The sequence below is a fragment of the Pseudomonas sp. CFSAN084952 genome (assembly GCF_009648855.1).
In the GTDB taxonomy this organism is placed as follows: Bacteria; Pseudomonadota; Gammaproteobacteria; order Pseudomonadales; family Pseudomonadaceae; genus Aquipseudomonas; species Aquipseudomonas paracarnis.
Genome location: NZ_CP045767.1, coordinates 2,124,694 through 2,180,292, shown reverse-complemented (window position 1 = coordinate 2,180,292; position 55,599 = coordinate 2,124,694). Strand labels below are relative to the sequence as shown.

Sequence of the window (55,599 nt, the reverse complement as noted above, 5' to 3'; positions counted from 1 at the left end):
GCCAGTGGCCAAGGCAGCTGTACCTATGGCAAAACCCGCGACCACGTTCTAGAGCTTTCTACGGTTTTGCTGGGTGGTGAGTTACTCCACAGCGCGCTACTCGGGGAAAATGCTCTGGAGCAAGAAACTGCGCGTAGAGATCGGATCGGTAAGATTTACCGGTGTGCGGTCGACATCGCGGATAATCAGGCAGATCTGATTGAGCGAACCTTTCCTAAATTAAACCGCTGCCTCACTGGCTATGACCTGGCGCATCTCCGCGAACAAGGTGATCGCTTCAACCTAAACAGCGTGTTGTGTGGTTCCGAAGGTTCCCTAGGCTTCATCGTTGAGGCCAAACTCAACGTCTTGCCGATTCCGAAGTGTTCCGTCCTTGTCAATGTGCGTTATGCCGGCTTCATGGACGCGTTGCGCGACGCGAAGGCGTTGATGCTGCTCAAGCCGTTATCGATTGAGACCGTTGATTCCAAAGTTTTGATGCTGGCGATGAAGGACATCGTCTGGCATGGCGTTGCCGAATACTTTCCCGAAGATCCAGACACACCCATCTTGGGCATCAACCTCATTGAGTTCAGTGGGGATGATGAAACCACCGTCCAGCAGAGCGTTCAGGACTTTGTCTTGCATCTGCAGCGCGACACCTCCGTGGTGCGCTTGGGGCATACGCTCGCCATAGGTGCCGACGCACTTAAGCGCATTTACGCGATGCGTAAGCGGGCGGTTGGACTGCTTGGCAACGTTAAAGGTGAGGCGAGACCGCAACCTTTTGTGGAAGACACCGCCGTACCTCCTGAGAATCTTGCGGATTTCATCCAGGAGTTCCGTGCACTGTTGGACAGCTATGAATTGCAATACGGAATGTTCGGCCATGTCGATGCTGGTGTACTGCATGTGCGACCAATTCTCGACATGAAAGACCCCGTCCAGGCTGCACTGATCCGCCCCATTTCCGACGCTGTTGCCGCCCTGACTCAAAAGCATGGCGGCTTGTTGTGGGGCGAGCACGGGAAGGGATTGAGATCGCATTATGTCCCAGATTACTTCGGTGACCTTTACCCTGCGCTACAGGATTTGAAGGCTGCTTTCGATCCGTACAACCAACTTAACCCTGGAAAAATCGCGACCCCCAAGACGGTGCCTGAAGCTCGGCTCACTCAGGTAGATGGCGTTGAGTTACGAGGCGACTTAGACCGGACAATCGACGAACGCGTATGGCGAAGCTACGACGCTGCTGTCCACTGCAATGGGAATGGCGCCTGCTACAACTTTGACCCAGACGACGCCATGTGCCCCTCGTGGAAAGGAACCCGTGACCGTGTTCACTCACCGAAAGGACGTGCCTCTCTGATTCGAGAATGGCTGAGACTTCAGGGCCGACAAGGCGTTGATGTGTTGACGCCGAGTGATCACATTCGATCAACCAGCAACGTCGTCAGTATCGCAAAACGAACCGTCAATTCGGTCGCGCAAAAGATGGGACAGCAAGACTTTTCCCACGAAGTCTATGAGGCAATGGCTGGCTGCCTTGCGTGTAAGTCCTGCGTGGGGCAATGCCCGGTCAAAGTCAACGTGCCTGAATTCCGCTCTCGGTTTTTGGAGCTGTACCACAGTCGCTATCTGCGCCCGTTGAAGGACTACCTGATCGGCTCGCTGGAATACACGATTCCCTACATCGCTCGTGCCCCCCGTATGTACAACTTCGTCATGACCGCCCGCCCTGTACGCTTCATTCTTGAGCACGTGGCCGGAATGGTCGACAGCCCACTGCTCAGCATCACGGACTTCGACGCTGTATGCCGTCGTTGGAACGTTCAGATTTCAACGCCAGAGCTGCTGTCGACATTGGGTAAGCAGCAGCGTGCTCGCAGCGTAATCATCGTCCAGGATGCCTTTACCCGTCATTTCGAAACCCCTGTGCTGTCGGACTGGATCGAACTGATCTCAAGGCTTGGCTACCAGGTTTACATCGCGCCTTTTGCCCCCAACGGTAAGCCGCTTCAGGTGCAAGGCTTTATCAAAGCTTTTGAAAAAGCGGCACGTTTCAACAGTGCAGCTTTGCTTCAGCTTCAGCGTTACGAAATACCGTTGGTTGGACTCGATCCTGCGATGACGCTGGTGTATCGCCAGGAGTATGCGAAAACGCTGAGCAGCGACAAAACGCCCACCGTTCTACTGCCCCAAGAGTGGCTCGCGGGTGCGCTTCCAAAACCACAGAGCATCAAAGATGCCGCTCCCTATTATTTCCTTCCCCACTGCACTGAAAAAACAAATGAGCCCAGCAGTGTCGCCCTTTGGCAGCAAGTCTACGAGCGTATGGGGCTGAAACTGAGCGTGCAAGCCAGCGGATGCTGTGGCATGTCCGGCACCTATGGGCATGAGACAAAGAACGCTGGCACTTCTGTGGTGATTTACAAACAGTCGTGGGGGCCGCTTGTGACGAAATTTAATGCCTCAGGCCGGTTATTGGCCGACGGATATTCTTGCCGAAGCCAGGTGAAACGACAGGACGGTGTGACCATCTTGCATCCGCTGCAGGCGCTGCTCGCTGTGGTCAGAGATGATACTGCCTGACCATGGGGAGATTGCGAAAACCTATGCCCTGGAGCGAGTAGACCGCTCGGCAGTATTTTCATTGCCGCTCGGCTTCCGACCCGGGTCCATTTCCCGAGAAAACGTCCGCCTGTATTCAGAAGGCGACGTGCCTAGATGAACACCGAATTGTTGCCTCAATGATAAGGGCGTTCCAAAGCCTGCCTCGCTGGCAATACACTCGATAGACAAGTCAGTGGTTTCCAGCAGTTCTTGCGCTCTGACCACGCGCTCTGCGTTTAGCCACTTTGAAACGGTACTGCCAGTGGCTTCCCTGAATCGTCGGGTAAACGTTCGCCTGCTCATTTTCGCTACGTCCGCAAGAACATCGAGCGACAGGTCCCGGGCGAGGTTCTGTCTGGCCCACGCCAGTAAATCTGACAAATGAGTCTCGCTGGATAGCTGCGGCACAGGATGCTCAACATATTGCGCTTGCCCTCCCTGCCTAAGCGGCGGTGTCACAAGCATCTTCGCCGTGCGATTTGCCACATCGGCGCCAAGCCGCTGGCGTACCAGATGAAGGCAACAATCAATTGCTGCCACGGTACCTGCCGAGGTCATGATATTGCCATCGGTGACATAGAGCACTTCGGGCCTGAAACGAACCTCAGGAAAACGCCGCGCAAATTCGTCTCGGACGGCCCAGTGAGTGGTTGCTTCTTTCCCATCAAGTAGTCCGGCATCTCCGAGCACGAATGCGCCTAAACATAACCCGACTATGAGCTTGTCTTGTGCATTGGCGAGCTGAAGAGCTTTCACCAGCTGCGCAGATGCTGTTACCGATTGATCACCCCACGCAGGAATGACAATTACGTCAGATGTCTCCAACAGCTCCAGGCCGTGAGTGACCGCCAAGCCGATGCCTTGGTCGCTACTGACCATTCCCGGCGTTTCTGCGAAGTAACTGACCTCGTAATGAGGGTCACCCGGTGCGGTTTGGGCCGTCCCCAGCACCACTCCCGGCACAGAAAGATGGAAAAGGCTTACGCCATCGAAAGCCAGAACAGCCACACGTATGGAATGCATCAGACAACCTCGGCTTGACTTTGTATTGGCTCATATCAACCGCACACAAAGGATTATGAGCAAGCAGGTATGCCAAGCGCGCTCACGGATGAAAGAGCAATGTCGATCAACCTACCGCATTCGTCCGAGATGCGCTCATCATTTGGCCCGATTATATCGAAATATGTCATTCAGGCCACTGTCGAGCTGTGAAGCATTCGGCAAGAATGGTGACCTTAATGTATCAACAGGAATAATCCCATGAACCTTAGAGCTCTTCCTCTTGCCCTCAGCATTGCTTGCGCTGCAGCCGCCACACCCGCATTCGCTGGCTCAATCGACCCTAGAGCGCCTACTGCATCTCACAAAGTAGATTTGAAGCAAGTTCGTAACGCAACGGTAAAAATCACATATGGTGGTACGACCTTCCTCATCGATCCGATGCTGGCTGAAAAGGGAGCCTACCCAGGGTTTGAAAATACCTATCGTAGCGAGCTACGCAATCCATTGGTTGATCTGACCGAGTCGCCCGCCAAGGTTATCGCTGGTGTTGACGCAGTCATCGTTACTCATACCCATCTTGACCACTGGGACGACGCCGCGCAAAAAGCACTGCCTAAAAACATCCCTTTGTTCACTCAGCATGAAGAAGATGCGCAACTGATTCGTTCCCAGGGTTTCAAGAATGTCCGCGTACTGACCGATGAAGCTGAGTTCGGCGGCGTCAGAATCACCAAGGCCGGCGGACAGCATGGCACAGACGAAATGTATGCATCCCCTCCCTTGGCAGAACTTCTGGGCGAAGCGATGGGCGTTGTATTCCAAGCGCCAGGCTACAAGACACTTTACCTTGCCGGTGACACTGTCTGGCGTAAGGAGGTAGACCAGACCATCGAGAAATATCATCCCGAAGTCATCGTTCTCAACGCAGGGAAAGCAAAAGTAAACGGGTTCAAGGGTGCGATCATCATGGGTGAGGAGGACGTCCTTCACGCGTCACAGGCCGCGAAAAATGCAAAAATTGTGGCCGTGCACATGGACGCGATCAACCACATGTCCCTGACTCGTGAAGAGTTGCGCACCTACGTCAAACAGCAACACATCGAAAGTCGTGTAGATATTCCCGAGGATGGCGCTTCGCTGGAGTTTTGATTCAAACTTATTGTGCCGGGATGGCAGGCAGCTCATTGATTTTCAAACCATTTCGGCCTTAAGGACGACATCACTTTCATAACTGGAGATCGTTGATGAAACTAGGTCTTGTAGTAGTTGATTTGCAAAACGAATACCTACCCACTGGCAAGCTGCCTTTGACCGGTATCGGAGGGGCTGTAGCGAATGCTATCCGGATGATCAGCCACGCGCGCGAAACAGGTATTCCAATTTTCCACATACGGCATGAGTCCGATGAAGGCGTTCCAATCTTCGTCAAGGGCTCTAGCGGCGCGGACATTCAAGCCGCTGTTGCCCCCGAAGGCCACGAGCCTGTGATTGTAAAAAAACACATCAACGCCTTCCGTGAAACTGATTTCAAGCAGCAGTTAGAAGCCGCTGATATTCAGGAACTCGTGGTAATAGGTGCCATGAGCCACATGTGCATAGACGCATTAGTACGCGCGGCGGCAGACATGGGCTATCCCGTTACCGTGCTGCACGATGCCTGCGCCACCTTGGACCTTACATTTGGTGTTGTAAACGTTCCTGCCGCTCAAGTGCATGCAACGATGATGGCAGCCTTTGAGTTCGGTTACGCCACCGTCAAATCGGCGGACGAGTACCTGGTCGGCCTGACCGCGTGACGACACAACTAAGCAGGGCCCTGTAGGGCCCTTATTTTCCTCGTCAACACATACACAATCTGATGACGCCGGCAACGTACCAAGTTTCCCTCGTCTCAGAGTCAAGCAGGCCAACTTCTCAGGCCTTCCCACTTGAGCGTTAGCCGTCTATACCGATTTCTTTGAGCAATCCGGCCTTGCAACCCAACAGTTCCTCAAGGTAAGCATTGCGATTCCTTTCGAAACGCAATGTAGGAATGGGCATTGAGATTGCGAAACGACCTAACACCGTATCCAGCGCGACGGCTGTTGTTGTGATGCCCTCGATGAGTTCACCGTGATCGCTTGAAAGCCCGGTTTTCCGAATTTCGTCCAACTGACTGAACAGAGTCTCGGGTACTGCCGCCTTCTGCTTCGTAGCGCTTTTTGCTGCAAACAAAGCCTTCACATCCTCTTCTGTGTCTAGAGCCAGGAGAGCCCGTCCAGCAGATGTTCCATACAGCGGTGTGTCCAGTTGACCAAGACGTGGCATCACCTGCAACTCACGATCAGCAACTACACGATCCTCTACGATCAGTTGGATGCCGGCAGGCCGCGAAAAAACAACCGTCTCTTGAACCGCCTCGCTCAACTTATGCAGCCAAGGCCGAACAATAGTCACGCGGTCGACATGCGCATTCGCGACAAGTCTCAGCAACCCCGCGCCCAGACTGATTCCTCCAGCGCCCTCGCTCCGAGTCATCCCCTGCTCTTCCAGCGCTCCTACGATACGCTGCACCGTTGAGCGAGGCAGATCTGCCGCCTGGGCTATTTCTCCCAGACTCATACCGCCAGCGCTTCTTCCCAATAGATTCAGAATTTTCGCCGCGCGAGCAATGACCTGGATACCCCCGCCACGCTCATCGTTGACACCTGGTTGAACCGGCTCGTCCATCGACACCTCCAATATTTCGGTCATTGTACCATATTGCGGTACAGCTTAAATTAGCGGTACAGTTACCGCATTGCGATACAGGCGAATTGTAAGGCTCACAATGCTGCGTGAATTTTCAGTCGCAGGCCTGCTGATCACCCCAATGGTGATCTGCGTCGGCGCTGCGGCAGCTTTAACGGTGATTACTCACCTGCTCATACCGGAACGGGTGATACGGCGATGGGTTTGGAAGCGCTCGTGGCTGGGGCTTTCGCTGTTCGTCTGCTACCTCGCCACCGCACTCGCTCTTCTCGATGGGGGATGGAAATGAATTCGACAATCCGGGTCTGCGTGACGTTACTGATCGCCAGTTGCGCAGTGTGGGCGGCGTCGTGGACATGGACCCACTACCGTCTCTCACCCTGGACGCGGGATGGGCGAGTTCGGGCAGATGTTGTGGTCGTGGCACCCGATGTGGCGGGTTGGGTGACGAGGCTTGAGGTGCGAGACAACCAGGCGGTAAAAAAAGGCGATCTGCTTTTTGAAGTTGATCCCGTTCGGTATCAATCCCTCGTGAACGAGTCTAAAGCCAGGATGGAACACGCCAGGCACGCATGGGAGCTTGCAGCGCTCCTCGAGCGTCGCCGTGTTCCACTGGCCAAGATCAATGCCATCAGCGCCGAGGATCTGGATAACGCCCATGCCCAGGTCTTGCTGGCCAAATCCCAATATGAGATCAACAAGGCGCAGTGGGAAACCGCCAGGATCAACTTGGCCCGTACCTCTGTGACAGCTCCTGCCGACGGCACGATCACTAATGTCAGGCTGCAGGAAGGCAACTACGTAACTCAGGGCTCTCCTACCTTTTCACTCGTCAAAGACGGTTCGTTCTACGTGACCGCGTACTTCGAGGAAACCAAGCTCTTCGGCATCCGAGAAGGGGACTTGGCCGATGTCTCATTTATGGCCGGAGGGCCCCCACTAACTGGTCGCGTCCGAAGCATCGCTAAAGGTGTCGCCAACACCAACACACAAGCAGATCCAATGCTGTTACCTCAAGTGCAACAGGCGTTCAACTGGGTGCGACTGGCGCAACGCATACCGGTCGATATAACACTGGATGCGAACACGGCGAGTACACGTTTGATTGCTGGCATGAGCGCATCGGTGAAGGTCTACGAACAGGCCACTGAGATGGGCAAACCATGAGACCTGCCCTGATGCATTACCTGCCCCCTGACTTGCGCAGCATTATGTTCGCTTGCAAAGGGCTTTCTGCCGTTGCGCTCGCTTTAGCGATTTCAATGAGCCTGGATCTGGACAAGCCATTCTGGGCGATGGTGGCGTCGATGATGCTCCAAGCTCGGCCCGAAGCCGGATTGGTTATCGAAAAAGCCGCGTGTCTGGTTTTGGGTTCAACGGTCGGTGCTGTAATTGCCATTCTGATCCTGGACATTCTGACACCTTACCCTTTGTTAGCCATCGGTGCGCTCGCGCTGTGCGTTGCCGTCACGTCTGCAATCGCCTCAACGATGCGGCATGTCAACTTCGTGTTCGCTACATCATTAGTGAGTGTCACAGCGATCCTTATCGTGCTTTTTGCCATGGCAGATCCTGCGAACACCAACAGTAGCTCAATCTTTATGGTGGTTCGCGCTCGGCTGGGTGAAGTCCTTGTCGGAGCAAGTAGCGCCATCTTGGCCAGCGTCCTTCTTTATCCCCTCAAGCTGGAGAAAGTGCTGGAGACGGGTATGAATCGCCTACTGATTTTAAGCCTCAGCCATGTCTCGACGATTCTTAGGGATCAATCCAATCCAACAGCTATCCATCAGCAGCGGACGGCAATCATCGCCTTGGCGACGTCCATAAACGACGACGCCAATGCAGGACGGTATGAACAGGCAAGCAATACCCAAGCAGCCTTACTAACCGCCAGCAAAGCCTTGACCATCGTTGCCTGGGGGCAAACCATTGAGCGCGCATTAGGTGATAACTCAACACAGTTACCGGACATGATCGCTCGATGGGTTGACCAATACGCTCATGGCTGCAGCTCGCTGGATAATCGACCTTCAGCTTCGTGGATTCGAACACTTGAGGGTTGTCGTCCCAACGAAGATGTACGCCATTGGGCTCAGGGAAACGCTATTGCAAGCACAGTGATAGAGAGTATGGACAAAGTATCTGAGGCACTTTCAGCAATGCTTGGGGCTCCCCTCTCAACCGTCGACAGATCGTGCAAGGCTCGACGCTTTCCGCGTTTCACTCGACATCGTGATTGGCTCGTCGGACTCAGATCCGCGCTACGAAGCTCTATTGTTTTTTTGAGCGCAATCGGTTTATGGATTCTGTCTGACGAGCCCGCCTCATTGATTATGATGATCGTGCTACCTGTTTTGCTCTCCCAGATACTCTCCGCCCACCCAGCTCCACGCGTAGCAACCGGCAAGTTACTAGGCGGAGCGTTGATCGCCATTCCTGTCGCCATCCTATTCGTGCTCAGTCTACTTGCGCAGAGTTCAAGCGATTTCGAGATCTTGATTTTGGTTCTTTCTGCCCCTCTTTGTCTGGGGCTGATGAGCATGACGTCACCTCCACTCGCCCCCTACGGTCTAGGCTTCTGCCTCACCCTGGCGGTGCTTGTTCAGCCGAGCAACTACATGACATTTGCAATCGACCAGTGCCTGTCCACTGGGTTGGGAATCGCAGCGGGCCTGGGATTGCTATATGCGGGGTTTGGTCTGTTAGGGCCGCCTAAAAATACATGGTTTCAGCGGCGCGTTATCAGAGCTCTTTACTCCGATCTAAAACAAATGCGGAAGAAACAAAGGTCAGCGGATTGGCTCAACCACCGTGCAGCAGAGCGCCTATCCTATCTCACGACATACGAACCCGAAACACCGGTCGGTAGGGCGCTGACACAGCGAGGGCTCAACGCATTTGAGGCAGGTCACCGAATGAAGCTCTCTTCAGATGAAATGAAAAAACACTTTAAATCTCACCCTAAAACCAAACTTGAAAGGTATTCCTAAATGCACAACCATCAAGGTGACGTAAAATTCATGCATGATCTGCAGGACGCCGCGCCGGAGATGGTCGCAGCCTTTTTCAACTTCGATAAAGTTGTCTTCAACAAAGACATTGGCAGCCTGAAGTTGGCCACTCGGGAATTGATTGCGGTTGGGGTAGCAGTGACTACGCAATGTTCCTATTGCATAGCCGACCATGCGAAGCGAGCTGTTAGTGCCGGTGCGTCGAAACAAGATGTAGCTGAGGCGATCATGGTGGCGACAGCCCTTCGCGCTGGCGGCGGCATTACGCATGGCTGGCAAGCGATGAAAAAAATCGCTGAAACGAAGTAGAGGTCAAAAGGCCTCATTGAGCCCATGTAAACCTAACGGTCGAGGGCCGCCTAGCAGTGGCATCCGGCCAAGCCGCCACGACTGGCATCCTCGAGATCCTATGTGGCGAGCTCTCGAAACCGCAACGCGATACCGAAGCTTTTTTGCAGCCACTGCCGAGCTAAATGTCACGCTTGCCGCCGTCGGGCAGAAAATTAGTAAACTGCAGTCATGGGTGGGCCATTCCTTGTTTTAGCGCTCAAGCAGCTCCACCCACCAGAAGCTCATGACTTTTATCAAAAGGCGTATAGATATCTATTGCAGGGGGCCGCTCGAGTACTCAAAATTACTCAGTGAGCTGTCAGATGAACGAGTCCAGATTTTGTTTCTCATGGAGTAGCTATTTATGCGTCCTAAATCCATACAATTCATCACTTACCCGAAAGTAAGTTTGCTTGACTTGGCAGGACCTCTCGACGTGTTCATGGCAGCCAACCGCTTTTCCCGCCCCGACCACCAACCGTATACGATTGCTATTTTAGCGTTAAACCAGACCACTGAGATATGCTCGAATTTTTCAGTAAACACTGAAATCCTGCAAGCAGAAACCTCTTCGCCGCATACTTTAATTATACCTGGCGGACCAGGCATACATGATTTCTGCAAAGATCCGAAGTTCGCCACGCACTTTATAAACCATGCAGAAAAAGCCAAGCGCTTGATTTCTGTTTGCACTGGCATATTCGCACTAGCTTTTGCCGGAAAACTGGACGGACGAAAAGCTACCACTCACTGGTCCGCGTATGACGAACTGGAGAGACATTTTCCTTCAATAACAGTTAAGCGCGGCCCTATATTTATTAATGATGAACACATATGGACATCTGCAGGTGTTACATCAGGAATTGACTTAGCACTATCAATCGTCGAGGAAGACCTGGGACACACCGTTGCACTAGAGGTTGCTCGACATCTGGTAATGTTTCTCAAACGCCCGGGAGATCAGAATCAATTCAGTTCCTCCTTGACGTTGCAATCGAAGAGCAGCCAGTTCTCAGATTTACACGCATGGATTAATGAAAATCTAAGCACCGACCTAACAGTGCCCGTGCTCGCGAATTTCATGAATATGAGCGAAAGAACTTTTATACGCAAGTACTCAGAATCTATGGAAAAAACGCCAAGTAAAATGGTAGAGCTACTCCGATTAGACGCGGCCCGCGATATGCTGACTAATTCAAACAGCCCACTCAAGACCATAGCACAGCACTGCGGGCTGGGTAGTGAATCGACCCTTATTAGAAGGTTTGTGAAGAATTTTGGCATCACACCCAAAGAGCATCGCTCACGCTTCAAATCGACCCAATAAAACGCTCCACTTCTACAATGTAGCGATGCTTTTTTCTACAACATTGCCTTTCCCAAATCCTTAAAATGATCTCATCTACCGTTGGTGAAGACTCAGAGGGTTTGCTCACCATGCCGAAATCCGTCCAGATCTGGCGGACATGATCAATATTTTGTCATTTTCTCGCGACAGTTTTTCTATAAATTACTCCTTTCTCAAAAATATTCTTTGCCCCCTACAAAAATAGCAGAGGCTAGGATCTGGAGATCCAACGTCAGCATTTAGTACTCGTATAAATAATTCGCCTGAATACTTCCCGCCATGCTCTGCGTCAGAGACCTTCACATGTTAAAACTGGCAATCAACACAATTGAGCTACAAGCACAAATGGATGACAACCTGTACATGGAGATCCTGTCACTGCTAAAAAACATAAAGCGAATTTCGCCAGACTGCGTTGACTACAACCTCACGCCAGCGACAAATTCCGAAGGCTGGATCATAAAATTCGCATGGCTGGATGCAGCCTCAATGCACAATCACTTTTCCTCTGAATCATTGCAGGCCCTTCTCACGTTACTAGTTTCCAGATGTTCAAAACTCTACTTTGAAGACACATTGAGCACTGTGGAGTGAGACTGCTTTGCGGCTCTGATAGGACAAGATCATAAACCCGAATCCAAAACCCTCCGAATTTCCACCGTATCCACGGCTTGTACCGAACCCCGGTTCGATATTCATTCACGCATGAATCTAAGACGATCCTTAAACAGTTGGGGGACTAAGCTGTCCGAACCTACCGGCAAGGTCATGATGGCAGCTTGATAGCGCTGAAACTTGGCAATCAAGTCCCCATCGTGAGTCCTTTATTTGATAGTGACATCGTGTTCGGAGGAGATTGGGGACTGTCTGTATCTGCGTCTTACGTTGCCTCGATCGCGCGATCACAAGCCTAAGGTGGGCGCCTTCATATAGTCTGCGAGTGACGTAGGGGGGTAAATTCCTTCGGTAGATTCGACTTACTGGGTCAAAGCGCTCAAAGATCGGCATAATAAATTTTTACAGAATTTTCATACCGCAAAACCTGGAATACTTTTAGGGATCAATACCAATCATGAAAGACGCCACCATCGCGCTGCACCATGGCTTCAAGTCGGACCCGACCACCAAGGCCGTGGCAGTGCCTATCTACCAGAACGTTGCCTTCGAATTCAATAACGCCCAACACGGTGCCGACCTCTTCAACTTGGACGTGCCAGGCAACATTTACACCAGAATCATGAACCCCACCAATGATGTGCTGGAACAACGGATGGCCGCCCTCGAAGGCGGCATAGCAGGTCTGGCCGTATCGGCCGGCAGCGCGGCGATCCACTATGCGATCCAGACCCTGACCCGCGCCGGTGACAATATCGTCACCACTCCACAACTCTACGGCGGCACGTACACGCTGTTTGCGCACCTGTTGCCAAGCTTTGGCGTGGATGTGCGTTTTGCCCGGGATGACTCTGCCGAGGCTATCGCCGAACTCATCGACGACAATACCAAGCTGGTGTACTGCGAAAGCATCGGCAACCCCGCGGGCAACATCATTGACCTCGAAGCTCTGGCTGATGCTGCTCACATTCGTGGCGTGCCGCTGGTGGTCGACAACACAGTGGCCACACCGATCCTGTGCAAGCCAATTCAGTTCGGCGCCGATATCGTCGTACATTCAGTGACCAAATATGTCGGCGGGCACGGCAACTCCCTAGGCGGTGTGATCATTGACAGCGGCAACTTCCCTTGGACCCAATACCCGGAAAAATTCCCCGGCCTCAACCAACCCGAGGCGGCCTACCATGATGTGATTTATACCGAGAAGTTCGGCCCCGCCGCCTTCATCGCGCGTGCCCGCACTGTGCCGTTGCGAAACACTGGCGCGGCATTGGCCCCCATGAATGCGTTCCTGCTGCTTCAAGGTTTAGAAACACTCGCGCTACGCATGGAGCGCCATACTGATAACGCCCTGAAAGTTGCGCAATTCTTGCAAAACCATGCTGAGGTGGAATGGGTCAGCTATGCCGGCCTCTCCGACCATCCTCACTACGCATTGGCGCAAAAATACATGCAGGGTAAACCGTCGGCGATTCTATCGTTTGGTTTGAAAGGCGGCTATGAGGCAGGTGTGCGTTTTTACGATGCCCTGCAAATCTTCAAGCGCCTGGTGAATATCGGTGACGCCAAGTCGCTGGCCTGCCACCCGGCCTCTACCACCCACCGGCAAATGAACGAGCAAGAACAAGCGAAAGCTGGCGTAAAGCCAGAAATGATTCGTCTGTCGGTCGGTATCGAGGCGATTGAAGACCTTATCGACGATTTGCGCCAGGCGCTGGTATCGTCTCAAACTTGAGGTAAGAATGTCGGTCTGATATCCGCATTGCTCATCCAGTAGGTAGCTATGTGTTCTGCGAGGCCTTAGGCGTGCTGCGCGGTGCCGCCCTCTGCTTGCCAACATTTGCGGCAAATTTACTGATTTAAATTTTGCGCGAACGCCGCCAAGTACTGGAGAACAGCCCGGGTACCTGGCGCCGTCGCTCGCCTCTGGCATCAGTGGCATAGTAATGGCGAGCCCGCCTGCCAATATGGCGGAATTAATCAATGATTTGTCATTTCCGCGACGCATGAGTGCAGTAGAGTGTTCTGAAACACCATAAATTTTTATCACTATAAAATCAGAACGCCTTCTCAATGAGACACCAGATAAATCTGTCTCATATGGACTCAAGGCAAAAAACACACAACGCCCTCTCAATTTCAAACATGCAACCCCGTTAACACCGCCGACTTCAAAGCCTTGATTTCTCTCTACCACGTTCAAGTGAGATCAAACACAAACACGACCCTTCACAATACGCCAGACAAACTATTTATTATATAAACCCTGCACAACGATAACATTTTACGCCCACCACTACGAAACGACAATCACACACCCCAGACTTAGCGATAAAGCCCCATCTCATTCGGGATTTACACCAAACCAAACAATCAAAGTGTTAAATTTCAGAATCAGGAGCAAAAACATTTCAATGGAGTGACTCTTTATGTATACAACTCAAAGCTGCAACCCCTATGCAAAACTCTTTTACAGGCCCGTTGATGCAGCCTTGCGCTGGTGCAACTTGATTACCTACGAAAGAGAAATACTCGGAGTAGCTCAGCACTGTCCGAGCCAACTCAGAACTAACTTCCCGCAGTGGCCCTGCCTGCATGCAAATACCGAAAAAATTTTCGATGCCATTCAACACGGAGAGCTCGCTTATGGATGTTTCGGCGTGCCGGTGGCCATTGGCACTCCCGTTAATTATGACCACATAACCGTCCGCCACACTGATCTAAGATTTTGGATGTCGCGATATTATCCTGACCAACGACCAGCGTTTCTCTTTGGGGAGGGACCCAATCATAAAGAAGCCATTAGCATTGAAACATACTTAGCATTGCAAGGTGATCGGGATGCTTTGCAAGTGCGAATAAAGAGTTTGGAGGCAGCTCATCAGCAGCTGCTTAACGACCTGGAGACCATCGGACTGGAAAGAAAGAATATACAACACTTACTCAAGACCAATCATAAAGTCAGCGATCGCAGCGAATCCGTCTATCTCAATATTATCGGGGCAATGGTCAATCTGTTTCTCGATAAGTCCCCGTCTGGAAAACCATTGTCAGTTTTTCAGTCCCAAGCGGCCATCGTTGACGCGCTAACCGCTCACTATAAAAACGTACCGGGCATAACCAAGCGTACGTTGGACGAAAAATTTGCTGCTGGTAAGCGCAGCCTCATAAATCAATGAGGCGGATTGCACTGCAATCACTCCCGTTGCGGCGCAATGACTCCCGTCCTTTTTTGCTATTCAATTCTGGTCACTTCCCACTACGCGCCACGCAGCGCCACGGAGTGACGACATGTTATCCCAAACCGCCACGAACGCTTGTGATAATCAACCATCGCTAGAGCGTCATATCATGCGGCGCATAGAGGTTGAGCGAAAAACCGGCTTCAAGCGTGCTCACATCTACAATCTGATGAAAGAGGGTAAGTTTCCCCAAGCCAAACGCATTGGACTGCGGGCCGTAGGCTGGGACTCGCTTGAGATCGAACAGTGGATCATTGAGCGTTTGGCGCAGCAGGCTTGATGCTATGCGTGTGGTTTCAGTGGTGTCCACCAAAGGTGGGGTAGGCAAAACAACAGTGACTGCCAACCTCGGCGGTCTGCTAGCGGATGCTGGCCTACGCGTCCTGCTGCTCGATTTGGATAGCCAACCCACCCTCTCCAGCTATTACGCCTTGAAGCACGAGGCCATCGCCGGTGTGTACGAACTCATTGCGCTCGACCAGACAGATCCTACGCAAATAATTTCCACGACGGAGGTCTTCGGTCTCGACCTCATCCTCTCCAACGACGACCAAGGCCGTTTGAGCACTCTGCTGCTACACGCCCCTGACGGCCGATTACGGCTGCGCAATTTGCTCGACCATTTCGGCTCACGTTATGACCTGCTTTTGATCGACACCCAAGGTGCACGTAGCGTGCTATTGGAAATGGCCATCCTGGCCTCCGATCTCGCCCTTTCTCCCATTACACCGGAAATGCTCGCCGCCCGCGAACTGCATCGCGGCACCTTGAAGTTGCTCAGCGAACTTGAACCATTCCGCCTCCTGGGCATTTCACCACCACCTTTGCGATTGCTATTGAACCAGGTGAACGCCATTCGGATGGACTCCCGAATGATCATCTGCAGTCTGCGCGAGACCTTCGCTGGGGCTACCAACATCTCGGTGCTAGATACCGTAGTTCCAGACGCAGTGGCGTATCTCAATGCTGCCTCTCTCGGCCTGCCAGTCCACCGGATCGAGACGCGCCGGCCCCGTAAACGACGCTCACCATCAGCACTGGAAACCATGCAAGCACTGGCCATCGAGTTGTTTCCAGAATGGCACACAGCGATCTCTACTGTGAGCAAGTGCGCGGAGGCTCGATGAAATAAATCGCCAAGCTGTAGTTCTCGAGACGAAATTTTGTCTGATCGACGTTGAGGCCAACTGCGTTTGGCAAGGAGTCTTTTGATGTTGGACCAGCTTCCTATCATTGTTCAACCATCCATCCACCTCTGCCGCCCACCTAGCGAGGAGTACTGCACAGTGGTCTTTCGTCTACAAGGCGGGCGCTCAGCCATGGGTTGGTTCCTCGCGGAACTGTCTCGTTATTTCGAAACCTCGGGCACTGCCGAGATCGTCAAGTTCGAGGTTGGTGACCATTTGCGCACCCGGCGTTAATTGAGGTGACTCCAATGAAGAAGCTCACTCAGGAGGAAATTACCGAAAAACTGCACCAGGACCACTTCCCTCGCGGTCCAGAACTAGGGCGGTTGTCCGATCCACTCACTGATACACCTATGCAGGTCACTCTGGAGCAGTTGCGGCCCTACGAACACAACCCGCGGTTCATCCGTAATCCGCTTTATGACGATATCAAGGCCTCGATCCGTGAACGCGGGCTGGATCAACCGCCACCGATTACTCGCCGCCCGGGAGAGGCCTATTTCATCATCCGAAACGGCGGCAATACGCGCTTGGCGATTCTCGGAGAGCTGTGGCAGGAAACCCGCGATGAGCGTTTCTTCCGCATTCATTGCCTGTTCCGGCCCTGGAGCAATGAAATCACCACCCTGCTCGGCCATCTTGCCGAAAGCGATCTGCACGGCCAACTCACCTTCATCGAACGTGCTCTGGCGATAGCCAAACTCAAGACCATGCTCGAACCAGATGGAGCAACACTCTCGCAACGCGAGCTGGCACGACGTCTTGCCGCTGGGGGCTACCCGATTTCACAGTCGCACATCAGCCGGATGCTCGACACTCTCGAATACCTGCTGCCCGCCATCCCACAAACCCTTTATGCCGGATTGGGTAAACCCAAGATTGAACGCCTGATCGCTCTGCGTAGCCAGGCTGAACAAACCTGGAATCGCTATCCAACTGAAATAACTGCGTTCCCCGAGTTTTGGCTCGAGACCCTGGGCCAATTTGATGCCGACCCAGAGTCCTTCGACCTTGAGCAAATCCAGGACGAACTGCTCGAACGCATGACTCGCTTGCTCGGACAGTCCTACCGTATGTTGGCCCTGGAGCTGGGCGATACACAACGGGTTATCCGGGCGCCCGGCGTTGTCGTCACGCCCCCGGAGAACAACCCACTGCTGAGCGTCGATGAGCCTGCAACCGAGCCTCCCCCCTCCGAGCCGCATACCAAACAAGCTGAAACCAGGACGCAGATCGAAACAGAGCGAGAGGAGCAGCTCACGCTGCCCGAAACGAATGTCGTATCAGCAGTGAGCCCTCCGTCACGTGTCCAGCAGATCCGCGAACAGATTGATCACGCCATTGCATCCGAACCAGCAAAGACCGTCGCAACCTGTCCAATCGACGACATCTGGATTATCGCACCAACACTGGATACCCCCGAACAACTTCGCTTAGCCATTGCCGGCCTGGCTCGGGAAATGGCGGCCTATGCCGGACATACCGAGAGCATCATCGACCAAAAAAATGGGCTGGGCTTTGCCCTGAACATCGAGCAACTTAATCTTGCAGCGCCTCGTGCGGCCGGCGTTCACCTATTGCTCTTGGCCCTGCTGCGTGCCCAAGACGAAGTGAACTGGGAGGATCGCAAGCAATTGCCCTCAGCTCTGTTCGGGCAGCTGCTATTGGGGGTTTATCAACTCCCGCTGGCATATCGTCCCGCCGTGGACGTAGGGCTGGAGCGACTGCCCGACGGTCTGCTAATCAAACTGTATCGGCTCATTCGCTTAGCCCGGCGCCTGATCGACTTAACGCTTACCCATGAAGACGATTCACCAAGGGAACTGCCATGAACCTGTCCTTCAATGTGCTCAACCAGGCCATGCTGACCCAGGTCCTTCACGAGGTACGCCTGGGTAATCTGCAACGCTGCAAAGCACTCGGACTGAGTGAAGAGGACATCTACCTGTTGCAATCATTACCGCCGACCACACTGTCACGCCTGGCCCATGCCACCGTCCCCTGGGTTGAGATCAAGATTGATTCGCCGGTATTGCATCGGTTGATCGACCAGGCCGAACGTGACGAACAGAACGAGCGCCTGATCAACCGAGCGCTCAAGCTCGGTGCCAGCAGTACCATCATGTACCAGTACTTCGGTTTGGCGCATTCGGAAACCGCCCTGCGCCGACGTCTGCTCAAGATAGAAACCCGTAAGGGCCGCCCCCAGAGCTTGAGCGAAGCACAGGAACATGCGCTCTGGCAGCGTTGGTGCCAACTACGCGCTGAGGACGGTGCTGAGGATCAGCTCGACGCCATGATGATGTTGGCAGAAGAGCAACAGATCAGCTTGACCATCGTTTGGCAGCAGATCGACCATTACAGCAACGGAACATGAACACTGCCCCGTCCGGTCGCTGGCAACGTGTCCTGCAGCAATGCACCCAGCAGCTGAGTGAACGCTGGCCCGCACGCCCTACCACTGAACATCCTTCCAACCAGGCCATGCAGGCGGGCTTTTTGTTCAGTGGCCAATCTCACGAAGTCGTGCCGCGTCGCTTGCTGCTGGATAGTCGGCTAACGCCATTGGAACGAAATGCCTGGCAAGTATTTAGACTCATGCTGCAAGGTCAGGGCGTGGTCACACCGCGCTATGAAGATCTGCAGCCTTATCTGTCAAGTGTGCCCTACGGCGCGTCAGCCTCCCGTGAAACCATCGCTCGCGTCTTGACGATGCTCAGGCTGACTCGCTGGCTCAGTTTGGTAAGTCGTGGCCGCGATCAGCTCAGCGGGCGCCTTCAAGGTTCTCTGTATGTCCTGCACGATGAGCCGTTAACTCCCGCCGAAGCCATGGAGCTGGATCAGGATTATCTGGAGCTGGTCGGACATGCCCTCTCTCACGCGACCAAGGCGGTGCGAATTGTCGCTCGGCATGTTTTGGAAGAAATTCGTCAGGACACCGATATCGATTTGGATCGACTCCCCACCCGGCTCGCCAGTTGGGGCGACCACTGGACAAAACAAGGATTGGATAAGGCGCCCGATGAAGCGCTGCACGATTCCGAACTGGGTGGCGACCACCTCGTTCGGAATCGTGCGGGACGCGGTTCGGATTCCGAACCGGGTCTGAACGCCCATGTTTCCGGCACCGTTCGGAATCCGAATGCCGCCTGTACTGTATTAAAAGAAAGTATTTGTACGGTACCGCGCGCGACCCCGGCGGTAGATAACCTGCACTGGCCTGATCCGCTGCACCTGAGTCCGAGCGAGCGGCAAGCCGTCACCGTAACGCTGAACAAGCTTAAACCAGCGGATCGACAGGCGGTGCTCAACGAAGCGGGGGCGCGATGTGCGGCCGGCGGTATCCGTAAACCCGCGGCGTATCTGATGGGCCTGATCCAGCGGGCGCTGAAAGGCGATTTCCGCCCTTGGGCAAGTCAGGCTGAATCGTTACCCATTGCGGAACCGCCACCAGTCCCTTCACGCCGACCGAGAAAACAGGGCGAACCAGTCTCTGCCATGGCCCAAGCGTGCCTGAATGAGTTGCGTCAGCTGCGCGGCAAACGCCCTGGACGTCAGTAGATTTGATGCCACTGGCATCATTGCCGAGCGTCTCAGAAATTAGCCGTCTCGAACCAAACCGAACAGACCGCATTCAGCTTTTCGGCTGTCCTTGACCTTCATCTATCGCAACGTTCCCGTCCAAGCCTATGCGAGGACAACACCGTGGCCGATCACTATCAGCTCAATCTGGGCTCATTGCGCAGCAGCATCACGCTAACCCTACACACCCATCACGCCGCCCGGATCTGGCAAGGCCGGGCCGCACGTGAAGGCGTCCACTCGATCATGGGCATGGCCGGCTACATCAGTGTCACCAACCTGATAAAACAAGCTGCGGCCCAGGACGACCCCTATGCCGATTGGGCCATTGTGCAGCTCGAAGAAAAATTGATGCAGGCCAAAGCTGGCATGTTGGAACTGACCCAGCAGTTGGACCGGCTCAGACAAGAGCTGCCGACGCAGATCGACATGGGCGACAACCTCAACATCCATCCCGTCACCCTACCGTTGTACATCGGCAGCCAACTGGGCTTCCTCGCCGTTTACCTGCTGACTGACTACGACACCTTGGTGCGACATACCCTGTTGGCCCATCACACCGCCTTGATCGGTCGCCGAGACATGGAAGCCTGGATCGACGACGGCGCCCATCTGCTGCGCAGCCTGTTCGGCCAGGCGCAGCGCTATCGGCATGCTGGCGTCACCCGTGATGACATGGCGGCGAACAACGCTCGTGCTCTGGCGGCCATGGAGAAGTTTGGATTACCCCCTATGGACATCCTTGAGGGGCATCACCGCTCCCAGTTCGCGCCACCCATCATTCGTCATGGTGCTGTGGCAGTGGATGGCGCTGACGCGTTGACAGAGGAAGCAGTACAGCCATCTGCGACAGTCGATGAACCGGAGGACGACGTATGAAGTCCCTGATCCAGCCTCAACCAATGCCCCTCGAAACACTAACACCGGATGCCTATCGACAGCTCGAACATGCTGCCTCCCTAAAAGGCCTTTTAAAACCTTTTAAGGGTAAGGGGGAGCTGGAGTACCTGGCGCGGGTGGCGAGGGAAACCGAGGTGCAGTTATGTCGCCTGATGGAGGCTGTGGCGCAGCAGGCCGGACAATCTCCTTACTCGTTGCTGGATATTCGATTGGTACTGCAGAACACCAGCGCGGGCAGCACCTTTTTGCGATGGCGCACCCGTGACTTCGCGCGTATGGGCGTTGCGGTCTGGGAGCGCCAGGCCTCCAACAAGGCCTTGCCCCAAGCCGTACGCGAGGGACTGCACCGTTTCGAATGCGAGCGCATTGCACTGAACTTGCAGATGAGTGTGATGCATTCGCTCTACCGTCAGGCTTCAACCTGCGCAATCAAAATGGCCAGCGCCGAACGGCTGATGCGCCAATTCACACCAGCAGCGGAGATATCACGATGAGTACCTTTTTCGTCGGTGAAGGCAACATCGGCAGTGCGCCAGAGTTTCAGGAGTTCCCGTCAGGCAATGACGAGCCACGGCGTTTGCTGCGCCTGAATGTGTACTTCGACAACCCCGTGCCACGCGATGGCAGCTATGAGGATCGAGGCGGCTATTGGGCGCCAGTCGAGCTGTGGCACCGCGAGGCTGAACACTGGGGCACGCTGTACCAGAAAGGCATGCGCGTGTTGGTAGAGGGCCGCACCGTGCGCGATGAGTGGGAAGACAGTGAAGACAATGCGCGGGTCACCTTCAAGATCGAGGCGCGTCGTGTCGGCATCCTGCCTCATCGCGTGCAGAACGTGGTCATGCGGGAGCGCTCAAGTGAATCAGCTTCATCTGCGGCTCCCGTCGGGCAGGCTACAGACCAGGCCAGCTCGCCTGCGTCGAAGTCCAAAAAGCGCAGAGGGCAGCCACCATCGGCATGACTGACTTGAGGGCATAAAATTGCGCCATTGCGCGAAGTTGCTGTGTTGTCATTACTCGCTACTCGTGAAGATCCACACTGTCGTCCACGCAACAGTCGGCTAGCAGCCTCGGACCATTTATGCCCATCCTCACCGACTAATATGAGGAACCTGCCATTCAGGTTTCTCATAGCTCGCCACTGCTGTTTCCAACAACGCTGCTCCGAACTCAACCCGGAGCAGTTCTATGCGTCTCTTTCTCTGCGAGAAACCCTCCCAAGGTCGTGACATCGCCAAGGTTCTCGGAGCCAGCCGACGTGGCGATGGTTGCTTGATCGGACGCGAGACAACCGTCACCTGGTGTATCGGTCACCTGCTGGAAACGGCCCCACCTGAAGCCTATGGCGATCAGTACAAAACCTGGTCTTTGGACCACCTACCGATCATTCCCGCGCTGTGGAGGGTTGAGGTCAAACCCAAGACTGTCGCGCAGTTCAAAATCATCAAACAGCTGCTCAGCGAAGCTACCACCGTCGTCATCGCCACCGACGCCGATCGCGAAGGTGAAATGATTGCCCGCGAATTACTAGAGCTCTGCAACTATCGTGGCTCTGTTGAGCGCCTCTGGTTATCCGCACTCAACGAGGCGTCGATTCGCAAAGCACTGTCCTCGCTGAAGTCTAGTCAGGAGACCGTCCCGCTCTATCACTCAGCCCTCGCCCGCAGCCGCGCCGATTGGCTGATTGGTATGAACCTCAGTCGTTTGTTTACCCTCCTAGGACGGCGGGCGGGCTATGACGGCGTGCTGTCGGTTGGACGCGTCCAAACGCCCACTTTGCGCTTAGTGGTTGATCGAGATCGCGGGATTGCCAGCTTCGTCTCAGTGCCGTACTGGGTGGTGGAGGTGCACCTGTCCTCAATGGGGCAGCCATTCATCGCATCGTGGATACCGCCAAGTTCAGGACGTGATGAAGCCGGTCACTGCCTGCAGCAGTCGCTTGCCAGTCAGACCGTCCAAGCGATTTCTAGCAGCAAGACCGCCACCGTAGTCTCGCTGCAGACTGAGCATTTGCGCGAAGCGCCACCCCTGCCTTTCGACCTGAGCACACTGCAAGAAGTCTGTTCACGCAAGTTGGGACTTGGCGCTCAGGAAACATTGAACATCGCCCAAGCCTTGTATGAAACCCACAAAGCCACCAGCTATCCGCGCAGCGATTGCCGCTATTTGCCAGAGAGCATGTTCAACGAGGTAGCCGCGGTATTCGATGCCTTGCTCAGAATGGATCCCGCGTTACGCCCAGCGCTCGCAAACGTCGATCGATCATTGCGCTCACGAGCATGGAACGATGCCAAGATCACCGCGCACCACGCCATCATCCCCACCACCGAGCCGGCGAACCTTGGGCGGATGTCAGAACAAGAGCGCCAAGTCTACGAACTGATTCGTAGCCACTACCTCGCGCAATTCCTGCCGCATCACGAGTTTGATCGAACCGAGGTCGAACTGGAGTGCGGCGCCGAGTGTTTGACTGCTGTTGGCAAACAGATCCTCGTCCAAGGCTGGAAAGGCTTGCTCTCCGACAGCGCCGAAGACGATGAACCCAGTCAAAAATCTCAGGTGCTGCCCGCCCTAAAACAGGGTACGCGGTGCGTAGTGGACGACCTCGAACTCAAGTCCATGCGCACCGCTGCGCCCAAATCGCTCACCGAGGGCGATCTGATCAAGGCGATGAAAAACGTGGCCAAGCTGGTCAACGACCCGCGCCTTAAACAGAAACTTCGGGACACCACCGGTATCGGCACCGAAGCCACACGAGCTGGCATCATCAAGGGGTTGATTGATCGCGGTTACTTGCTGAAGAAAAAACGTGCATTAACGGCCTCCGCAGCGGCCCATACCCTGATCGAAGCGGTACCCGCAGCAGTCGCAGATCCGGGTATGACCGCGATCTGGGAGCAAGCGCTGGATGAAATCGAAGCGGGACGTCTGACCTTGGATGCATTCGTTGCCAAGCAGGCGCACTGGATTACGCAGCTGGTCGCAAACTGCGGAGCGCTTACCTTGTCGGTACCGGTCGAAGCCGGGCCTGTCTGCCCCATTTGCAACGCATCAATGCTCAGGCGGAAAGGAAAATCAGGGCCGTTCTGGTCATGCTCCCACTACCCAGACTGCAAAGGCACTGTGCCGATCAGTAAAGGTATACGTCGTCGGTGAGGCACCATTTGGCGCTCACATGAACCTCGGGGGATGTCGTCAGTGCATCATCAACGGCGCCTGATCCTTCTCCAAATTGTCTAGCGGTTGTCCGATTTCACGGGCTAAGGCGATGCCTGTCGCGATCCATATCTGCCCCAGTTCGTTGAACGCTTTCAGGTGAGCAGGATCTTTGTTTAGCCAATGAACAAGGCTATCGAGATGTTCGGGATTATCAGGGCAGTCATGGATCTTGATGAACAGCTCCAGTGTTCGATCCCAGATCAGGTCCATGACGTTCTCGCGCTGCTCATCCATGCTCAACCTTCCTCCCTTTGGCCCTATCAGACCGCTCAGTCTCGCTGGTCACTTCGACCTCTAATTCCTGGAGGAGTAGATGTCACGTCGCGACAAACAGCTATTTCAGTCAATATAACAACCTTATAAGTTGATACTCAACCGTTAAGGATGTTCATGTCAATGGGTCTTTGCTCAACCATTCGGGTTGAATTGGAGAGCTCATCACTTGGCACATAAACATCCAACCCAAGCCCAAATTGGGCGCATGATCGCGAAGCACCGCACTCAGCGTAATCTGACCCAGGAAGAGGTGGCTGAACGCCTGGGGATCGGCAGCGAAGCCATTTCGCGCCTTGAGCGGGGTGTGGTGGAGCTTTCCGTGGTCAAGCTGATGCAACTGGCGGACATCTTCGACTGCCGGATGGATGAACTGCTGACGGAGTCGAGCAGTCGCCCCAACGACCAGGGCCAGATGATCGCGGGCCTGCTGAGCGGCCTTCAAGAAAGCGACCGTGCCTTTATCCTGACGACCGTCGAACAGTTGGCCGCTCATCTCAGTAGCAAATAACCGCTTCGCCCACTGGCTTGACGTCGTCACACCCGCTCTGCTGTAGTGCCTCAGGATCATCGCTTACGGCGACCCAAGACCGATTCGCTCCGGGTAGCTCGGTCGGACTCTTAGAGTTCGGAGCCTTCTCTTCTGCGGAATTTCATTCCCGCTTTGTGCTCGACCGGATCAATGTGGCGGATGACCACTGTTGCCTCTGTCAGGCAGCAGCGGTCATCCGCTACGGCGATCGCATTCAGTCCCGGAGCCCGCCGGGGAAACACTGGGCACCCTTTGTGCGCGGATGCGTGCCAGCATGTTCCGACCCAGGCCACGACAAGGGTCGGTTGGCGAATCACCGCGGAGTTAAAACAAGTTTTGCGAGGAGCTTGTCGACTACGTAAGTTCGCTAAAGGTGGTTTTTCTCTTCCTCGCCTGGCGCCCCGCCAGGCCCACTCTTCACTTTTTTCCATCCAGTGACTGCCACTGAATTCCGGCCATAAAAAATCGGCTTGCGGCGTCTTGACGCTCCCCTATGACAGGCTTATACAAAGGGCGTGGTTCGCTGTCGTTGACAGCCCAGCCCAGGTAGCTTGAACCTTCAAGGCTACGCCACGCTTGTGGTGGTTTACCCAAGTGCGATCAGCATTCGGAGGCTCGCACGATTACCGCTTCAGCGGTGATGAATGCCCACTACCCAGGTCCACAGACCACTGCTGCGGATTTCTCTTCGGCTGCACCGCTATCCTCCAGGCGCATCGATCTGATGCTCATCGGCTTGCCGGTGCCGTGTCGTTCATCGCTTGCCTTCACCTTACCCACCCTGACGGGGCTCACTTCCCCCTCAGGGGCTGTGCGTCGCCGTTTTCCCTTGAAAGGAGAATCACCATGGCCCACGCCAACCAATCCCAAGAAGCGACCACTTACTTCAATCTGCACACCGTCGGTATCGGCTACCTCAACCGTGTCCGCGAAGTACAAGTCCGTCGCGGCCAACCGTTCATGGCCTGCGATATCGCGGGTCTGCATGGCGCCACTGATGCAGTCGAGTACACCCGCTTCGACTGCAAGGTCGCTGGCGGCGAAGCTGAACGTTTGATTCGCCTCTATATGGATGCCGTCAATGCCGAGAAAAAGGTCTTGCTGTCATTCCGTATCGGCGACCTGTGGATTGACCCATTTCTCTATGAGAAAGGCGCTAAACAAGGCCAACCGGGCGCCAGCCTGAAAGGTCGTTTGCTCTTCATCGACTGGATCAAGGTCAACGGCGTATTCGAGTACAAAGCGCCTGCCAGGCAGGAGGCAACAGCACCTGCTGAGCAAGCGCCAAACAGTGAGCCATCCCCAACGTCGGCTGATGCCGAAGCTGAGGATACCGACAACCCAACAAAATCCAGGATTGAACCTGAATCTGCACCCACTCCCCGCACGGCTCGCCGTGTTGCCACACGTACTGTTCAGTCCGCCTGAACGATCCACGACATTTACATCAAGGCGCTCAATCGAGCGCCTTTTCTTCAATCAGCACAGGAGAACCAACATGGAATCCTTCTGGCTTTGCGACGATTGTCTGTTCACCGCGGCTTACGAGGACTACAGCACGTTATCGCTCTACTACACGACGGAAGAGATCGAGAAACGCATCGCCGGCCTCCATCTTGGGGTGGTTCGATTAATGCCCATCAGTGCCGACTTCGACCCCGAAACTGGCCGTGGAATAAGAACCCTCTCTCAAATGCCCTGCGACGGTTGTGATTCACACCTGCACGGACAACGCCACCGATTCACTCGGCTGTAAACAGCGCGTCATCGGGCAATGCCCGTGACTCTATATCCACCTCGGGGGCACCACTCCCCTCGGGTGTGTACCCCGGACTATTCACTTCGGAGGTACCCCATGAGCACCCAACTTACCCTGATTGAAACCTCGGATGTCGAGGCGGATCGTATCGCCCAAGAAAACCAGTTGATTGATGAAGCGCTACGTATTCTGGATCGTCGGCTGTTCACCCGCGGCCCTAACCTAACGTCACCTGACGCCGTGGGCTCATACCTAAAACTGCATCTTGCACCACAAGAGCATGAAGTCTTCGGTGTGATTTTTCTCGATGCCCGCCATCGCGTTCTGGCATTCGAGATCCTCTTTCACGGGAGCATCGATGGCGCCAGCGTTTACCCCCGCCAAGTCGTCAAGCGCTCCCTAGCGCATAACGCAGCAGCTGCCATTGTCTGCCACAACCACCCCTCCGGTTGCACGGAACCCAGCCTGGCGGATCGCGCCTTGACCGCACGGTTGAAAGAGGCGTTGGACTTGATCGAAGTGCGCGTACTGGATCACTTCATCGTAGGCGAAGGTCGTCCTCTCTCCCTTGCCGAGCATGGCTGGCTTTAACCCCCCCCAATAGGCGTCTTCGGACGCCTTGTTTATTTCCTTCTGGAGAACCCTTATGAGCCCTTCACCCCAACCCCCAGCTCTGCTGAAAACCTCAAACCCATTTGCTCGCGGCTACGACAACTTGCATATCGAACGACTGCTACAGATCACCTACGCAAATGACTGCCCTCAGTGCTTTCGCCCCGTACACGACGCAGAAGCGCATCTGCCCGATGATGCGTTAGAACTGTTTCCCTGCCTGTTCAATGACGACTTCGCTCTGATCAGCGGGGGCCAATCCATCCCAGATGAATTGAATGAATACTTCCAGTCCTCCGGGCTGGTGCGGCAAGTGATCTATGCCGTGACTGGCGAAATGCTCAACGAGCGACATCACGTCGGTGACCTGTACTCCCTGGAAGAAGCCCAAGCCATGGTCCATCGTTTAAACTTCGACACAGGACACTACAGTCGAGCCTGGGAAATCAGTACCGCACACCTCACTGACGAAGCACTGCGCCACTTGGAAAGCCGGGTTGGCAATGTCGACTCCAGACCAACCGGACTGCTGTTTGAACCCTTTGCCCTGCCAGACTGCAGCGGCATCGGGTGTAAGCTGATCGGCACGCCCTGGACCGACGATAACTTGGTGAAGATCGAGGGCAACCCTTACTCGTCGCTGAGGCAAGAGCAGCTTGACGCCGGTACGCCGGAGGCCTTGGTCAACGTACTGTATCTGGCGGCGTTGGCGGATGTGAGGTTGTTGATTTTCGACCCCGACGCTGCCGTCTTGGATGGGCTTCCGATTTTTGATGAATAGCAACGAGTTCAGCGTTAACACGATCCACCTTGAATCAACTTCCTCACTGAATCGCTCCTTCACCTCATGTCAGGTTCTGCACTGAATCTGACATGAGGTTTTTTCCATGGAGCGTTTTTTCACGCCTGTCTGCCTGCTGGGTTTGTTGAGTGCCTGCACCGCACAAATCCAATACCCATTGCCGACTAATCCAGAGATTGACGGTAGTTCCAATCGGCCCCAGTTATCGAGGAGCCCGGCCGACGAAAGCCATCCGTCAGAACTCCGCTATGGCCGCTATACACTGGTCAACACCGAGCCCACCACGGAACAACGTGATCTTCTCGCTCAAATCGTTGACGTGAGCATTCCGTCCAACCTGAATCCTTCGGTACAGGAAGCAATGCACTACGTGCTGCAGCGCTCGGGTTATTCGCTCTGCCCTGCCGAAGAACCAGTGAAAATACTGTTTACCCGGGCTCTGCCCGCCGCCCATTACCGACTCGGCCCGATATCATTACGCAACGCGCTACAAGTGCTGGCAGGCCCCGCATGGCAACTCACGACCGATGAGGTCAGCCGTTCGGTCTGCTTCGAACGGGAGAAAAATGATGCTGGCGCGGTGCGGGTCACACCAACCTCGTCCCATCAGTCGGAGGCACGCCCATGAAAGCCTCGACATTCCAAACCCTCATTGTCGGCTCACTTTGCCTGGCGGTCTGCGGGCTGAGTGGTGGCTTGTATAACCAGTATCAACGTGTGACCGAGCTGGAGAATGCGAACACCCAACGCTTGCAGACTCTGGACGCCCTGCAACGTGACTCAAACACGCTCATGGACGCACAGGAAAAGCTGCAGTACGCACTGAAAGACTTGAAGCAAATGGTCGATACCGGTGAGCAACAGGCCAATACCCTCGATCCGATGTTGGATCAATGGGCGCAAGAGATACAGGAGCTACGCGACGGTATGGCAGACCGTGCCACCGCAGCCGACATGATCACGCTACGCGCACGACTTGAGCACGTCGAACAACAACTCCTGGACCTCAAGAGCCAGCCACCACTCCCACCACCGACGCCTTCCACGGCCAAGCCGAAAAAAACCGCTCAGCCCAAGCCTGCCCCGCTCCTGCCGCCATTTTCGGTGCTGAGCATCGAGTACCGCGGTGGCGAGCGCTTTCTGGCCGTCTCACCTCCTGATAGTCGCTCGCTCGACGATATCCGGTTGCTGCACAACGGCGAGCAGCTCGGCACATGGCAGTTGAAAGTGCTGGAGCCGAACGCGGCCGTCTTCGCTGTGGCCGCTCAGCCAGACCAGACCGTACAACTCCCTTGAGAAACGATCATGAACCGAGCGCTACTGTCCCCCGTCGTATGTCTCGTTTCATTGCTTAGCATGGGCGCTGCGATGGGCAACCTTGTCACGACACCGTCACGGACCCAGGACACACAGTCCACTCCGCTGGGGCGCTCGCACCCTGAACAGGCGGCAAGCTGGGGGCTCACGGAGCAGGAGTGGACACGCTTCGAACAGATCCAAGCCAGCCCACGTGGTTTCTGGAGCCCGAATATCGATCCGCTGACTGCGCTCGGCGTCGAGGCAGAGACCGACCAAGAGCGCCAGCGCTATGCCGAATTGCAGGTAGCGCTGGAAGCCAAACGCGCCGAGCGCGAGTTGGCTTACCAAAACGCTTACACCGCGGCTTGGGCCAAGCTGTTTCCTGGGCTGTTGCCGATTCAGGGTATGGCCTCCCCGCCCACCGCTACCTCATCGGTAGAGCCGCGCCGAGCTTTGTTTGTCGAGGACCATTGCCCAGCGTGCACCGCCGAAGCGCAACGTTTGCAAAGCAGTGATACGGCGTTTGATATTTACCTGGTGGGCAGCCAAGGCGAGGACGAACGCGTCCGTCGCTGGGCTAGGCAAGCGGACATCGATCCGGCCAAGGTTCAGCGCCGGCAGATTACCCTGAACCATGACCGAGGTCGCTGGTTCAGCCTGGGTGCTGCGGGGCCATTGCCCGCCACATTTCAACAGGTGAACGGACAATGGCAACGCCTGGACTGAGTGGACTTGCGCTCATGCTGACGATGCTCGCAGCCCAGGCTGACGAACTTCCGCCGCCTGCCTATCAACTAGCGGCGCATGACGCCAGCATCCCTTCAACGGTGCTGTTCGCGATTGCGCTGCAGGAGAGTGGTTTCCGCATCCGTGACCAACTGCTGCCCTGGCCCTGGACCCTGAATATCGCAGGAATACCTTACCGATTCACCACCCGAGCGGCCGCCTGTCACGCCTTGCTTCAAGCACTCGCCCGGCATGACGCCAAGCGAGTTGATGTCGGTCTTGGACAAACCAACCTGGGTTACCACGGACAACGTTTCCCCAGCCCTTGCGAAGCCCTCGATCCCTACCGAAATCTCGCCGTGACTGCCGCGCTGTTGCAGGAGCATCACGCCGCTACCGGTGATTGGGTGTCAGCTGCCGGCCGATATCACCGCCCGGCAGGAGGAACGCCGGCCGCGCGTTACCGCGCCGGCTTTTCCCGACAACTCGAACGATTGCAGGTTTCCTTCAAGCAGGGCACACCACCATGAAGCGAATACCCCTTATCTGCTATTTCATCCTGCTCTTGGCTCCTTTCGCCCAGCCGGAACGGACCGTAGCCGGGGATCAGCCTAGCGACTTCACCCGCCTCCATTTTCAGGTCGCCAGGCCGCCAATAAACAACGAGATCCAGCCTAATCGGACCATGCATGCGGACCTGTCCACTTTTGCCGATGAAGCCTGGATACTACCCGTCCGCAGCTCTCACTTGAGCCCCGGCCAAATCACGTCTCGCGCCCTGAACATGCCGGGCTTATGGCCATTTTTCCTGGTGGGTGAGGATCCCCAGTCACTGGCTTGGTTGCGTCAACGCGCGACTGAACTACAGGAAATAGGCGCGGCCGGTCTGGCGGTTGAAGTAACCGATACCGAAGCTTTGGCCCGAATTCGCGCAGCCGCTCCCGGTATCACAATCCTGCCGGTCAACGGCAACGACATCGCCACCCGCCTGAAGATTGAGCACTACCCTGTATTGATCACTGCCACCTCACTGGAACAGTGAGCCCACGTCATGGCCGAGCATGCGATGGAATCCAAGCTCCGGCCCGCAGTGGAGCTGTACACCGTAGCAATTTGCATCGCGGCCGCGGTGTTGTGCGTGTACTCGCCCTGGGCTGTGGCCCTCTCGCCCGAGATCGGCCTGGCTGCGGCGCTGGCCTATACCCTGTTCGGCCTTATCCGCCTGCGACAAGCCTGGGAGGTGCTGCGCTATCGGCGCAATATCCGCCGGCTGCCCCGCTACGAACTGACCAGCAAGCAGATTCCGGTCAGCCGTACGCGTTTGTTTATGGGGCGCGGCTTTCGCTGGACCCGCCTGCACACCCAGCGCTTGGTCGAGGCCCAGGATCCGGCGGTCGCCCACTATGTCGATCAACCGACCCGCTACCGCTTGGCCCGTGAACTCGAACGACGCCTGGAACATGCACCGTTTCCGCTCTCGACATTGGCCCAAGTCACGGCTTGGAACAGTGCCTTCAATCCATTGCGCCCTTTGCCCCCGGTCGGTGGCTCGTCGCTGTTGCATGGAGTCGAGCCCGACGAAATGGAAGTCAGTCTGCCGCTGGGCGAACGGGTCGGACACACCCTAGTGCTGGGCACGACCCGTGTCGGCAAGACGCGACTCGCCGAGGTGTACATCACTCAGGACATTCACCGCATCGAACATGAGGTGGTCATCGTCTTCGATCCGAAGGGCGATGCCGACCTGCTCAAACGGATGTACGTCGAAGCCAAACGCACCGGTCGGGAAAAGGAGTTTTATGTTTTCCATCTGGGCTGGCCGGAGATCTCCGCGCGCTACAACGCCGTGGGACGTTTCGGACGCATTTCGGAGGTGGCGTCGCGCATTGCTGGGCAACTCAGCGGTGAAGGGAACTCTGCGGCGTTCCGTGAGTTCGCCTGGCGCTTCGTCAACATCATTGCCCGGGCGCTGATCGAGCTGGGCCGACGTCCGGACTACCTGCAGATCCAACGCCATGTGGTCAACATCGACGCACTGTTCATCGAATACGCCCAGCAGTTTTTCTCCAAGACCGACCCGAAGGCGTGGGAAGTGATTGTCCAGCTTGAAGGCAAGCTCACCGAGAAGAACATCCCCCGACACATGGTGGGACGCGAAAAGCGGGTAGTGGCTATCGAGCAATACCTGGCGGCAAAACGGGTATTTGATCCGGTGCTGGACGGATTGCGCTCGGCGGTGCGATATGACCGTACTTACTTCGACAAAATCGTTGCCTCGCTATTGCCGCTGCTGGAGAAACTTACCACCGGCAAGACCGCACAGCTACTGGCTCCTAACTACACTGATTTAGATGACCCGCGGCCAATATTCGACTGGATTCAGATCATCCGAAAACGCGGCATCGTTTATGTCGGTCTGGATGCATTGACCGACTCCGAGGTGGCCGCCGCGGTGGGCAACTCCATGTTCGCCGACTTGGTCTCGGTTGCGGGCCACATCTACAAACATGGCATTAACCACGGCCTGCCCGCATCACGCAGCGGCAGTGACAAGCTCCCGATTAACCTGCATGCCGATGAGTTCAACGAGTTGATGGGTGATGAGTTCATTCCGCTAATCAACAAAGGCGGTGGCGCCGGCATCCAGGTGACGGCCTACACCCAAACCCTCAGTGATATCGAAGCACGCATTGGTAACCGCGCCAAAGCCGGCCAGGTGATTGGTAACTTCAATACCTTGCAGATGCTCCGCGTACGCGAAACCGCCACCGCGGAGCTGCTCACCCAGCAGTTGCCCAAGGTCAACGTGCTAACCAGAACCCTGGTATCGGGTGCAACCGACACCTCCGATCCAGAAGCCAATACCGACTTCACGTCCTCCTCGCAGGACCGCGTCAGTAGCGCCAGCGTGCCGTTGATCGAACCGGCTCACATCGTCAGTTTGCCCAAGGGCCAAATGTTCTCCTTCCACGCCGGTGGCCAGCTCTGGAAAGTCCGCATGCCGTTGCCAAAATCCTCCAACGACGATGCCATGCCCAAGGACCTGCAGGAACTCACTCAGCGGATGCGGGCGACCTACAACGAGCAGGCGGGACAATGGTGGAGTACAAGTGGCGGCGGCCCGACGCTCGACTTCGATCCAGATCGGGTTACGCCTCCACGCACTTCTTCAGCGGTGGATGCAAGTGTTCCTGCTCAGGAGGCCCCATGACGCCGTCAGCCCTGCAGTGCATTTCGCGGAGTCAAGAAGGATGACTTCAGCTCAGAACCCTCCACCGCAACCCATCCAGCGCCCAGGGCTAATCGTCTCGGCGATTAACTTGGTCCTGCACGTCATCGGTTTGCTGATCGCCTCGTTGCTGTTCTCGATTCTGATCGAGTGGGCCGGCCTGCTGCTGTTCTGGAGTGATCAAGGCTGGCGACACAGTCAGGCGATGCTGAGCAGCGAACTGGGCTGGCTCAGTGAGCACTTCACATCCTCACTGATTATCCAACAGCCTGGACAAACAATTGTCCAGTGGCTGGATTTCCTCCAGCAGTGGTTACTGGTCAAGACCGGTTTTACGGATTTCGCCCAGCAGGCGCGGGCGTCTAGCCAGGACAACCGCTTCTGGAGCGGGCTCAATCAGCTGTATGTGAGCATCGAGGATTTTGTACTGGCGGTGGTGTATGTCACTTTCACTTTCGTGGTGCGTCTGACCATTCTGGTCTTGGCGACCCCCCTGCTTCTGCTGGCCATGTTCACCGGCTTCATCGATGGTTTGATGCGCCGCGACCTGCGTAAATTCGGCGCTGGGCGCGAAAGCAGCTTTGTCTATCATCGGGCCAAGCGAGCGGTCATCCCACTGCTGGTCGTGCCCTGGATCCTTTACCTGTCCCTACCCTTTTCGCTCAACCCAATGGCGGTACTTCTGCCTTGCGCCGTGATGCTCGGGGTCGCCATGGCCATCACGACGGCGACATTCAAAAAATATCTCTGAGTGCGACACGAATGCTTATCTGCGGAAGTGTTCAGGAGGCTAGCTCATGAGAGGCCCAAGCTCCCGGTCGTAAGGAGCCGCCAGTCCCGCGTTAGTGGACAACCTCACAGGTGTTTGGCTTCGAGAGGAGTTTGATCATGGCATTGGTTGGTAGACGAGATGGGCGCAATTTTGGCTATGGCCGACAACTGAGTTATGCCGGACCGCAAGCCTTGCGCGATCTTTTTGGCGGCGGGCATTACGCCACGGTCAAGGCGCACAGTGATCGCTGGCAGGCGTTTGTCCGCTGGTGTCGTTCGGAGGATGGGCCGGGGTTTAACGATGCGCGACAGATAGATCGGCAGACCTTGCTGGACTACGCAGGGCATCTGCGCCAACAAGTTGAACAAGGCGCTATCGGCATCGCCACCGCGCAAAACCGGTTGTCCAGCGTGAACCGGGCTATGGCGGCGCTTCGCGGCGATCAGTCTGTGGCGGTGCCGAGCCCGAGTAAGGCCTTGGGAATGCGGCGTACCAGTGTTCGTCGCTCGACGCCGCAAGGCCAAGACCATGAGCAGGTGAAGCGGATCGTCGACGTGCTCTGCGAACACCAAATGCCGCGCGCGGCGGCCATCGTACAGTTGGCGCGAGCCACCGGCATGCGCTTGCGCGAGGCCATTTTGGCCGACCTACCGCGCCTAAAACATGAGACTGAACACTACGGCAAAATCAACATCCGAGATGGCATCCAAGGTGGCCGCTCACGTGCGTCGGCGCTTCGTTGGATTACGGTAAATGATCCTATTCGTGACGCGCTGAAATTTGCCGAACAGGTTTCACCCAACGGTAGCCGCAATCTGCTTGCACCGAACGAAAGCTATGTCGATTTACAACGGCAAATCGTCCGCCCCGCACGAGAGATCCTCCACTCGCACAACCTCAAAGGCTTCCACGAGCTTCGGGCCGCCTATGCGTGCGAACGCTACGAGCAGAGCACTCATCATCTTGCGCCCATCAACGGTGGCCGTTGCTACCAACTCGACCGACACTTAGATCAGGATGCCCGAGTGCAAATCAGCTACGAGTTAGGACTCGGCCGTATCGACCTGTTATCGACTTACATTGGTGGTCGAACATGAGTAAGCCATTCGATATGAAGCCGTTGCTACTGCTCGCGAACGTAGTCCGACATGATCGGATCGGCCGTGACGTGTGAATTGTGCTGGTGGATCTTTGGGAATGGCATGGTCGTTTCCTATGCGGATGGCTTCGGGACGCGAGACATCAGCAACCCGCACACTTCGCATAAATAGCTGCCATCTGGCCCGTTTCTGAGGCCCTTGATCGAAATACTCTCGAAGCACTTCGAATATGGCTGATCGTTCTCGGTGGTTTTTTCTTCGCCCTGGTGGCTGTTGGGGCAAGCAAAGTATTCATACGTGCGCATGGTCATAGCCGTGGTTTCCTCTAGCTGGTGATCAGCCTGCGAACATTTCCCGGAACAGTTCAGTAGCTTTGTAGATCTGCGACAGTGATCCCTTGTGCAACCACCTCATTACACGCGACGTCATAGCCGTCACTTGGATAAATTAGCCATTCGCATGGCGGGCTGTACCCATCACGACGTTCTTGTTCTTCGAACAGGGTGTACCACCCCTCCTCTGGCGCGAAGACCCAGCCGTTGAGTTCAGTACCATGAAACTGGTCGTGCGTGATATCGATAATCAAACCGTCGACTTCGAACCAGGCATGAGAGGCATTTTGGCTAAGGAGTGGATGTCCCGTAGCACACACATAAACCCCCTCGTACCCCAGAGCTTCCCACAAGATGCGGCCAACGATGTCTGAGGCGATTCCGCATGCTCCGGTCGGAAACTGCTTAAATGCCGATCCAGCTGTATCCGAAAGGGTCTCAAGCCCCCGCCGACATGCTTTCACAACGACATCCAGCTTCACCCGATCAATAGAACCCATTTCGGTGCTCATGCACTTCCTCAGTAACGATCTTCAGGGAAGCGCAAATCGCCCCCCACCTACTGCCTAAACCCCAGTAGACCGGGGCTTGGGGTGCGGTGAGAGACGCTACCTACTTATTCCAAACTGTCCCTCGAACCCCGGAATCCCAAAAGCCGAGGCGCCCATCAATTGCGCGAATCGGGTGCAGGTAAACCAAACCACAGTAGTTGCAACGCTTAGCCCCTCCGTGAGCCGTGATTTCACCGCGAACCGCCTCTGGAAATTCACTTTGAAGCCTTTCCGCTACAATCACCTGGCGATCAGACTGACCGCCACTGCATTTGTCAGGGCAATACCCTGGCGGGTAAAAATTTGCCATGCTTTTTCCTCCTTTTCTTTCACTTCCGTATGTTCGATTGTGGCTCACCTAATAAGAGGCCTACGTCATGCAGGCTTAGCTATTTTCTTCAAATACGAGCGTAGATGCGTGAGTGCCGCACTATCTGCACTCATGCCATTCAATGTCGTCTGGCGGCATTCACCGTCAGGCGGATACACATATAGCTCCTCACCATGTACCTCGTACTCAGCTGTGCAGTGGACACCATCTTGCTCCAACGAAATCTCATCCATTTTACGCTCCAGCTCACAAAAAAATGATCATGTAGCACGGAAGCCCTGGGCGCGGTAGCCGCCTTTCCTATCTGCAAGTGAGCCTGAAGACACCCATTTGTTTCGGTCCACAATCGGGAGTCAAAACCAACAAACCCTCGGCTACAGCCTTTGCTAGTGCCTCATCAAAATCAGAACCATAAATGCCTTCGTCAAAAGCGCGCATCTACAGTGCGGCTACCGGATGCTGGTTACCTGGGCGCTCACCTACCATGATTTTGGCTAGGGTTAGCACATCGTTCATTCTGGTCATGAGTAGTTTCCTTCCACCACTAGATGTTGTGTCGCCCGCCTTTACCTCTTACTGGCTGATCACCCAGCCCAGAGCAAGCTTGCCTAAAGCCTTGAGCGGTAACGAGTTTCTTCACAGTTGTTCCCTTCACTCAGTGATGTGGTTCAACTGCTTGTACTCAGCCCAATTAATCCCGAGCGCATCGGCGACCTGACGATGCCGATTCAAGCGCCACACTTGCGCTTGTTCATGTGACTCGACAACCAAGCAAATTACAAATTCATCCACTTCAAGTCCCAAACGTTTCGCAGCGTCAGCGAAAACCACGCATCGCTGTCGCGGGCCGCGCTGTACCGGTTCTCAATACTCATAGATTCAACTTTCCCTATTTAACTAGGCCGTTCTCATGAACATGGCAGTATCCGCCTTGCAAAGCTACCCATCTGTTCGGTGAGTCAATAGCGTTCCCCCCTGTAATAATATTTCGGCAGGGATTGCCTTCAACAGTGATATCCGCACAGAAGACGCAATACGAAGAGCGATGCCAGCTGAGATACTGACTCTTTGTCACCCCGTAGTATTTGGTAATGTATTCCACTGGATCACGGGAGTAAGCATCGACGTCTTCGGCGGGCAGAGGAATAGATCTGCTTCCATATGGAGTGGCATGAGTCGCCTGAAAAGTCACCCCTTTCTCAGCCAGGTCCCTAATAAAGGATTCTGTACCCAAGGTATTGCCCCTTAACTGATTACGTCCCTAATGATCCGGCCAAGGCCGCGCCCTGAATAGCCCTCGGTGTATCCGTTAGCAACGTCAACTTCATGTTGATCTAGTGCTTTCTTTATACGTCGCTTCACACCTTTGGAACCGCTCGACTGACCTGCTCCATAAACAAGGAAAGCCGCAAAACCTGCCAATGCGAAGTACGCAGCGTCAGCATCCAACATTCGAATTTCTCACCGTTTTCAGGGGCGCGGAAATCGCGCCGCTCCTGTGGACCAAGCTCCGCACGATGGCAAGGCTTTGGGTGTACTTGGGTGGCCTTTCTTATCACTTTCTCCAGACAAGGGCTCCATTCGTTTCCCAGCCCAGCTCAAGCAATCGCGAACGATCAGCAGGGGTAAGGTCACTAAATTCTTCCTCTTGCGTTTCAAGGGTTCGCCTAACGCGACCGCTGGAGTAGGTGTACATCGAAGGTTTGTATTTCTTCAGAATTTCGAGACCTGCTATCAGGTTATCCACTTCGTGCATGCTTTTTCCCTTACACCTGGGGCGGAATGGCAGGGCTGGGCTTATTGTCGTCAAGGTTCATCGCCGTGACCTTGAAGGTGAACCCAGCTTTACGATCCTCCAACACGGTATTGCTTTGAGGAATATTTTGAGCCAGTTGCTCAAACGCTCCCTTCAGCGCCCTCTGCCAGTCATCTGGCGTGGCCCCGTAAACCTGTAATGCGATGTGAGCATGAAAGGGCAGTGGTTTGGGCATGGTGAATTACCTGGATCGTTTAGTCATAGCTAGCTAGTAGGTCGTCATATGCTTCGATCATGCAGTGAGCCTCTTGCCACTTGTTGTGCATTGAAAGCAGCGCCTCTAGAACGTGAGCTCCCGTTCTCATGGCTTTCCCAATACCCCAAAGCAGGTAATCCAGGGTTACCACGGTATTACCAACCTCAAAGGCGTAGGTGTTATTGATTGGCGCATGATTCGGAAATTTCTGGTTAGCACGGTCAACAGCTTCAGCTAGTAGGGGACTCTTATGCATCAGCGAAAAATGCTGATGAGCTTTATTCTGTTTAGAAAGATCATCTAAAGCATGCTTCATGACGGCAAGTTCGCTCCTTAGAGCTTCCATCTCAGCGTCTGCGGGTTTTTCTACCGGCGTTGCGGGGCCAAGCGCGCGAAGTAGAAGATCAAGCATTGGTTTGTAAGACGTGGGATCGGTGAAGTCAGCGTAAAATTTCCCTTTCAGAAAACCTGGCAGCGCCACTTTTTGCACCAACAGTGGCAGAACAACCACTCTGCGCTCTTCGATCTCTCGGTTTGACGCGATCTCCAGTTCCCTCTGCACCCAAACACTACCAACGGAGTGCTCACTTAGAACCGCTGCCACAAAATCTACTTCATCAAGACCTTCACGAATTTTCCCTATGAGGGAGTCACCGATGTTTATTTCGGCTTCATCAATCCAAACAGAATGACCAGCTTGGCGAAGATCGCTCGCGAGACGCCTTGTAAAAGGTTTGTCCGCATGGTTATGACTTAGGAACACCTTACTCATCGGCTAACTTCCATCAAATGATTCTCCGAACTATGTCGCCCAGCCGCGCAGGATCGCCCGCGCAGAGCTTCTTGACCGCTTCAAGGCTCTCAATGCCAAGTATCTCGCTGATGTGTCGCAGGTCGATCCCCCGGCGCTTCAATTTCACTGCCAAGGTACGCCTGCCTGATTGCGCGCTGGCCCCTTCGATACCGGCAAGCCCAAACAATCGCGTGTACAGGCGACTAAGCTGATTCGCGCTGTAGTAGGTCTTCCCGTCGCGGCGCTGTGCACTGATCTTCAACCCTTCACCAGTACGACCGGACACAAACAGTGGCGAGTCAGGATCAAGGCCACGATATACCGCCACTCTGGTAGAGATGCCATGGCCGCGTACAAGTCGCTCGGCCAGATGTGCGTCTATGGCGTTCGTCAGCTTCTTGCTTGTCCAGCACAACGGCCTTGAGCGGTGGTTGTACGCGATCTCTGCCCGCACCTGGGAGTCGATCAGTACAGTGCCAGATTCGGTCAGGTAGTCGCTCACACGCAGACGGCAAATCTCCGTCACGGTCATTCCAGTGCCAAAGCAGGTCAACAACAATGCTGCGTCACGGCTCCCGTTCTCAGGGCTGCTCACTTTGGCCACCTTCACCGCATGTTCAAGCTGCTCATCTTCGATAACGATTGCCTTGGGCATGGATCACTCTAAATGCTTAATCACCATCAATCCTGACATAGTACGTCAACAAAAAAGCCGGGGATAGTCCTGGCCAGATGGTGTTACTTCTGTTCACGGAAAATGGGTTGTGACGATATCGTCATCAACGAAGCTCATCGAGAGTGGAATTTCCCTAGAGCCTCAACCACTCTCTCCATCAAAGATCGAAGGACCACATAGCTGTAAGTAAACATCTCCAGTACCTACCAGAAAAAGCGATTCATCAGACCTCAGGTTTCTTACGGAAAAATTCGACCTCTAACTTGATTCTGCTCCCAGATCCATATGGGCCAGCATCATGCCAACTACCATCTTTCGCTGCTTGTTACTGCTCTCGCTGGCTATCGTCGATGGCAACAGCTATGCCGCATCTGGTCATGAGCAGGATCAGCTCAGCCTAGTCCAGCAGCAGCTCGATATTATCGAACGCCTTGCAACGCGAGCTGAGGCAGCCAGCACGGCTGAACCAGTCGAGCGCTATCGCTTCGACTATCTCCGTCTTTCGCAAGACATCCAGCGCATCCGCCACGGTGTGCAGGGCTACCTTTCCCCCTCCCGTGCTCAACCTCGCGATCCCAGTGAACTAGTCGGCGAATACCGCCTCGACACTCCGTCCGCGGAGCCGTCGCCATGAGCATGACTGACGCTCAGATCGCAGCGTTCCAAAACGCCTCCGGCTTCGCACCGCAGAGCAGCTCGACGCTCTGGCTATCCCTAGTTCTGGTTCTGGCTTTGCTTTGGTGCGCCTGGGTGATGTGGACGGCTTACCGGGGTTGGGCCACCGGCAGTGTGCGCTTCGGCGCGCTTGGCGGAAGTACCGCACGCGTGCTGCTCACCTTGTTGGTCCTGATGTTCTTCACCCTGTCCTAACCCAGGAGATCGCCACCATGCTCAAGTGCTTTGCCCCTCTGAAAAACAATCTGCGAGATCGTGCCAGCCAACGCTTGATCGGTCTGCTCCTGGTACTCGGTCCAAGCCTGGCTTTTGCCGAGCTTCCCACCATGGAGGCTCCTTCACGTGGTGAAGGTTCCGGGTTGATCGAGACGATCAAAAACTATGCCTACGACGGCGGCATCCTGCTCGGTCTGCTGATCGCCTTACTCGCTTTCTTGGGGGTGGCCTGGCACTCGTTGACCGTGTACGCCGACGTGCAAAACCAGCGTAAGACCTGGAAGGACTTGGGTGCAGTGGTCGGCATCGGTGCCCTGCTGGTGGTGATCATCATCTGGTTCCTGACCAAGGCTGCCGCAATTCTGTGAGGTCGGCATGAACGACACTATCGAACGCCTTGCCGACGGCACCTTGGTCTTTTTGCCGGAGCGACTCAATCGTGATCCCGCCATATTGCGCGGTTTGACCAATGATGAGATGTGGGTGGCACTCGGTCTCGGCGCACTCGTCGGCCTGGTGCTGGGTGTTCCTCTGGCGATCGCCACCGCCTCCATTGCCGCGGCGCCGACCAGCATGATCGCCAGCATGGCGGTGGTGTTGTTTGTCGGTGGCACACTACTGCGTCGGGCCAAACGGGCCCGTCCCGAGACCTGGTTGTACCGCAAGCTCGAATGGATACTGGCTAGCCGTTGGCGCTTGGGTCGCGGCAATCTGATTCTCCACTCCGGTGCCTGGACGGTCCGCCGTTCACGTCGGCTGCGTCCTGCCCTGTCCCGGTGGCAGCGATGAGCCGCTTTCGGAACAAGGTGGATGCCCAACAGGCCCATATCTTCAGCCTGCGCCTGGCGGTAATGATTCTTGCCCTGGTCTGTGCCGGGCTCTGGTACGGCTGGCGCTCAGCACCCACCGATCTGACCGTGCATGTACCACCGGATCTGCGCTCGGGCAGCACGCGCAAGTGGTGGGATATCCCTTCAGAGAATGTGTATGCCTTTGCCCTGTATATTTTTGGTCAGCTCAACCGCTGGCCCTCGGATGGCGAGCAGGACTATCGCCGCGCAATCTATGGCTTGCAGTCCTACCTTACACCCGCCTGCAAGGCCTTCCTCGACGGTGACTACGAGTACCGCAAGGCCGCTGGCGAGCTGCGCCAGCGGGTACGTGGCGTCTACGAAATTCTGGGCCGAGGCTATAGCGAAGATCCGGAACTCAGGGTCAAGCAACTCGATCGCGACAGCTGGCTGGTCACCCTCGACCTCAACGCCGATGAGTATTACGCCGCCGAACCGGTGAAACGGGTGGTGGTGCGTTATCCATTACGCGTGGTGCGTTTTGATCTGGACCCCGAACGCAATAAGTGGGGGCTGGCACTGGACTGCTATCAGGGCACGCCGCAAAAAATCTCCCTGCCTGGAGGTGAGCCATGAAGCGGATGTCTCCCCTGGGACTCACCGTCGCACTGATGCTATGGGGAGCTGCAGCGCAGGCCATCGAGTTGATGCGCTGGGAACGCCTCCCCCTCGCGGTCCCGCTGGTAATCAATCAGGAACGAGTGGTCTTTATCAATGAGGATGTTCGAGTCGGCGTGCCCTCAACCCTGACAGGCAAACTGCGTGTGCAATCAACTGGCGGCACGCTGTACCTGCGCGCGTCAGAAGCCATTGCCCCGACCCGACTGCAACTGCAATCGGTCACGACGGGCGAGATTATCCTCCTGGATATCGCGGCCACTCCCGGCGATCAACCGCTGGAGCCCGTACGTATTCTCAAGAATGCTCAGGGGCAAGCTACCGAGGCTGAATCTAGCGCCGTCCCTGTTCCAGAACGCACACCGATCCCGGTCGCTTTGACGCGCTACGCCGCGCAAAGCCTGTACGCGCCGCTGCGCACCGTGGAGTCCCTGCCCGGTGTACGCCGCGTCCCGCTCAAGCTGCGCACCGAACTGCCAACCCTGCTGCCGACCGAAAACGTGTCCAGCACACCCATCGCCGTCTGGCGACTCGGTGATTACTGGGTGACGGCGGTGAAATTGCGCAATCGTGGTTCAAAGACGGTGCAACTCGATCCACGTCGACTTCAGGCCAAGCTGTTCGCCGCGGCCTTCCAGCATGCTTTCCTCGGGCTTGTCGGCAGCGCTGAAGACACCACGATCGCCTACCTTGTCACCCGCGGTGCCGGCCTCGAGCAAGCCGTGCTGCTCCCTCCCGTTGCGCGAGGTGCTGACGATGAAAGCTAACGCCTTGCTCAAATGGCTGGTACCGGCTGCGCTGCTGGGCGTGGCGCTGATCATCCTGAAAACCTGGGTCCCGGGTGGCAGCACACCTTCTCCAGAGCACCCAGTTGATCAGGGCAATATTCAATTATCCGCCGAGCAAGCCAAGTCGCTCGGTATTGCGGGCGACACCCCACGCGACACGGTCGCCACCCTGGTCGGCCAGGTGAAGGCCATGCGCAGCGACATGCTCGGTTTGAAGAAACACAACGATTCGTTGTTGACGGAGAACAATCGCCTGCGCGAGCGGGAAAACAGTGTCGACTCACGTATTCAGACCGCACTGGGCAGCGTAACGCAGCAGGTCGACGAAGGCCGCCGACAAGCTAACGAAGCCCGACTCAAAGCAGAACAAGACAGTCGTCAGGCTCGCGGTCTGCTGACGCAATTGCAGGAACAGTTGTCGGGGCTGAATGGTAAAGGTAAGGACATGCCGATCGGATTGGGGCTTGAGCCGGGCGACGGTGCTCAGTTCGAAGGGCAGCATTCTGCTAATGATGTACTGCAGTGGATTGAGCCCTCGGATGCTCTGCCCACCGATGCCCAGGACAAAACCAAGACCGCGTCCGCCCTGAGTCTGCCTGCTGCCTTCAACTCACTGGAGGATTTGAAGGACAATGCCATCGACCGCAGCCAGAAGCAGTTACGCGAGGTCACCAAGGGTGAACGTGACCCGACACGCTCCGCTGATCGTACCGAAGGCGCGAAGCCGGTCTATACCATTCCCGAAAACGCAACATTGATGGGTTCGGTTGCCATGACTGCGCTGATCGGTCGAGTCCCGGTGGACGGCACGGTGAATGATCCCTACCCCTTCAAGGTGCTGGTTGGGCCCGAGAATCTGACGGCCAACGGCATCGATCTGCCGGACGTTGCAGGCGCCGTAATGAGCGGCACGGCGTCCGGTGACTGGACCCTGTCGTGCGTACGCGGACAGGTCGAGTCAATCACCTTTGTGTTTACCGACAGCACCATCCGCACGGTGCCTCAGCCGAAGGCGGTAGCCAGCCGCAACGCCTCCACCGCCCAGAGTTCGAACACCGACAAGATTCGTGGCGGACTCGGTTACCTGTCCGATCCGTTTGGCATTCCTTGCATTGCCGGTGAGCGCCGCTCAAACGCTCAACAGTACCTCGGCAGCCAGAGCTTGATCACTGCCGCCGGCGCCGGTGTCGCCGCCTTGCTTGGGGATGAGCAGAACAACAACAGCGTGATCAGTTCGGGCGGCAGTACGCTCGGGGTCACTAGCAGCAGTGGCAATAGCGCGCTGAATTCAATTCTCAGTGGTGGGGTCAGCGACATCCGTGAGTGGATCAACAAACTCTATGGTGAGACCTTTGCTGCCGTATACGTGCCACCGGCCGCCCAAGTCGCGCTGCACCTCGACCATGAAATTACCATCGACTACGAGCCCAAGGGCCGGAGCGTTCGCCATGAAAAAGACCACGTTTCTCTGCCTGACCTGGATTAGCGTGTTTTCCTTGGTCCTGACAGGGTGTTCTACTGACAAGGAGACGCTGCTGCCCCATGGCGAGCAAACCATGCTGGACATCTGGAACGGCGCCGGGTCGCAAGGCACTCAGCAGCAACTGCTGGATGCTCGGCAGCAGTTACGCCGCCCGCTGGCCCAGGCAGATTTCTCAGTTGCTCTCCAGGAGCCGTACACGCGCACAGCGGCGAACGAGATCCGCAACCTGTTCCCTCGCTTGCCCAATCCCGATCTGGTGCTGTACGTGTATCCGCATTTGAGTGGTACCGAGCAGGCACCGGTCCCGGGTTACTCGACCGTCTTTCCGTTCTACCAACGGGCGCAGTATGCATTGCCGGGTGAACGTCAGGAAGACTTGTAGTGCGTACCGGCGATTCGGGCAGCCGCACTTCTGCGTGGAAAGCCTGGCGCCACCCATTGCGCCCTCGTGCCACCTTGGCCGATGAAGCTGTACTCTATGCACACAACCCTAGCTTCACCGATCATCTGCCTTGGGTCGAATACCTGGACACCGAGCAGTGTTTTCTACTGGATGACAATCGCTCGGTGGGGGCGGTGTTCGAGTTGCTGCCCATCGGCACTGAAGGGCGCGAACCCGATTGGCTTGTGACAGCCCGCGATGCCCTCGAAGACGCCCTGCAGGATAGCTTTGACGAACTGGACCAAGCGCCTTGGGTGGCGCAGTTTTTCTGCCAGGACGATAACGACTTCACCCCCTACCTGACGCGGCTCACCGATTATATTCAAGACAGCGCGCGAGGCACGGTCTTCACCGAAACGTTTTTGGAACTCAGTCGTCGTCATCTGCAGGCCATCGCCAAGCCGGGAGGTCTGTTCGAGGACAAGGCCGTCACGCGCCTACCCTGGCGCGGCAATAATCGACGGGTGCGCCTGGTGATCTATCGCTGGCTTGAGGATGGCATTGAGGAGATGGGACTTACCCCGGTGCAATCCCTGCAACAGGCTTGCGAACGTATCGTGGCTTCGTTGCAGGCATGCGGGGTGCAATCGGCGCGAGTCGATGGCCACGGTCTGTATGCTTGGTTGTTGCCCTGGTTCAATCCGGCGCCCAGGCTCACGGATGAAGCGCCCGAGGATTTCTACCAATGCGTGGCCTATCCGGAGTCAAGTGATGGCGAGTCGCTGGAGTTACCCTTCGATCACGACTTCGCCGAGCGGCTGTTTTTCAACGAACCGCGTTCGGATGTGCAACAGGGACTTTGGTACTTCGATGGACAACCCCATCGGGTCATGGTGGTGGACAAACTGCGACGCGCACCGTCGATTGGTCAACTCACCGGAGAAACCCGTAAGGGTGATGCAGTCAATGCCCTGTTCGACCAGTTACCTGAAAGCACGGTGATGAGCCTGACCCTGGTGGTGAAGCCGCAGGATGTGCTCGAGGATCAGTTGAACCGTCTGGCGCGCAAAGCCATCGGTGAAAACCTGGCCTCGACCCAGACCCGCCAAGATGTCGAGGAGGCTCGTGCGATCATCGGCCGCCAGCACAAGCTGTACCGGGGCACCCTGGCGTTCTACGTACGCGGTCACGATGAACATCAATTGCACCAACGCTCGGTCAGCCTGGTCAACGCGCTATTGGGAGCGGGGCTGCAACCGGTACGCGAAGGCGATGAAGTCGCCGCCTGCAATAGCTATCTGCGTTGGCTGCCGATGGCTTACAACCCGGCCCGCGACACACGCAACTGGTACACCCGCCTGATGTTCGCCCAGCATCTGGCAAACCTGGTTCCGGTGTGGGGCCGTAGCACTGGCACCGGCCACCCGGGCATTACTCTGTTCAATCGTGGTGGCTCGCCGTTGATCTTTGATCCGTTGTCTCGACTAGACCGGGCTATGAACGGCCATCTGCTGCTGTTCGGTCCGACCGGCGCCGGTAAGTCGGCCACCCTGGTCACCCTGCTGATGCAGGTCATGGCGGTGTACCGCCCTCGCCTGTTCATCGTTGAGGCCGGTAACTCATTCGGTTTACAGGGCGACTACTTCGCAACGCAAGGCCTGTCGGTCAACAAGGTCCAATTGAAACCTGGTACCGCGGTCAGCCTCGCCCCGTTCGCCGATGCCTGGCGCCTGGTCGAGCAGCCGGATCAGGTGGCGAGTCTATCGATCGATGAGTGGGACGATGAGGTGGTAACCAGTCGCGAAGACCAGCGTGATGTTCTCGGCGAACTGGAAATCACCGCCCGCCTGATGATCACCGGCGGCGAAGCCAAGGAAGAAGCGCGCCTGAGTCGAGCCGATCGCAGCTTGATCCGCGAGTGCATCCTCGATGCGGCACAGACCTGTGTCGCAGCGGAGCGCCAGGTACTGACCCGCGACGTGCGCGACGCGTTGCTGCGCGTCGCCGCCGACCCGCACTTGCCAGAGAAACGTCGCGAGCGTGCCCAGGAAATGGGCGAGTCCATGGACCTGTTTTGCCAGGGTTTCGAGGGTGAACTGTTCGATCGTGAAGGCACGCCTTGGCCCGAGAGCGATGTGACCATTGTCGATCTGGCCACCTACGCTCGCGAAGGCTACGAGGCACAGATGTCCATCAGCTACATCAGCCTGATGAACACCGTGAATAACCTTGCCGAACGAGACCAGTACCTGGGCCGACCGATCATCATGGTCACCGACGAGGGCCATATCATCACCAAGAACCCGCTGCTGGCACCCTTCGTGGTCAAGGGCACGAAGATGTGGCGCAAGCTCGGCGCGTGGTTCTGGCTGGCGACGCAAAACCTTGCCGACTTCCCCACCGCCGCGCAGACCATGCTCAACATGATCGAATGGTGGATTTGCTTGAACATGCCGCCCGCGGAAATCGAAGAAATCGCACGGTTCAAGAAACTCACGCCGGCACAGAAAGCCTTGCTGCTCTCCGCCAGCAAGGAGCCGGGTAAGTACACCGAAGGAGTGGTGTTGTCGAAGAAGCTGGAAACGCTGTTTCGGGCCGTGCCACCCAGCCTCTATCTCGCCCTGGCCATGACAGAACCCGAGGAAAAAGCCGAGCGCTGGACACTGATGCAGGAGAATGGCTGCTCAGAGTTGGAAGCGGCTTACCGGATAGCTGAACGGATCGATAGAGCGCGAGGAATAGAGCCCGCATAGGGAAATCTATTCGAGTATCGCGCTCTAAAGCGAGTGACCGGTTATTACGAAGCGCCTCGAAGCCGCTGCTGAACCCTCAACAGGAATCCGGCTTCAAAAGCATCTTGGCAGTCGCCAACCGGAAGGGTCTTGCGTGTTTGCGCCAGCTCCCACCACAGTGGAATCTCACCGGGCGTATCAAGCCAAGCCTGGGCGCATTGCACGCCACGTTCGATCATCGGAGCAAATTCGTTGCCCCAAGGTGTCAGAAGACTTGAGCAACCATCCGCCGCAGGAATTGCAATGTAGTTTTCGTCCATACACACCCTAGAGTTCTGATTTTATTGTTAGACACTGGACCCAGCCTCGAAATCATAACGAAACCAAATGAACGCTGGATAACAGGTATGTGCATCAAATGGCCTAGATCAATACCAATGTAGACTATATCCCGTGGATTGAGAGTCCCTCAAGGCGCAATTTGCGCGCATGACTCAAGACTACGAACAGCTGCGTCTGCAACTGGCGGAAAACATCCGCTTGATGCGACGTATAAAGAACCTCACCCAAGAGCAGTTGGCGCTCATGGCCGAGGTCGATCGTACCTACGTCAGTCAAATCGAACGATGCACGGGCAATCCGTCGCTGATGGTCCTGTGCAAACTCGCCAATATTCTCGAAATCACGACGGATCAGCTCCTCACTGAGTCAGACACCCTTCGCCGTGCATTGAGCATCGAATAGCCATCTCGTCGCCCTGCAAATCCTTGTAAACCGACAACGCCAGCTTCAGCTTTATCACTGACGGTGTACGTTCAATCATCGAACGTGTCCAGGCCATTAGCCCAAAGAGCCTGGACCATGCCTGTCGTATGCCCATCAATCGCGCCCCAGAAGCTACGACCTGTGGCGCTGAGCATCCTGCTGGCGTGCGGGCCAAGCGTGGCGCTGGATACCGGCAGCATCACGTCCTCGGTGTTGTCGCCAAATTGCCTCGCCTACAGGGTCGTCGGCATTTGTTTCTGGCTGTTCTGCACGCCCTTCGGCTGCACAGTCAAAACCTCGACCAAGGTGCGTCATTTCATTCCTGAACTGGTGGTTTCGAGCTACGCCACCACGGGCAGTAACCCATGGACCGAGATGGCCACCCTCTCCTCTCCCATCAGCGGTGCGGAAGGTGGCGGTAACCTGATTACACCGAACACCCACCGCGACAACCTCCCCCGCTTCAAGAATGTCGATGGCATCGGCCACCCCGGTGGCTGGATGGCAACGCAACTGGCTTCGCAGGCCGGCTATGCCTGCGCCAGCGGTGCAACTGCATTCTTGCCTTATTACCTGAGTACCCTGGATTCACTGGCCTGGCGCCATGGCATCCCAGAAAGTTTCTACCCCGAGTCGCTCGTACCGGGGATCCGTGAAATTGGTCGTCAGGCTTCGGGAAACATGTGGGGCAACGTCTATCCCCGGCAGGGCTTTCTGGTACAGCCCGACGACTTCAAGGCGGCCGCAGTCATGGCGCAACGGGCCGGCGATGTGATTACCCGCAACTGGCAGCCGCATGTGTATGTACCGCTCACGCTCGCCAAACGCGACGGCTACTGGCCGCCTGGCCCGATCGTTGAAAACGACGCTTCGACCCACAAATGGCAATTGCTCTACCCCCAGGTTCAGCCGACGTGCGCCATCTTCCCCAGCGATCCAGTACAGAGCACGGATGGCGGCTACGCCTGGTCACTGTGGCGTCCGTATAGCTGCTGCAAACGTGAGGGGCAGACCTTTCTGTTCAGCATCGACTTCGAAGGCGGTGCGTCATGAACCGGCTTCGCGCGCGACCATGGTTGGGCCTGGTGAGTCTATTGCTCTACGGGCTGCTCGCCATGGCCACGCATGCTCACGCCGCCGAGGGCGATTACCGCCTGGGTAGTCAAGGCGAAGTGCTCGACGACCGAGTGATGTACACCATTGGTGGCGGCTCGGCAGTCGGCTCACCGAGTTCGCTCTACCGACCCAGCGGTCTCGGCGTCGGTGGGGCCTGGCGAGCGAACATGATGTGCGGAAACATGAGCCTCACCAACACCCTGCAAAACCAGCTGAACGGCGCCACCGAAGGTTTCCAGCAAATCATGGGCAGCATCGTGCAGAACGCGACCCAGGCGGTGATGTCGCTGCCGGCGTTGATCATCCAGCGCGCCAACCCCGGTCTCTATGAGTTGCTCAGTAACGGGGTGATGCAGGGGCGTATCGACTTCGACCGTTCCAAGCTGACCTGCCAAGCCATGGCCGAGAAAATGGCGGACAAGGTCGGTCAAGCCGGCTGGGGCGCGCTGGCCAAGAACCAGGAAATGCAAGGTAATCTGGAGCAAACCGGCGGTGATGCGGTGGCCGCAGTGAACAACACCGAGACCCATAACGGCAACAATGGGGTGTCCTGGGTCGGCGGTTCGAAGGCGGGGGGGAACGGGCAGACGCCCATTCGGGTGACTTCCGACGTGGTTCGCGCGGGCTACAACCTGCTGCACAACCGTACGGTGGATGACAGCACTTCGATCAGTAGTAGCGACTGTTTGGGTGGGGCCATTTGCCAGACCTGGGCTTCGCCCCAAGAGGAATCCGAATGGGCCGTTCGCGTGTTGGGCGAGAGCGAAGTCGCGACCTGCGACAGCTGCGAAACCCTGCGTGCTACCGCTGGCAGCGGATTGACGCCGCTGATTCAGGAGGCCTACAGCCAGCGCCTCAAGGCCTTGCAAGAGTTGCTGTCTGGCTCACTGCCGCCTACCCCTGACAACCTGGTGAAAGCCTCCAGCCCGATGCTGCCGGTGACCCGTGGTGTGATCGAAGCGCTGCGCGACGATCCCGACCAGGATCTACTGACACGGCGCCTGGCCAGTGAGACAGCCCTGTCCAGCGTGCTCGACAAGGCGCTATTGCTACTGCGCACTCTGCTGGCGGGCAGCCACGAACCCAACATCGCTTCCGCCGAACCGGCCCAAACTGCCTTGACGAAAAACATCGACGCCCTGGAGCGCGAAATTCGCCTGCTGCAGACCGAACTGCAGGTCCGGCAGATGCTGGCCACCAATACCGCCAGCTTGGTGCTCGATCGGCATGCCGGGGGCGCCGACGCATCACGCACCGTCGAACAAGGTGATCCCAAGCCCGGCCGACTTAATGATGCCGACGCCAAGCGCAAGTGAAGCCATGAAACGCTCACGACTGTTCACTCTGCTTTCAGGTCTGGGAATTGCCGCGGCGATGATCCTCACCGCCGCACTGGTCGCATGGATCGGCCGCACTGCGTTGGGTAGTTTCGAGGCCTGGCAGCAGGCATTCGAATCCGCACGGCCATATCTGCGGTGGTGGCGTGCCCTGCTCTACGGCGCCCTCTTTGCGCTCTGGTGGGATCTGCTTCGGCGCTACCGACATCGACCACAGGATCGACTGCGTGTGAAGCACATCGGGACATTAGGGCTCGTGCTCTTGACCGTCGTCGAGTTCACCCGACTGTGAGGTCACCACCATGCTCATGAGCACCAACAGCTACCTGGAGTTTTACCTCTCCCTGCTGGCCTGGATCATCAACAACGGCCTCTGGAGCGTCCTGTCCGACACCGGACTGTTCGCCGCGCCTTTTGGTGCAATCATTTTGCAAGAATGGTTGTCGGCCCGTCAGCAAGGCGCGGATGAAGGCAACAAGGGCCTGCTCTCGGTACCTCGGATTGAAAACCGGCTGTGGCTGGCCTACATCGTTGTGATGTTCGGCTGCGCACCGGTCTTTCCGTTGAGCCTCACGTCAATGGCGTTCGATGATGCGGCAAGCCAGCGCTGCGGTATCAGTGTGGCTAAGCCAGCAGAAACCGCCTGGGGGACGACTTTTAATACCATTGGCGAACGCTCCGCCAATGTGCCGATCTGGTGGTTTCTGGTGCATGCTTTGAGCAAAGGCGTGACCGCGGCGGCCACCGCCTCCATCCCCTGTGCGCCGGATATCCGGCAGATGCGCATGGAGATCGACAGCTCGCGCATCGACAGCCAAGTACTGCTGCAGGAAGTCGCCGACTTCACCCGCGACTGCTATGGCTATTCTCGCTCCCGGCTGTTTACCAACCGTCCCCAGTTGGACAAGGCTCAAAGTCATGATGCGTCCTGGATCGGCTCAAGCTATTTTCTTGATACGCCTGGCTACTACGATACGGATCGCTCACACACACCGCGCGTCAGCTGGCCGTATGACGAAAGTCGCGATGTCTCCTTGCCTCGGCTGGAGAATGGCGCGGGCTACCCCACCTGCAAGCAATGGTGGAACGATAGCGGTGTTGGCTTGCGCGAGCGCTTGATCGAGCAGGTCGATCCTTCGCTGCTGACTCAGCTGAAAGGTTGGTTGACTGGTCGTTCGAGCAACGAGATCGAGGATGCCACCCTGCGTGAGCTGGTCAGCCCGCGCCAGCAATCGATGTCCATGTCGCCCGGACAGGTGTACCAGGACTATGGCTCCAGCGCTCGTGGCGGCTCAATCAATCAGGGGCTCAATAACCTGGCCACCAACACCGGGCTGGCCCTAGGCTCCTTTAGCAACTTCCCAGCGATGAACGCGCTACGCGCCGCCCTGCCGATGGTGCAGGCTTTTCTGATCATGGGCGTCATCATCAGCCTGCCGCTGATCCTGCTGGTCAGTACCTATCAGCTGAAGACCGTCATGACGGTGACGTTCGCGCTGTTCACGCTGCACATGCTGAGTTTCTGGTGGGAACTCGCCCGCTGGATCGACTCCAGCATGCTCGACACCTTGTACAACCAAGTTTCGGCGTCCAATCAAGTGCTGTTATCGCTGCCTACGTCCGGATTTATGGATGGGACGGTCACGGCGCAGGTGATCGAGTATGTGATGGGGGCGATGTTCATCGTGCTGCCGATGGCTTTTCTAGCCACCATGAGTTGGGCCGGATATAGCGTAGGTTCCGGCATAGAAGGAATGCTCAGCAGGGGAACCCACGCAGCACAGACAGCGAGCTCAAACGGAACCTCTCAGTTGATGAGCGGTGCAAGAATTGTTTCGGGTAAATCGAGCTCAAAATAACAAAGAGGCTACTTCAGAGACCCCCATTTATCGTACCGCTCAGGCCAAGACATCCTATGCATTGGATCATCGAGATCGTCAATACCTGGAGTGTCTGAATCTTGAATTGGGATAGCTGCTAATACGACGATTGTGCACATCAGCACAAACAACCAGAAGCTAACAAAAAGAAATGCTCCGAGCAGAGCCAACTTGGCAGTCAGAAAACTCCCGCGAACAACAAATTTACCTGCAGGCATACCTACCGTCACCGCACGCTCAGCCACGCGGGCCTCAAACGTTTTCAACTTGCGATACCCGGGTTTTATCGACATGCCACAGGTATATGCCCAGCGGTGGGCACGGGAAACCTGAACAGTGTTCGGAGTTGGCATGGTCTCGCCCTCTACTGAGCGTTTTCATGGTTGAGACAGGAATAATAGCCTACTACTGAAAACGGCCCATGCCTGACCGCTTATCCGTTTGTCCAGCCGAAAAATCTTCACTGGAAGACAGAAGACTAGCCACGTGAAACAGCTTCTCTACAGCGATTGACCCATGTAAATCGTCCGGCTAAATACAAGGTACGGATCGCTGTTATCGACAGCATCTTCCCAGGTAGCCAGAGCCTTCAAGACTACGTCACTTCGGTGATGGTTCTCCCCAAGTGCGATTAGCGTTCGGTAGCTCGCACGGTCACCGTTTCTACGGTGATGAACGCCTACTGCTCTCCTGAGCGCCTTTCGAGTTCTGCTCGCCAGGCAAATCCTCTTGTTTTTCTTCAACCCACCGCGGGGAAATCCTTTCCCCGCACGGGACAGGTTTCTTCGCGTTTTCAACGGAGACACACCATGCCCGACTCACTTACACCGGAAACACTGAACACCCTTCGGTTGCCCATCGTGTTCACACCTGGCGCGTGGCAACGCGCAGTACAGCTCGAGCGTTCCGATCACGCTGGGAAGCTGCAGGTCGATCGGTTGAGCCACGTATTGCGCGCAGCCTTCGAAGCTCACCTCGCCTCTCCACACGAGCCCTACGTGCTGTTCGAGGTAGTCCACATTCAACCAACCGATCACTTAGACCACGACCCGTTGCTGCAATTGAGTCTCAGCCTACGCCAAGAACCGGGTCAGCCTGGCGCCTTACTGATAGCACTTGCAGGAGAATACCAGCGCTAAGCGCAATTGGCGGCGCCCACCTCCACATTCGGACGGCATGCAAGACCTGCATCAATCCAGTACATCACCCAACCGGGGAACCCTCCCCGACGGGCACGGCGTTCCTCCGTTTTTCTCTCGAGGAAATTGCCATGCGCGATATCTACCAAGACGTAACTGACAAGATCGTTACCGCGTTAGACCAAGGCGTTGCCCCCTGGATCAAACCCTGGTCCTCAAGTGGCTCCGCTTACATCGGTCATCAACCCTACCCCGTCAACGCCATCACGCGACGTCCGTATTCGGGCATCAATTTACCGCTGCTCTGGGCCGAGGCCAGGTTGCAGGGGTTCACTCAAGATCGTTGGCTGACCTTCAACCAAGCCAAAAAGACCGGTGGGCACATTCGTAAGGGTGAGCACAGCACTCTGGCGGTGCTCTACAAGCCGATGGAGCGCGAGGAACAGACCGAGTCAGGCCAACCCGTACTCGATGAAAAAGGCCAACCCAAGGTTGCTCATTTTGGCATTCTCAGGACGCATTTTCTGTTCAACATCGAGCAAACAGAGGGGCTTGAAATGCTCAATGAAACCCTGTTAGAGACGGAACAGAGTGATCCCTTCCAACCCAACAGCGTTGCGGAAAATCTGCTGTTAAGTTCAGGTGCACGCATCGTTCATCGGCCTGCAGACGAAACCTTTTACCACCCGATCAGGGATCTCATCCAACTGCCGACAAAAGCACAATTTCAAGATGAAGGGGGATACTACGCCACCGCACTTCACGAGCTGACGCACTGGACCGGGCATCACTCTCGGTTGCAGCGCGAGGGGGTGACGTCAGCCTGTCCGTTTGGCTCGCCAGGCTACGCGTTTGAGGAGTTGATCGCCGAAATGGGCGCTGCGTTTTTATGTGCCTACACCGGTATACAGGGAGAACTTAGGCACGAGGGCTACATTGACTCCTGGCTCGGCCTGCTCAAGGCTGACAAACGCGCGATCTTCCGCGCCAGTGGCCAGGCCCGAAGCGCCGCAGAGTATGTACTCAACCTGGAGCAGCAACTGAAGCAAGCAGTCTTGGATGACTCACTATACATGAACGATGGAGCTTGATCGTTACCTCACCGCTGCAAACGCTTCACAGGGCCCAACGCGAGTTGAGCCCTTTTTTCTGTTTCCAGAAAACAGACGGAATCATACGGCGGGCCCTCACGCAAAGAACAAGAGAGGGCGCACACCCGCAGCATGCCGTTATGTATCCAGGTTCTGCGCCAGAAAATCCACCAGCTCGAGCGGACTCCGGCTGTCGATCACCTTGTAGATCAGATCGCGTTTACTGCGCGGCAACTTCTTGACCACGCTCTTCGCCGAAGCCCTGACGGCTTCGTCGGTCCCATGGATACGTGCCGCGAGCAGCAGCACGAGCGTGGCGTCAGTGAGGTTCATGGCTAGACCCAAAAAAGATGCACCGCAGTGTACCGACTCTTGTCTTTTCCGTACTACCCCCAACAAAACGATGCCTAGCAAAATCAATATCCCGATTGCCGCACAAAGGGACACAAGCCAAAAGGACGGGTAAGGGTTGGAAGGGAATGGGGACTCAAGGGTAAGAGCTCTATCCGAAAAGGCTAAAAGGCCGCTGACCCAGCCACTTCCCGGAGGTCACGATGCTCAACCTGTTTCGCCGCAAAAGGCAGAAGCCTTCTGCGCCACCGACCGTCAACGTCGCAGCAGGTTACCTGTCCGTCGAGTCAGCCCATACCCTCTTAGCAGTGGAGCACCGCCGTCAGTTGCTCGATCGCATCTGGCAATACACCGCCCTCTCCCACGTCCAATTCACCCAGCTCTATTTAAATCCGATCCATCGCTACGCCGAACAAGTCCAGCAACTCCCGGCCAGCGAGACGCACCACCATGCTTATCTCGGCGGCATGCTCGACCATGGACTAGAACTGGTCGCCTGCAGTTTGAAACTGCGTCAGTCGTATCTGCTTCCCACCGGTGCTGCGCCCGAAGACCAAGCCGCCCAGACTGACGCCTGGTCCGCGGGCATCGCCTATGGCGCCCTGCTGCATGATAT

64 protein-coding genes (2 of these 64 cut by a window edge) are annotated in these 55,599 nt (G+C 56.1%); 51 read left to right on the top strand and 13 right to left on the bottom strand.

Annotated elements, in window-relative coordinates:
• A protein-coding gene (locus tag GH769_RS09910; RefSeq protein ID WP_153649678.1) for an FAD-binding and (Fe-S)-binding domain-containing protein crosses the window boundary here: on the top strand, window positions 1–2,571 show its 3' portion. It extends 483 nt beyond the left edge of the window; the window shows 2,571 of its 3,054 coding nt (coding positions 484–3,054); its start codon lies off the left edge, out of view; its stop codon occupies window positions 2,569–2,571.
• A 21-nt stretch (window positions 2,572–2,592) separates the two neighbouring features.
• Here the strand turns inward: GH769_RS09910 and GH769_RS09905 are convergent, their stop codons facing one another.
• Window positions 2,593–3,615 carry a GlxA family transcriptional regulator gene (locus GH769_RS09905; protein ID WP_153649677.1) on the bottom strand — a complete coding sequence of 341 codons (1,023 nt, stop codon included), beginning with the start codon at window positions 3,613–3,615 and terminating at the stop codon, window positions 2,593–2,595.
• 240 nt (window positions 3,616–3,855) lie between these two features.
• Between GH769_RS09905 and GH769_RS09900 the strand changes: the two genes are divergently transcribed.
• Window positions 3,856–4,746, top strand: a complete 891-nt coding sequence (locus GH769_RS09900) for an MBL fold metallo-hydrolase (protein WP_153649676.1) — start codon at window positions 3,856–3,858, stop codon at window positions 4,744–4,746.
• A 95-nt stretch (window positions 4,747–4,841) separates the two neighbouring features.
• Window positions 4,842–5,393, top strand: coding sequence for a cysteine hydrolase family protein (locus tag GH769_RS09895; RefSeq protein WP_153649675.1), 552 nt, complete (start codon window positions 4,842–4,844; stop codon window positions 5,391–5,393).
• Between the two features lie 139 nt (window positions 5,394–5,532).
• Here GH769_RS09895 and GH769_RS09890 read toward each other — a convergent pair whose 3' ends face one another.
• A complete protein-coding gene (locus tag GH769_RS09890) occupies window positions 5,533–6,306 on the bottom strand; it encodes an IclR family transcriptional regulator (RefSeq protein ID WP_153649674.1) in 774 nt (257 codons plus the stop codon).
• A gap of 100 nt (window positions 6,307–6,406) precedes the next feature.
• On the opposite strand from GH769_RS09890, the gene GH769_RS09885 reads away from it, so the two are divergent.
• From GH769_RS09885 to GH769_RS09805, 18 genes are all read left to right on the top strand, one after another.
• Window positions 6,407–6,616, top strand: a complete 210-nt coding sequence (locus tag GH769_RS09885) for a DUF1656 domain-containing protein (protein WP_153649673.1) — start codon at window positions 6,407–6,409, stop codon at window positions 6,614–6,616.
• On the top strand, window positions 6,613–7,494 hold the full coding sequence (locus GH769_RS09880; protein ID WP_153649672.1) for an HlyD family secretion protein: 882 nt from the start codon (window positions 6,613–6,615) through the stop codon (window positions 7,492–7,494). Before GH769_RS09885 ends, GH769_RS09880 begins: the two co-directional genes overlap by 4 nt.
• An 11-nt stretch (window positions 7,495–7,505) precedes the next feature.
• Complete coding sequence (locus GH769_RS09875; protein ID WP_178128917.1) at window positions 7,506–9,317, top strand: FUSC family protein; 1,812 nt, start codon at window positions 7,506–7,508, stop codon at window positions 9,315–9,317.
• Window positions 9,318–9,647: a carboxymuconolactone decarboxylase family protein gene (locus GH769_RS09870; protein ID WP_153649670.1), complete on the top strand. Its 330-nt coding sequence runs from the start codon at window positions 9,318–9,320 to the stop codon at window positions 9,645–9,647.
• A 100-nt stretch (window positions 9,648–9,747) separates the two neighbouring features.
• Window positions 9,748–9,882: a LysR family transcriptional regulator gene (locus tag GH769_RS29390; protein ID WP_372242388.1), complete on the top strand. Its 135-nt coding sequence runs from the start codon at window positions 9,748–9,750 to the stop codon at window positions 9,880–9,882.
• 150 nt (window positions 9,883–10,032) lie between these two features.
• Window positions 10,033–10,995 (top strand): GlxA family transcriptional regulator, encoded by a 963-nt coding sequence (locus GH769_RS09865; RefSeq protein WP_153649669.1) that lies wholly within the window; start codon window positions 10,033–10,035, stop codon window positions 10,993–10,995.
• Window positions 10,996–12,088: 1,093 nt separating this feature from the next.
• A complete protein-coding gene (locus tag GH769_RS09860; protein WP_153649668.1) occupies window positions 12,089–13,366 on the top strand; it encodes an O-acetylhomoserine aminocarboxypropyltransferase/cysteine synthase family protein in 1,278 nt (425 codons plus the stop codon).
• A 694-nt stretch (window positions 13,367–14,060) separates the two neighbouring features.
• A complete protein-coding gene (locus GH769_RS09855; RefSeq protein ID WP_153649667.1) occupies window positions 14,061–14,810 on the top strand; it encodes a hypothetical protein in 750 nt (249 codons plus the stop codon).
• 112 nt (window positions 14,811–14,922) lie between these two features.
• On the top strand, window positions 14,923–15,153 hold the full coding sequence (locus tag GH769_RS09850) for an AlpA family transcriptional regulator (protein ID WP_153649666.1): 231 nt from the start codon (window positions 14,923–14,925) through the stop codon (window positions 15,151–15,153).
• Between the two features lie 4 nt (window positions 15,154–15,157).
• Window positions 15,158–16,000 (top strand): ParA family protein, encoded by an 843-nt coding sequence (locus GH769_RS09845; protein ID WP_153649665.1) that lies wholly within the window; start codon window positions 15,158–15,160, stop codon window positions 15,998–16,000.
• An 84-nt stretch (window positions 16,001–16,084) separates the two neighbouring features.
• Window positions 16,085–16,294 (top strand): hypothetical protein, encoded by a 210-nt coding sequence (locus GH769_RS29280; RefSeq protein WP_153649664.1) that lies wholly within the window; start codon window positions 16,085–16,087, stop codon window positions 16,292–16,294.
• Between the two features lie 14 nt (window positions 16,295–16,308).
• Window positions 16,309–17,892: a ParB family protein gene (locus GH769_RS09835; protein ID WP_153649663.1), complete on the top strand. Its 1,584-nt coding sequence runs from the start codon at window positions 16,309–16,311 to the stop codon at window positions 17,890–17,892.
• Complete coding sequence (locus GH769_RS09830) at window positions 17,889–18,437, top strand: DUF2857 domain-containing protein (protein ID WP_153649537.1); 549 nt, start codon at window positions 17,889–17,891, stop codon at window positions 18,435–18,437. Before GH769_RS09835 ends, GH769_RS09830 begins: the two co-directional genes overlap by 4 nt.
• Window positions 18,434–19,621 (top strand): STY4528 family pathogenicity island replication protein, encoded by a 1,188-nt coding sequence (locus tag GH769_RS09825; protein WP_153649662.1) that lies wholly within the window; start codon window positions 18,434–18,436, stop codon window positions 19,619–19,621. Before GH769_RS09830 ends, GH769_RS09825 begins: the two co-directional genes overlap by 4 nt.
• Window positions 19,622–19,765: 144 nt before the next feature.
• The gene (locus GH769_RS09820) at window positions 19,766–20,521 is read left to right on the top strand and encodes a PFL_4669 family integrating conjugative element protein (protein WP_153649661.1); all 756 of its coding nucleotides are present in this window, start codon (window positions 19,766–19,768) and stop codon (window positions 20,519–20,521) included.
• Window positions 20,518–21,036, top strand: a complete 519-nt coding sequence (locus GH769_RS09815) for a DUF3158 family protein (protein ID WP_153649660.1) — start codon at window positions 20,518–20,520, stop codon at window positions 21,034–21,036. The genes GH769_RS09820 and GH769_RS09815 overlap by 4 nt, the downstream gene beginning before the upstream one ends.
• The gene (locus GH769_RS09810) at window positions 21,033–21,503 is read left to right on the top strand and encodes a single-stranded DNA-binding protein (RefSeq protein ID WP_153649659.1); all 471 of its coding nucleotides are present in this window, start codon (window positions 21,033–21,035) and stop codon (window positions 21,501–21,503) included. The genes GH769_RS09815 and GH769_RS09810 overlap by 4 nt, the downstream gene beginning before the upstream one ends.
• A gap of 226 nt (window positions 21,504–21,729) precedes the next feature.
• Window positions 21,730–23,697 carry a DNA topoisomerase III gene (locus GH769_RS09805; RefSeq protein ID WP_153649658.1) on the top strand — a complete coding sequence of 656 codons (1,968 nt, stop codon included), beginning with the start codon at window positions 21,730–21,732 and terminating at the stop codon, window positions 23,695–23,697.
• A 39-nt stretch (window positions 23,698–23,736) separates the two neighbouring features.
• On the opposite strand, the gene GH769_RS09800 is transcribed toward GH769_RS09805, so the two are convergent.
• On the bottom strand, window positions 23,737–23,994 hold the full coding sequence (locus tag GH769_RS09800) for a hypothetical protein (RefSeq protein ID WP_058545095.1): 258 nt from the start codon (window positions 23,992–23,994) through the stop codon (window positions 23,737–23,739).
• Window positions 23,995–24,202: 208 nt separating this feature from the next.
• On the opposite strand from GH769_RS09800, the gene GH769_RS09795 reads away from it, so the two are divergent.
• From GH769_RS09795 to GH769_RS09735, 13 genes are all read left to right on the top strand, one after another.
• Window positions 24,203–24,544 (top strand): helix-turn-helix domain-containing protein, encoded by a 342-nt coding sequence (locus GH769_RS09795; RefSeq protein ID WP_027912505.1) that lies wholly within the window; start codon window positions 24,203–24,205, stop codon window positions 24,542–24,544.
• Window positions 24,545–25,411: 867 nt separating this feature from the next.
• Window positions 25,412–25,993, top strand: coding sequence for an STY4534 family ICE replication protein (locus GH769_RS09790; protein WP_153649657.1), 582 nt, complete (start codon window positions 25,412–25,414; stop codon window positions 25,991–25,993).
• A gap of 70 nt (window positions 25,994–26,063) precedes the next feature.
• Window positions 26,064–26,321 carry a hypothetical protein gene (locus GH769_RS09785; RefSeq protein WP_153649656.1) on the top strand — a complete coding sequence of 86 codons (258 nt, stop codon included), beginning with the start codon at window positions 26,064–26,066 and terminating at the stop codon, window positions 26,319–26,321.
• A 99-nt stretch (window positions 26,322–26,420) separates the two neighbouring features.
• A complete protein-coding gene (gene radC / locus GH769_RS09780; protein ID WP_153649655.1) occupies window positions 26,421–26,915 on the top strand; it encodes a DNA repair protein RadC in 495 nt (164 codons plus the stop codon).
• A gap of 55 nt (window positions 26,916–26,970) precedes the next feature.
• Complete coding sequence (locus GH769_RS09775) at window positions 26,971–27,717, top strand: ABC transporter substrate-binding protein (protein ID WP_153649654.1); 747 nt, start codon at window positions 26,971–26,973, stop codon at window positions 27,715–27,717.
• A gap of 106 nt (window positions 27,718–27,823) precedes the next feature.
• Window positions 27,824–28,366 (top strand): PilL N-terminal domain-containing protein, encoded by a 543-nt coding sequence (locus GH769_RS09770; protein WP_153649653.1) that lies wholly within the window; start codon window positions 27,824–27,826, stop codon window positions 28,364–28,366.
• Window positions 28,363–29,034, top strand: coding sequence for a chemotaxis protein (locus GH769_RS09765; RefSeq protein WP_153649652.1), 672 nt, complete (start codon window positions 28,363–28,365; stop codon window positions 29,032–29,034). Before GH769_RS09770 ends, GH769_RS09765 begins: the two co-directional genes overlap by 4 nt.
• Window positions 29,035–29,043: 9 nt before the next feature.
• Window positions 29,044–29,763 (top strand): TIGR03759 family integrating conjugative element protein, encoded by a 720-nt coding sequence (locus GH769_RS09760; RefSeq protein WP_153649651.1) that lies wholly within the window; start codon window positions 29,044–29,046, stop codon window positions 29,761–29,763.
• A complete protein-coding gene (locus GH769_RS09755) occupies window positions 29,745–30,293 on the top strand; it encodes a transglycosylase SLT domain-containing protein (RefSeq protein ID WP_116642707.1) in 549 nt (182 codons plus the stop codon). The genes GH769_RS09760 and GH769_RS09755 overlap by 19 nt, the downstream gene beginning before the upstream one ends.
• Entirely contained in the window at window positions 30,290–30,805 is a 516-nt protein-coding gene (locus GH769_RS09750; RefSeq protein ID WP_153649650.1) for an integrating conjugative element protein, read from the top strand. The genes GH769_RS09755 and GH769_RS09750 overlap by 4 nt, the downstream gene beginning before the upstream one ends.
• 9 nt (window positions 30,806–30,814) lie before the next feature.
• Entirely contained in the window at window positions 30,815–32,974 is a 2,160-nt protein-coding gene (gene traD / locus GH769_RS09745) for a type IV conjugative transfer system coupling protein TraD (protein ID WP_153649649.1), read from the top strand.
• Between the two features lie 40 nt (window positions 32,975–33,014).
• Window positions 33,015–33,743, top strand: a complete 729-nt coding sequence (locus GH769_RS09740) for a TIGR03747 family integrating conjugative element membrane protein (RefSeq protein WP_153649967.1) — start codon at window positions 33,015–33,017, stop codon at window positions 33,741–33,743.
• Window positions 33,744–33,880: 137 nt separating this feature from the next.
• The gene (locus GH769_RS09735; protein ID WP_153649648.1) at window positions 33,881–34,861 is read left to right on the top strand and encodes an integrase domain-containing protein; all 981 of its coding nucleotides are present in this window, start codon (window positions 33,881–33,883) and stop codon (window positions 34,859–34,861) included.
• A 367-nt stretch (window positions 34,862–35,228) separates the two neighbouring features.
• Here GH769_RS09735 and GH769_RS09730 read toward each other — a convergent pair whose 3' ends face one another.
• From GH769_RS09730 to GH769_RS09705, 7 genes are all read right to left on the bottom strand, one after another.
• Window positions 35,229–35,708, bottom strand: a complete 480-nt coding sequence (locus GH769_RS09730; RefSeq protein ID WP_256670314.1) for a hypothetical protein — start codon at window positions 35,706–35,708, stop codon at window positions 35,229–35,231.
• Between the two features lie 414 nt (window positions 35,709–36,122).
• Window positions 36,123–36,311, bottom strand: coding sequence for a hypothetical protein (locus GH769_RS09725; protein WP_153649647.1), 189 nt, complete (start codon window positions 36,309–36,311; stop codon window positions 36,123–36,125).
• Between the two features lie 418 nt (window positions 36,312–36,729).
• Window positions 36,730–36,909, bottom strand: a complete 180-nt coding sequence (locus tag GH769_RS29385; RefSeq protein ID WP_372242387.1) for a DUF6388 family protein — start codon at window positions 36,907–36,909, stop codon at window positions 36,730–36,732.
• A gap of 724 nt (window positions 36,910–37,633) precedes the next feature.
• A complete protein-coding gene (locus GH769_RS09720; RefSeq protein WP_153649646.1) occupies window positions 37,634–37,834 on the bottom strand; it encodes a hypothetical protein in 201 nt (66 codons plus the stop codon).
• Window positions 37,835–37,844: 10 nt separating this feature from the next.
• Window positions 37,845–38,069 (bottom strand): hypothetical protein, encoded by a 225-nt coding sequence (locus GH769_RS09715; protein ID WP_153649645.1) that lies wholly within the window; start codon window positions 38,067–38,069, stop codon window positions 37,845–37,847.
• Between the two features lie 19 nt (window positions 38,070–38,088).
• Complete coding sequence (locus tag GH769_RS09710; RefSeq protein WP_153649644.1) at window positions 38,089–38,862, bottom strand: TIR domain-containing protein; 774 nt, start codon at window positions 38,860–38,862, stop codon at window positions 38,089–38,091.
• A gap of 13 nt (window positions 38,863–38,875) precedes the next feature.
• Entirely contained in the window at window positions 38,876–39,538 is a 663-nt protein-coding gene (locus GH769_RS09705) for a tyrosine-type recombinase/integrase (RefSeq protein WP_153649643.1), read from the bottom strand.
• Between the two features lie 319 nt (window positions 39,539–39,857).
• On the opposite strand from GH769_RS09705, the gene GH769_RS09700 reads away from it, so the two are divergent.
• The 9 genes from GH769_RS09700 to GH769_RS09660 are packed head-to-tail and all read left to right on the top strand — an operon-like array spanning window position 39,858 to window position 47,325.
• Complete coding sequence (locus GH769_RS09700) at window positions 39,858–40,193, top strand: RAQPRD family integrative conjugative element protein (RefSeq protein WP_153649642.1); 336 nt, start codon at window positions 39,858–39,860, stop codon at window positions 40,191–40,193.
• On the top strand, window positions 40,190–40,429 hold the full coding sequence (locus tag GH769_RS09695) for a TIGR03758 family integrating conjugative element protein (RefSeq protein ID WP_153649641.1): 240 nt from the start codon (window positions 40,190–40,192) through the stop codon (window positions 40,427–40,429). Before GH769_RS09700 ends, GH769_RS09695 begins: the two co-directional genes overlap by 4 nt.
• A gap of 17 nt (window positions 40,430–40,446) precedes the next feature.
• Window positions 40,447–40,818, top strand: a complete 372-nt coding sequence (locus GH769_RS09690; protein WP_046509162.1) for a TIGR03745 family integrating conjugative element membrane protein — start codon at window positions 40,447–40,449, stop codon at window positions 40,816–40,818.
• A gap of 7 nt (window positions 40,819–40,825) precedes the next feature.
• Entirely contained in the window at window positions 40,826–41,239 is a 414-nt protein-coding gene (locus GH769_RS09685; RefSeq protein ID WP_153649640.1) for a TIGR03750 family conjugal transfer protein, read from the top strand.
• On the top strand, window positions 41,236–41,877 hold the full coding sequence (locus GH769_RS09680; protein ID WP_122426622.1) for a PFL_4703 family integrating conjugative element protein: 642 nt from the start codon (window positions 41,236–41,238) through the stop codon (window positions 41,875–41,877). Before GH769_RS09685 ends, GH769_RS09680 begins: the two co-directional genes overlap by 4 nt.
• Window positions 41,874–42,686 carry a TIGR03749 family integrating conjugative element protein gene (locus GH769_RS09675; RefSeq protein WP_153649639.1) on the top strand — a complete coding sequence of 271 codons (813 nt, stop codon included), beginning with the start codon at window positions 41,874–41,876 and terminating at the stop codon, window positions 42,684–42,686. Before GH769_RS09680 ends, GH769_RS09675 begins: the two co-directional genes overlap by 4 nt.
• Window positions 42,676–44,193, top strand: coding sequence for a TIGR03752 family integrating conjugative element protein (locus tag GH769_RS09670; protein WP_153649638.1), 1,518 nt, complete (start codon window positions 42,676–42,678; stop codon window positions 44,191–44,193). Before GH769_RS09675 ends, GH769_RS09670 begins: the two co-directional genes overlap by 11 nt.
• The gene (locus GH769_RS09665; RefSeq protein ID WP_153649637.1) at window positions 44,156–44,572 is read left to right on the top strand and encodes a TIGR03751 family conjugal transfer lipoprotein; all 417 of its coding nucleotides are present in this window, start codon (window positions 44,156–44,158) and stop codon (window positions 44,570–44,572) included. Before GH769_RS09670 ends, GH769_RS09665 begins: the two co-directional genes overlap by 38 nt.
• Complete coding sequence (locus GH769_RS09660) at window positions 44,572–47,325, top strand: conjugative transfer ATPase (protein ID WP_153649636.1); 2,754 nt, start codon at window positions 44,572–44,574, stop codon at window positions 47,323–47,325. The genes GH769_RS09665 and GH769_RS09660 overlap by 1 nt, the downstream gene beginning before the upstream one ends.
• Before the next feature lie 44 nt (window positions 47,326–47,369).
• Here GH769_RS09660 and GH769_RS09655 read toward each other — a convergent pair whose 3' ends face one another.
• Entirely contained in the window at window positions 47,370–47,624 is a 255-nt protein-coding gene (locus tag GH769_RS09655; RefSeq protein WP_153649635.1) for a LasR-specific antiactivator QslA, read from the bottom strand.
• 169 nt (window positions 47,625–47,793) lie between these two features.
• Between GH769_RS09655 and GH769_RS09650 the strand changes: the two genes are divergently transcribed.
• From GH769_RS09650 to GH769_RS09630, 5 genes are all read left to right on the top strand, one after another.
• Window positions 47,794–48,048: a helix-turn-helix domain-containing protein gene (locus GH769_RS09650; protein ID WP_153649634.1), complete on the top strand. Its 255-nt coding sequence runs from the start codon at window positions 47,794–47,796 to the stop codon at window positions 48,046–48,048.
• 117 nt (window positions 48,049–48,165) lie between these two features.
• The gene (locus tag GH769_RS09645; protein WP_153649633.1) at window positions 48,166–49,122 is read left to right on the top strand and encodes a TIGR03756 family integrating conjugative element protein; all 957 of its coding nucleotides are present in this window, start codon (window positions 48,166–48,168) and stop codon (window positions 49,120–49,122) included.
• Window positions 49,119–50,501: an integrating conjugative element protein gene (locus GH769_RS09640; RefSeq protein WP_153649632.1), complete on the top strand. Its 1,383-nt coding sequence runs from the start codon at window positions 49,119–49,121 to the stop codon at window positions 50,499–50,501. The genes GH769_RS09645 and GH769_RS09640 overlap by 4 nt, the downstream gene beginning before the upstream one ends.
• Before the next feature lie 4 nt (window positions 50,502–50,505).
• Window positions 50,506–50,814: a hypothetical protein gene (locus GH769_RS09635; RefSeq protein ID WP_153649631.1), complete on the top strand. Its 309-nt coding sequence runs from the start codon at window positions 50,506–50,508 to the stop codon at window positions 50,812–50,814.
• A gap of 10 nt (window positions 50,815–50,824) precedes the next feature.
• Window positions 50,825–52,381 carry a conjugal transfer protein TraG N-terminal domain-containing protein gene (locus GH769_RS09630; RefSeq protein ID WP_153649630.1) on the top strand — a complete coding sequence of 519 codons (1,557 nt, stop codon included), beginning with the start codon at window positions 50,825–50,827 and terminating at the stop codon, window positions 52,379–52,381.
• An 8-nt stretch (window positions 52,382–52,389) separates the two neighbouring features.
• On the opposite strand, the gene GH769_RS09625 is transcribed toward GH769_RS09630, so the two are convergent.
• Window positions 52,390–52,755, bottom strand: a complete 366-nt coding sequence (locus GH769_RS09625) for a DUF3742 family protein (protein WP_153649629.1) — start codon at window positions 52,753–52,755, stop codon at window positions 52,390–52,392.
• A 456-nt stretch (window positions 52,756–53,211) separates the two neighbouring features.
• On the opposite strand from GH769_RS09625, the gene GH769_RS09620 reads away from it, so the two are divergent.
• Together GH769_RS09620 and GH769_RS09615 are read left to right on the top strand one after the other, a co-directional pair.
• Window positions 53,212–53,541, top strand: coding sequence for a hypothetical protein (locus GH769_RS09620; RefSeq protein ID WP_153649628.1), 330 nt, complete (start codon window positions 53,212–53,214; stop codon window positions 53,539–53,541).
• 131 nt (window positions 53,542–53,672) lie between these two features.
• Window positions 53,673–54,632, top strand: coding sequence for an ArdC family protein (locus GH769_RS09615; protein ID WP_153649627.1), 960 nt, complete (start codon window positions 53,673–53,675; stop codon window positions 54,630–54,632).
• Between the two features lie 138 nt (window positions 54,633–54,770).
• Here GH769_RS09615 and GH769_RS09610 read toward each other — a convergent pair whose 3' ends face one another.
• Window positions 54,771–54,965 (bottom strand): hypothetical protein, encoded by a 195-nt coding sequence (locus tag GH769_RS09610; RefSeq protein WP_020300924.1) that lies wholly within the window; start codon window positions 54,963–54,965, stop codon window positions 54,771–54,773.
• Window positions 54,966–55,186: 221 nt separating this feature from the next.
• Here GH769_RS09610 and mobH point away from each other — a divergent pair, with 221 nt between their 5' ends.
• On the top strand, window positions 55,187–55,599 hold the start of the coding sequence (gene mobH, locus GH769_RS09605) for a MobH family relaxase (protein WP_153649626.1). It continues 1,312 nt past the right edge of the window; only the first 413 of its 1,725 coding nucleotides appear in the window; it begins with the start codon at window positions 55,187–55,189; the stop codon falls past the right edge of the window.

Coding starts and splice junctions, on each gene's coding strand:
- GH769_RS09905 (WP_153649677.1), bottom strand. CDS start 3,615: ATGCATTCCATACGTGTGGCTGTTCTGGCTTTCGATGGCGTAAGCCTT.
- GH769_RS09900 (WP_153649676.1), top strand. CDS start 3,856: ATGAACCTTAGAGCTCTTCCTCTTGCCCTCAGCATTGCTTGCGCTGCA.
- GH769_RS09895 (WP_153649675.1), top strand. CDS start 4,842: ATGAAACTAGGTCTTGTAGTAGTTGATTTGCAAAACGAATACCTACCC.
- GH769_RS09890 (WP_153649674.1), bottom strand. CDS start 6,306: ATGGACGAGCCGGTTCAACCAGGTGTCAACGATGAGCGTGGCGGGGGT.
- GH769_RS09885 (WP_153649673.1), top strand. CDS start 6,407: ATGCTGCGTGAATTTTCAGTCGCAGGCCTGCTGATCACCCCAATGGTG.
- GH769_RS09880 (WP_153649672.1), top strand. CDS start 6,613: ATGAATTCGACAATCCGGGTCTGCGTGACGTTACTGATCGCCAGTTGC.
- GH769_RS09875 (WP_178128917.1), top strand. CDS start 7,506: ATGCATTACCTGCCCCCTGACTTGCGCAGCATTATGTTCGCTTGCAAA.
- GH769_RS09870 (WP_153649670.1), top strand. CDS start 9,318: ATGCACAACCATCAAGGTGACGTAAAATTCATGCATGATCTGCAGGAC.
- GH769_RS29390 (WP_372242388.1), top strand. CDS start 9,748: ATGTGGCGAGCTCTCGAAACCGCAACGCGATACCGAAGCTTTTTTGCA.
- GH769_RS09865 (WP_153649669.1), top strand. CDS start 10,033: ATGCGTCCTAAATCCATACAATTCATCACTTACCCGAAAGTAAGTTTG.
- GH769_RS09860 (WP_153649668.1), top strand. CDS start 12,089: ATGAAAGACGCCACCATCGCGCTGCACCATGGCTTCAAGTCGGACCCG.
- GH769_RS09855 (WP_153649667.1), top strand. CDS start 14,061: ATGTATACAACTCAAAGCTGCAACCCCTATGCAAAACTCTTTTACAGG.
- GH769_RS09850 (WP_153649666.1), top strand. CDS start 14,923: ATGTTATCCCAAACCGCCACGAACGCTTGTGATAATCAACCATCGCTA.
- GH769_RS09845 (WP_153649665.1), top strand. CDS start 15,158: ATGCGTGTGGTTTCAGTGGTGTCCACCAAAGGTGGGGTAGGCAAAACA.
- GH769_RS29280 (WP_153649664.1), top strand. CDS start 16,085: ATGTTGGACCAGCTTCCTATCATTGTTCAACCATCCATCCACCTCTGC.
- GH769_RS09835 (WP_153649663.1), top strand. CDS start 16,309: ATGAAGAAGCTCACTCAGGAGGAAATTACCGAAAAACTGCACCAGGAC.
- GH769_RS09830 (WP_153649537.1), top strand. CDS start 17,889: ATGAACCTGTCCTTCAATGTGCTCAACCAGGCCATGCTGACCCAGGTC.
- GH769_RS09825 (WP_153649662.1), top strand. CDS start 18,434: ATGAACACTGCCCCGTCCGGTCGCTGGCAACGTGTCCTGCAGCAATGC.
- GH769_RS09815 (WP_153649660.1), top strand. CDS start 20,518: ATGAAGTCCCTGATCCAGCCTCAACCAATGCCCCTCGAAACACTAACA.
- GH769_RS09810 (WP_153649659.1), top strand. CDS start 21,033: ATGAGTACCTTTTTCGTCGGTGAAGGCAACATCGGCAGTGCGCCAGAG.
- GH769_RS09805 (WP_153649658.1), top strand. CDS start 21,730: ATGCGTCTCTTTCTCTGCGAGAAACCCTCCCAAGGTCGTGACATCGCC.
- GH769_RS09800 (WP_058545095.1), bottom strand. CDS start 23,994: ATGGATGAGCAGCGCGAGAACGTCATGGACCTGATCTGGGATCGAACA.
- GH769_RS09790 (WP_153649657.1), top strand. CDS start 25,412: ATGGCCCACGCCAACCAATCCCAAGAAGCGACCACTTACTTCAATCTG.
- GH769_RS09785 (WP_153649656.1), top strand. CDS start 26,064: ATGGAATCCTTCTGGCTTTGCGACGATTGTCTGTTCACCGCGGCTTAC.
- radC (WP_153649655.1), top strand. CDS start 26,421: ATGAGCACCCAACTTACCCTGATTGAAACCTCGGATGTCGAGGCGGAT.
- GH769_RS09775 (WP_153649654.1), top strand. CDS start 26,971: ATGAGCCCTTCACCCCAACCCCCAGCTCTGCTGAAAACCTCAAACCCA.
- GH769_RS09770 (WP_153649653.1), top strand. CDS start 27,824: ATGGAGCGTTTTTTCACGCCTGTCTGCCTGCTGGGTTTGTTGAGTGCC.
- GH769_RS09765 (WP_153649652.1), top strand. CDS start 28,363: ATGAAAGCCTCGACATTCCAAACCCTCATTGTCGGCTCACTTTGCCTG.
- GH769_RS09760 (WP_153649651.1), top strand. CDS start 29,044: ATGAACCGAGCGCTACTGTCCCCCGTCGTATGTCTCGTTTCATTGCTT.
- GH769_RS09755 (WP_116642707.1), top strand. CDS start 29,745: ATGGCAACGCCTGGACTGAGTGGACTTGCGCTCATGCTGACGATGCTC.
- GH769_RS09750 (WP_153649650.1), top strand. CDS start 30,290: ATGAAGCGAATACCCCTTATCTGCTATTTCATCCTGCTCTTGGCTCCT.
- traD (WP_153649649.1), top strand. CDS start 30,815: ATGGCCGAGCATGCGATGGAATCCAAGCTCCGGCCCGCAGTGGAGCTG.
- GH769_RS09740 (WP_153649967.1), top strand. CDS start 33,015: ATGACTTCAGCTCAGAACCCTCCACCGCAACCCATCCAGCGCCCAGGG.
- GH769_RS09735 (WP_153649648.1), top strand. CDS start 33,881: ATGGCATTGGTTGGTAGACGAGATGGGCGCAATTTTGGCTATGGCCGA.
- GH769_RS09730 (WP_256670314.1), bottom strand. CDS start 35,708: ATGAGCACCGAAATGGGTTCTATTGATCGGGTGAAGCTGGATGTCGTT.
- GH769_RS09725 (WP_153649647.1), bottom strand. CDS start 36,311: ATGGATGAGATTTCGTTGGAGCAAGATGGTGTCCACTGCACAGCTGAG.
- GH769_RS09720 (WP_153649646.1), bottom strand. CDS start 37,834: ATGCACGAAGTGGATAACCTGATAGCAGGTCTCGAAATTCTGAAGAAA.
- GH769_RS09715 (WP_153649645.1), bottom strand. CDS start 38,069: ATGCCCAAACCACTGCCCTTTCATGCTCACATCGCATTACAGGTTTAC.
- GH769_RS09710 (WP_153649644.1), bottom strand. CDS start 38,862: ATGAGTAAGGTGTTCCTAAGTCATAACCATGCGGACAAACCTTTTACA.
- GH769_RS09705 (WP_153649643.1), bottom strand. CDS start 39,538: ATGCCCAAGGCAATCGTTATCGAAGATGAGCAGCTTGAACATGCGGTG.
- GH769_RS09700 (WP_153649642.1), top strand. CDS start 39,858: ATGCCAACTACCATCTTTCGCTGCTTGTTACTGCTCTCGCTGGCTATC.
- GH769_RS09695 (WP_153649641.1), top strand. CDS start 40,190: ATGAGCATGACTGACGCTCAGATCGCAGCGTTCCAAAACGCCTCCGGC.
- GH769_RS09690 (WP_046509162.1), top strand. CDS start 40,447: ATGCTCAAGTGCTTTGCCCCTCTGAAAAACAATCTGCGAGATCGTGCC.
- GH769_RS09685 (WP_153649640.1), top strand. CDS start 40,826: ATGAACGACACTATCGAACGCCTTGCCGACGGCACCTTGGTCTTTTTG.
- GH769_RS09680 (WP_122426622.1), top strand. CDS start 41,236: ATGAGCCGCTTTCGGAACAAGGTGGATGCCCAACAGGCCCATATCTTC.
- GH769_RS09675 (WP_153649639.1), top strand. CDS start 41,874: ATGAAGCGGATGTCTCCCCTGGGACTCACCGTCGCACTGATGCTATGG.
- GH769_RS09670 (WP_153649638.1), top strand. CDS start 42,676: ATGAAAGCTAACGCCTTGCTCAAATGGCTGGTACCGGCTGCGCTGCTG.
- GH769_RS09665 (WP_153649637.1), top strand. CDS start 44,156: ATGAAAAAGACCACGTTTCTCTGCCTGACCTGGATTAGCGTGTTTTCC.
- GH769_RS09655 (WP_153649635.1), bottom strand. CDS start 47,624: ATGGACGAAAACTACATTGCAATTCCTGCGGCGGATGGTTGCTCAAGT.
- GH769_RS09650 (WP_153649634.1), top strand. CDS start 47,794: ATGACTCAAGACTACGAACAGCTGCGTCTGCAACTGGCGGAAAACATC.
- GH769_RS09645 (WP_153649633.1), top strand. CDS start 48,166: ATGCCTGTCGTATGCCCATCAATCGCGCCCCAGAAGCTACGACCTGTG.
- GH769_RS09640 (WP_153649632.1), top strand. CDS start 49,119: ATGAACCGGCTTCGCGCGCGACCATGGTTGGGCCTGGTGAGTCTATTG.
- GH769_RS09635 (WP_153649631.1), top strand. CDS start 50,506: ATGAAACGCTCACGACTGTTCACTCTGCTTTCAGGTCTGGGAATTGCC.
- GH769_RS09630 (WP_153649630.1), top strand. CDS start 50,825: ATGCTCATGAGCACCAACAGCTACCTGGAGTTTTACCTCTCCCTGCTG.
- GH769_RS09625 (WP_153649629.1), bottom strand. CDS start 52,755: ATGCCAACTCCGAACACTGTTCAGGTTTCCCGTGCCCACCGCTGGGCA.
- GH769_RS09620 (WP_153649628.1), top strand. CDS start 53,212: ATGCCCGACTCACTTACACCGGAAACACTGAACACCCTTCGGTTGCCC.
- GH769_RS09615 (WP_153649627.1), top strand. CDS start 53,673: ATGCGCGATATCTACCAAGACGTAACTGACAAGATCGTTACCGCGTTA.
- GH769_RS09610 (WP_020300924.1), bottom strand. CDS start 54,965: ATGAACCTCACTGACGCCACGCTCGTGCTGCTGCTCGCGGCACGTATC.